52 protein-coding genes (2 of these 52 only partly in view) are annotated in these 57671 nt (G+C 63.4%); 17 read left to right on the top strand and 35 right to left on the bottom strand.

What is annotated here, in order from left to right:
* A protein-coding gene (locus FKL89_RS19960) for a TRAP transporter large permease (protein WP_156864455.1) crosses the window boundary here: on the top strand, nt 1–1134 show its 3' portion. The gene continues 144 nt to the left of window position 1, outside the view; the window shows 1134 of its 1278 coding nt (coding positions 145–1278); its start codon lies beyond the left edge, outside the window; the stop codon is at nt 1132–1134.
* 18 nt (nt 1135–1152) lie between these two features.
* Here FKL89_RS19960 and vapC read toward each other — a convergent pair whose 3' ends face one another.
* The 3 genes from vapC to FKL89_RS19945 form a co-directional block, all read right to left on the bottom strand.
* Entirely contained in the window at nt 1153–1554 is a 402-nt protein-coding gene (gene vapC / locus FKL89_RS19955) for a type II toxin-antitoxin system VapC family toxin (protein ID WP_156864454.1), read from the bottom strand.
* Complete coding sequence (locus FKL89_RS19950; RefSeq protein ID WP_156864453.1) at nt 1551–1850, bottom strand: type II toxin-antitoxin system VapB family antitoxin; 300 nt, start codon at nt 1848–1850, stop codon at nt 1551–1553. Before FKL89_RS19950 ends, vapC begins: the two co-directional genes overlap by 4 nt.
* 85 nt (nt 1851–1935) lie before the next feature.
* Complete coding sequence (locus tag FKL89_RS19945; protein ID WP_162527606.1) at nt 1936–7863, bottom strand: excinuclease ABC subunit UvrA; 5928 nt, start codon at nt 7861–7863, stop codon at nt 1936–1938.
* A 135-nt stretch (nt 7864–7998) separates the two neighbouring features.
* Between FKL89_RS19945 and pepE the strand changes: the two genes are divergently transcribed.
* The 5 genes from pepE to FKL89_RS19920 all read left to right on the top strand — a co-directional run bounded on the left by pepE (nt 7999) and on the right by FKL89_RS19920 (nt 11129).
* Nucleotides 7999–8715 (top strand): dipeptidase PepE, encoded by a 717-nt coding sequence (pepE, locus tag FKL89_RS19940; protein ID WP_156864452.1) that lies wholly within the window; start codon nt 7999–8001, stop codon nt 8713–8715.
* 144 nt (nt 8716–8859) lie between these two features.
* Entirely contained in the window at nt 8860–9045 is a 186-nt protein-coding gene (locus FKL89_RS19935; RefSeq protein WP_156864451.1) for a hypothetical protein, read from the top strand.
* Nucleotides 9046–9050: 5 nt separating this feature from the next.
* The gene (locus FKL89_RS19930) at nt 9051–9977 is read left to right on the top strand and encodes a hypothetical protein (protein ID WP_238363443.1); all 927 of its coding nucleotides are present in this window, start codon (nt 9051–9053) and stop codon (nt 9975–9977) included.
* A 223-nt stretch (nt 9978–10200) separates the two neighbouring features.
* Nucleotides 10201–10662 (top strand): hypothetical protein, encoded by a 462-nt coding sequence (locus tag FKL89_RS19925; protein ID WP_156864449.1) that lies wholly within the window; start codon nt 10201–10203, stop codon nt 10660–10662.
* Complete coding sequence (locus tag FKL89_RS19920; RefSeq protein WP_156864448.1) at nt 10659–11129, top strand: hypothetical protein; 471 nt, start codon at nt 10659–10661, stop codon at nt 11127–11129. The genes FKL89_RS19925 and FKL89_RS19920 overlap by 4 nt, the downstream gene beginning before the upstream one ends.
* 19 nt (nt 11130–11148) lie before the next feature.
* Here the strand turns inward: FKL89_RS19920 and FKL89_RS19915 are convergent, their stop codons facing one another.
* The 8 genes from FKL89_RS19915 to FKL89_RS19880 all read right to left on the bottom strand — a co-directional run bounded on the left by FKL89_RS19915 (nt 11149) and on the right by FKL89_RS19880 (nt 17939).
* Nucleotides 11149–12549 carry a c-type cytochrome gene (locus tag FKL89_RS19915; protein WP_238363442.1) on the bottom strand — a complete coding sequence of 467 codons (1401 nt, stop codon included), beginning with the start codon at nt 12547–12549 and terminating at the stop codon, nt 11149–11151.
* Nucleotides 12456–13157: a c-type cytochrome gene (locus FKL89_RS19910; RefSeq protein ID WP_156864447.1), complete on the bottom strand. Its 702-nt coding sequence runs from the start codon at nt 13155–13157 to the stop codon at nt 12456–12458. Before FKL89_RS19910 ends, FKL89_RS19915 begins: the two co-directional genes overlap by 94 nt.
* A gap of 154 nt (nt 13158–13311) precedes the next feature.
* The gene (gene rng / locus FKL89_RS19905) at nt 13312–14781 is read right to left on the bottom strand and encodes a ribonuclease G (protein WP_156864446.1); all 1470 of its coding nucleotides are present in this window, start codon (nt 14779–14781) and stop codon (nt 13312–13314) included.
* 116 nt (nt 14782–14897) lie between these two features.
* On the bottom strand, nt 14898–15506 hold the full coding sequence (locus FKL89_RS19900) for a Maf family protein (RefSeq protein WP_156864445.1): 609 nt from the start codon (nt 15504–15506) through the stop codon (nt 14898–14900).
* A 28-nt stretch (nt 15507–15534) separates the two neighbouring features.
* The gene (gene rlmH / locus FKL89_RS19895) at nt 15535–16005 is read right to left on the bottom strand and encodes a 23S rRNA (pseudouridine(1915)-N(3))-methyltransferase RlmH (protein WP_156864444.1); all 471 of its coding nucleotides are present in this window, start codon (nt 16003–16005) and stop codon (nt 15535–15537) included.
* Nucleotides 16006–16033: 28 nt separating this feature from the next.
* Nucleotides 16034–16651 carry a ribosome silencing factor gene (gene rsfS, locus FKL89_RS19890; RefSeq protein WP_156864443.1) on the bottom strand — a complete coding sequence of 206 codons (618 nt, stop codon included), beginning with the start codon at nt 16649–16651 and terminating at the stop codon, nt 16034–16036.
* Nucleotides 16638–17360: a nicotinate-nucleotide adenylyltransferase gene (gene nadD / locus FKL89_RS19885; protein WP_238363441.1), complete on the bottom strand. Its 723-nt coding sequence runs from the start codon at nt 17358–17360 to the stop codon at nt 16638–16640. Before nadD ends, rsfS begins: the two co-directional genes overlap by 14 nt.
* Before the next feature lie 270 nt (nt 17361–17630).
* Nucleotides 17631–17939 (bottom strand): hypothetical protein, encoded by a 309-nt coding sequence (locus FKL89_RS19880; RefSeq protein WP_156864442.1) that lies wholly within the window; start codon nt 17937–17939, stop codon nt 17631–17633.
* 294 nt (nt 17940–18233) lie between these two features.
* On the opposite strand from FKL89_RS19880, the gene FKL89_RS19875 reads away from it, so the two are divergent.
* From FKL89_RS19875 to FKL89_RS19865, 3 genes are all read left to right on the top strand, one after another.
* Complete coding sequence (locus FKL89_RS19875) at nt 18234–19253, top strand: LysR family transcriptional regulator (RefSeq protein WP_156864441.1); 1020 nt, start codon at nt 18234–18236, stop codon at nt 19251–19253.
* 65 nt (nt 19254–19318) lie between these two features.
* Complete coding sequence (locus FKL89_RS19870) at nt 19319–20782, top strand: NHL repeat-containing protein (RefSeq protein WP_156864440.1); 1464 nt, start codon at nt 19319–19321, stop codon at nt 20780–20782.
* A gap of 468 nt (nt 20783–21250) precedes the next feature.
* A complete protein-coding gene (locus FKL89_RS19865) occupies nt 21251–23437 on the top strand; it encodes a TonB-dependent receptor plug domain-containing protein (RefSeq protein ID WP_162527605.1) in 2187 nt (728 codons plus the stop codon).
* A 55-nt stretch (nt 23438–23492) separates the two neighbouring features.
* Here FKL89_RS19865 and FKL89_RS19860 read toward each other — a convergent pair whose 3' ends face one another.
* The 5 genes from FKL89_RS19860 to FKL89_RS19840 all read right to left on the bottom strand — a co-directional run bounded on the left by FKL89_RS19860 (nt 23493) and on the right by FKL89_RS19840 (nt 29612).
* Nucleotides 23493–25043, bottom strand: coding sequence for a PQQ-dependent sugar dehydrogenase (locus FKL89_RS19860; protein WP_238363440.1), 1551 nt, complete (start codon nt 25041–25043; stop codon nt 23493–23495).
* A gap of 344 nt (nt 25044–25387) precedes the next feature.
* A complete protein-coding gene (locus FKL89_RS19855; protein ID WP_156864438.1) occupies nt 25388–26821 on the bottom strand; it encodes an APC family permease in 1434 nt (477 codons plus the stop codon).
* Between the two features lie 63 nt (nt 26822–26884).
* Nucleotides 26885–27679 carry an SDR family NAD(P)-dependent oxidoreductase gene (locus FKL89_RS19850; protein ID WP_156864437.1) on the bottom strand — a complete coding sequence of 265 codons (795 nt, stop codon included), beginning with the start codon at nt 27677–27679 and terminating at the stop codon, nt 26885–26887.
* A 58-nt stretch (nt 27680–27737) separates the two neighbouring features.
* On the bottom strand, nt 27738–28862 hold the full coding sequence (locus FKL89_RS19845) for a DUF2855 family protein (RefSeq protein ID WP_156864436.1): 1125 nt from the start codon (nt 28860–28862) through the stop codon (nt 27738–27740).
* A 12-nt stretch (nt 28863–28874) separates the two neighbouring features.
* Nucleotides 28875–29612: a sulfite exporter TauE/SafE family protein gene (locus tag FKL89_RS19840; protein WP_162527604.1), complete on the bottom strand. Its 738-nt coding sequence runs from the start codon at nt 29610–29612 to the stop codon at nt 28875–28877.
* A 178-nt stretch (nt 29613–29790) separates the two neighbouring features.
* Between FKL89_RS19840 and FKL89_RS19835 the strand changes: the two genes are divergently transcribed.
* The gene (locus FKL89_RS19835; RefSeq protein WP_156864434.1) at nt 29791–30618 is read left to right on the top strand and encodes a formate/nitrite transporter family protein; all 828 of its coding nucleotides are present in this window, start codon (nt 29791–29793) and stop codon (nt 30616–30618) included.
* A 117-nt stretch (nt 30619–30735) separates the two neighbouring features.
* Nucleotides 30736–31422 (top strand): PAQR family membrane homeostasis protein TrhA, encoded by a 687-nt coding sequence (gene trhA, locus FKL89_RS19830; RefSeq protein ID WP_156864433.1) that lies wholly within the window; start codon nt 30736–30738, stop codon nt 31420–31422.
* Between the two features lie 13 nt (nt 31423–31435).
* On the opposite strand, the gene phhA is transcribed toward trhA, so the two are convergent.
* The 4 genes from phhA to FKL89_RS19810 form a co-directional block, all read right to left on the bottom strand.
* On the bottom strand, nt 31436–32272 hold the full coding sequence (phhA, locus tag FKL89_RS19825; protein ID WP_156864432.1) for a phenylalanine 4-monooxygenase: 837 nt from the start codon (nt 32270–32272) through the stop codon (nt 31436–31438).
* Nucleotides 32273–32341: 69 nt separating this feature from the next.
* Nucleotides 32342–33046: an SH3 domain-containing protein gene (locus tag FKL89_RS19820; RefSeq protein WP_156864431.1), complete on the bottom strand. Its 705-nt coding sequence runs from the start codon at nt 33044–33046 to the stop codon at nt 32342–32344.
* 186 nt (nt 33047–33232) lie between these two features.
* Nucleotides 33233–33835, bottom strand: coding sequence for an SH3 domain-containing protein (locus FKL89_RS19815; protein ID WP_156864430.1), 603 nt, complete (start codon nt 33833–33835; stop codon nt 33233–33235).
* Between the two features lie 101 nt (nt 33836–33936).
* Nucleotides 33937–35040 carry a YeeE/YedE family protein gene (locus FKL89_RS19810; RefSeq protein WP_156864429.1) on the bottom strand — a complete coding sequence of 368 codons (1104 nt, stop codon included), beginning with the start codon at nt 35038–35040 and terminating at the stop codon, nt 33937–33939.
* A gap of 335 nt (nt 35041–35375) precedes the next feature.
* On the opposite strand from FKL89_RS19810, the gene FKL89_RS19805 reads away from it, so the two are divergent.
* The 3 genes from FKL89_RS19805 (at nt 35376) to FKL89_RS19790 (ending at nt 39052) form a co-directional block, all read left to right on the top strand.
* Nucleotides 35376–35741, top strand: coding sequence for a ribosomal maturation YjgA family protein (locus FKL89_RS19805; RefSeq protein ID WP_156864428.1), 366 nt, complete (start codon nt 35376–35378; stop codon nt 35739–35741).
* A gap of 213 nt (nt 35742–35954) precedes the next feature.
* Entirely contained in the window at nt 35955–37736 is a 1782-nt protein-coding gene (locus FKL89_RS19800) for a serine/threonine protein kinase (protein WP_156864427.1), read from the top strand.
* Entirely contained in the window at nt 37733–39052 is a 1320-nt protein-coding gene (locus FKL89_RS19790) for an OmpA family protein (RefSeq protein WP_181955209.1), read from the top strand. Before FKL89_RS19800 ends, FKL89_RS19790 begins: the two co-directional genes overlap by 4 nt.
* 173 nt (nt 39053–39225) lie before the next feature.
* Here the strand turns inward: FKL89_RS19790 and mutY are convergent, their stop codons facing one another.
* The 10 genes from mutY to FKL89_RS19740 all read right to left on the bottom strand — a co-directional run bounded on the left by mutY (nt 39226) and on the right by FKL89_RS19740 (nt 49805).
* Entirely contained in the window at nt 39226–40308 is a 1083-nt protein-coding gene (gene mutY / locus FKL89_RS19785) for an A/G-specific adenine glycosylase (RefSeq protein ID WP_156864426.1), read from the bottom strand.
* A gap of 40 nt (nt 40309–40348) precedes the next feature.
* Nucleotides 40349–41287 carry a tol-pal system protein YbgF gene (ybgF, locus tag FKL89_RS19780; RefSeq protein ID WP_156864425.1) on the bottom strand — a complete coding sequence of 313 codons (939 nt, stop codon included), beginning with the start codon at nt 41285–41287 and terminating at the stop codon, nt 40349–40351.
* A 3-nt stretch (nt 41288–41290) separates the two neighbouring features.
* Nucleotides 41291–41866, bottom strand: a complete 576-nt coding sequence (gene pal, locus FKL89_RS19775; protein ID WP_156864424.1) for a peptidoglycan-associated lipoprotein Pal — start codon at nt 41864–41866, stop codon at nt 41291–41293.
* Between the two features lie 109 nt (nt 41867–41975).
* The gene (gene tolB, locus FKL89_RS19770) at nt 41976–43247 is read right to left on the bottom strand and encodes a Tol-Pal system beta propeller repeat protein TolB (protein WP_156864423.1); all 1272 of its coding nucleotides are present in this window, start codon (nt 43245–43247) and stop codon (nt 41976–41978) included.
* Complete coding sequence (locus FKL89_RS19765) at nt 43244–44188, bottom strand: septal ring lytic transglycosylase RlpA family protein (RefSeq protein WP_156864422.1); 945 nt, start codon at nt 44186–44188, stop codon at nt 43244–43246. Before FKL89_RS19765 ends, tolB begins: the two co-directional genes overlap by 4 nt.
* Nucleotides 44185–45288, bottom strand: a complete 1104-nt coding sequence (rodA, locus tag FKL89_RS19760; RefSeq protein ID WP_156864421.1) for a rod shape-determining protein RodA — start codon at nt 45286–45288, stop codon at nt 44185–44187. The genes FKL89_RS19765 and rodA overlap by 4 nt, the downstream gene beginning before the upstream one ends.
* On the bottom strand, nt 45285–47210 hold the full coding sequence (mrdA, locus tag FKL89_RS19755) for a penicillin-binding protein 2 (protein WP_156864420.1): 1926 nt from the start codon (nt 47208–47210) through the stop codon (nt 45285–45287). The genes rodA and mrdA overlap by 4 nt, the downstream gene beginning before the upstream one ends.
* Nucleotides 47211–47222: 12 nt before the next feature.
* Nucleotides 47223–47765, bottom strand: coding sequence for a rod shape-determining protein MreD (gene mreD, locus FKL89_RS19750; RefSeq protein ID WP_156864419.1), 543 nt, complete (start codon nt 47763–47765; stop codon nt 47223–47225).
* Nucleotides 47762–48676 carry a rod shape-determining protein MreC gene (gene mreC / locus FKL89_RS19745; RefSeq protein ID WP_156864418.1) on the bottom strand — a complete coding sequence of 305 codons (915 nt, stop codon included), beginning with the start codon at nt 48674–48676 and terminating at the stop codon, nt 47762–47764. Before mreC ends, mreD begins: the two co-directional genes overlap by 4 nt.
* A gap of 85 nt (nt 48677–48761) precedes the next feature.
* Nucleotides 48762–49805 (bottom strand): rod shape-determining protein, encoded by a 1044-nt coding sequence (locus FKL89_RS19740; RefSeq protein WP_156864417.1) that lies wholly within the window; start codon nt 49803–49805, stop codon nt 48762–48764.
* A gap of 292 nt (nt 49806–50097) precedes the next feature.
* Between FKL89_RS19740 and gatC the strand changes: the two genes are divergently transcribed.
* Genes gatC through gatB form a run of 3 tightly spaced genes read left to right on the top strand, consistent with a single transcriptional unit; the run spans nt 50098 to nt 53299 of the window.
* Entirely contained in the window at nt 50098–50385 is a 288-nt protein-coding gene (gene gatC / locus FKL89_RS19735) for an Asp-tRNA(Asn)/Glu-tRNA(Gln) amidotransferase subunit GatC (protein WP_156864416.1), read from the top strand.
* Nucleotides 50385–51845, top strand: coding sequence for an Asp-tRNA(Asn)/Glu-tRNA(Gln) amidotransferase subunit GatA (gatA, locus tag FKL89_RS19730; RefSeq protein ID WP_156864415.1), 1461 nt, complete (start codon nt 50385–50387; stop codon nt 51843–51845). The genes gatC and gatA overlap by 1 nt, the downstream gene beginning before the upstream one ends.
* 8 nt (nt 51846–51853) lie before the next feature.
* On the top strand, nt 51854–53299 hold the full coding sequence (gene gatB, locus FKL89_RS19725; RefSeq protein WP_238363439.1) for an Asp-tRNA(Asn)/Glu-tRNA(Gln) amidotransferase subunit GatB: 1446 nt from the start codon (nt 51854–51856) through the stop codon (nt 53297–53299).
* Between the two features lie 142 nt (nt 53300–53441).
* Here gatB and FKL89_RS19720 read toward each other — a convergent pair whose 3' ends face one another.
* The 5 genes from FKL89_RS19720 to FKL89_RS19700 all read right to left on the bottom strand — a co-directional run.
* Nucleotides 53442–54311 carry a dienelactone hydrolase family protein gene (locus FKL89_RS19720; RefSeq protein ID WP_162527603.1) on the bottom strand — a complete coding sequence of 290 codons (870 nt, stop codon included), beginning with the start codon at nt 54309–54311 and terminating at the stop codon, nt 53442–53444.
* An 84-nt stretch (nt 54312–54395) separates the two neighbouring features.
* Complete coding sequence (locus FKL89_RS19715; RefSeq protein WP_156864413.1) at nt 54396–55055, bottom strand: YebB family permuted papain-like enzyme; 660 nt, start codon at nt 55053–55055, stop codon at nt 54396–54398.
* A 123-nt stretch (nt 55056–55178) separates the two neighbouring features.
* Nucleotides 55179–55610, bottom strand: a complete 432-nt coding sequence (locus tag FKL89_RS19710; RefSeq protein ID WP_156864412.1) for an acyl-CoA thioesterase — start codon at nt 55608–55610, stop codon at nt 55179–55181.
* A 25-nt stretch (nt 55611–55635) separates the two neighbouring features.
* Nucleotides 55636–56175 (bottom strand): DNA-processing protein DprA, encoded by a 540-nt coding sequence (locus tag FKL89_RS19705; protein ID WP_156864411.1) that lies wholly within the window; start codon nt 56173–56175, stop codon nt 55636–55638.
* A gap of 213 nt (nt 56176–56388) precedes the next feature.
* Nucleotides 56389–57671: the 3' portion of an ATP-binding protein gene (locus FKL89_RS19700; protein WP_156864410.1), read on the bottom strand. Its footprint extends 193 nt past the window's final position; 1283 of the gene's 1476 nt are visible here — the last part of the coding sequence; its start codon lies off the right edge, out of view; its stop codon occupies nt 56389–56391.

Here is a 57671-nt window from a genome sequence, read left to right as displayed (position 1 = left end):
TTGAAGGCGGCCGACAGCTTTCCATTGCTGGCTGCGCCGATGTACATCCTGATGGGTTCGCTGATGAACACCTCGGGTGTTACCGAACGCATCTTCCGCTTCGCGACGGTATGTGTGGGCTGGTGGAAAGGCGGCTTGTGCCACGCCAACATTCTCGGCAGCGTGATCTTTGCTGGCATGAGCGGCTCGGCAGTGGCGGATGCGGGCGGCATCGGCACCATCGAAATCAAAGCGATGCAGGATGCGGGCTACGACACCGAGACGGCAGCGGCTGTCACCGCCGCGTCTGCCACCATCGGGCCGATCATCCCGCCGTCGCTGCCGATGATCATCTACGGCGTGTCGGCAGAGGCGTCGATTGGCGACCTGTTCCTGGGCGGTGTGGTGCCTGGCTTGCTGATGGCGGTGGCGCTGATGATCATGGTGCGGGCCATTGCGCTTCGCCGTAATCTGCCGCGGGTGCCATTCCCCGGCGCGCGTGACGTGTGGCTGGCATTCAAGGGCGCGTTCTGGGCACTGCTGTGCCCGGTGGTGCTGTTCGGCGGCATGATGAGCGGGTACTTCACCGCCACTGAATCGGCGGCGGTAGCAGCGTTCTATGCGCTGGTCGTCGGTTTGGGCTACGGCGAGTTCCGCGTCCGCGACTTGCCGCGCATCGTGCTGGACACCGTAGAGACAACGGGTGTGATGATGGCGCTGGTGATGAGCGCGGCACTGCTCGCCTATGCGCTCTCACTGTCACGCCTGCCGCAGAACTTTGGCGGCTGGCTGACGCAGACGGTGAGCTCGCCGATCATGTACCTGATTCTGGTCAACGTGATTCTGTTGATCGTCGGCTGCTTCATGGAAGCCATCGCCGCGATGCTGATCCTGATCCCGATTCTGGTGCCGCCCGCACTCGCGCTCGGGATCGACCCGATCCAGTTTGGCGTCGTCGTCGTGCTGAACCTGATGATCGGCACCATCACACCACCGGTGGGCATTGTGCTGTTCGTCACCGCCCGCGTTGCCAACTTGCCCTTCGCCGCCGTGGTGCGCGCCACCCTGCCGTTCCTGTGGCCGCTGCTTGCGGTGCTGGTGGCCATCACCTTTGTGCCGGCGCTGACGACATGGTTGCCGGGGGTGATGCGGTAACGGTGAAGATATTGGCGGCTAATGCCGCCAGACTTTGAGCCCGCGCAGGGATTCCATCGCGTCAAAGTCGCGATCATTGTGTAGCAGCGCGTGATTGTGTTCTATGCAGTAGGTGGCCTGCAGCACGTCGATCGGGCTGGCTATGGTGACCCCGCGGGCGCGCAGCTCGCGGTAGTGCTGCGCGGCGGCACGACAGATCGCGTCGCCGCCGATGGCGATGACGTCAAGCGCGCGCATTACGCTGTCGGCGGCCACATAGTCATGCTCGTGGCGAAAGCCGCGAAGCACCTCAAACAGGGCAAGGTCTGCGATGGCGACAGGCGCGGCAGCTTCGTCGAGCAATTCAGCGAGCTGCTCAACGGCGGCGGTTTCTTGACCACGGAAGAAATCAATCCACACGCTTGAATCAACCAGAATCACTTGCTGCGCGCTTTCTTTGCGGTGGCTTTCGGGGCAGCGGATGCTGAGTGGGCGTACGGCGGCGGCGCCGGGCTGTGGGCGGTGAGCGCGGTGCTTGATGAAATATCGGTGGCGCCGGCTGACAAAGGGCTGTCGTCCCATTGCAATTTGCCGCGAAGGGCAAGGATGTCGCGATACGCGGCCTTGCGCGCGAGAAGCTGCAAGCCGGCTTCAACCGCTTCGCGCTTGGTGGAAAACGGCCCGGCACGCATGGCGGCTTCCATCAAGGTGTCGTCGATATCAATGTTGGTACGCACAGCAATTGATTGAATGTGTAAAAGCAATACACATTTTACACATTCAGGTTTCCCTGAACGTCATGCCGAGCGTCCGAGGCAAGGTTTAAGCCGGCAAAAACTCCGACAACACCGCGCCAGTATGTGACTTCGCCTTTGCCTTGAGCACCGTCGGCACGTCGCCAGCGACGACCACCGTGCCGCCGCCGGTGCCGCCCTCCGGACCCATGTCGATGATCCAGTCGGCTTCGGCGATGAGGTCGAGGTTGTGTTCGATCAGGATCACCGTGTTGCCGGCGTTGACCAGCCGGTGCAGCACATGGATCAGCTTCTCCACGTCCGCCATATGCAAGCCAACCGTCGGTTCGTCGAGCACGTACAGCGTGTGCGGGTTGAGGCGGCGCTGGCCGGCGCTGCGACCAGCAGGCGCGGAGGCAGTTGCCTGCCCACTGGCGGCCAGTTTTTTCGCTCGGGCGACGGCTGCCTTGGTCGGCGCGGGCAAATCGCCTGCAGTGAGCGCAAAAGTCTCTTTCACTTTGGCGAGCTCGGTGACCAGCTTGATGCGCTGCGCCTCGCCGCCGGAGAGCGTCGGGCTCGGTTGCCCCAGCGTGAGATAGCCCAGCCCCACATCCTGCATGAGCTTCAGCGGATGATGGATGGACGGCATCGTTGCGAAAAAATCGACCGCGTCGTCGACGTCCATCGCCAGCACGTCACCAATGGATTTGTCACGCCACAGCACCGACAGCGTCTCGCTGTTGAAGCGGGCGCCGTTGCAGACGTCGCACGGCAGCTTCACGTCGGGCAGAAAGTTCATTTCCACCGTTACCATGCCGGCCCCGGCGCAGACATCGCAGCGGCCGCCGGCAGTGTTGAACGAGAAGCGACCTGGGCCGTAGCCGCGCATCTTCGCCTCGGAGGTCTCGGCGTAGAGCTTGCGGATGTTGTCCCAGAAGCCGATATAAGTGGCCGGGCAGGAGCGCGGTGTCTTGCCAATGGGCGTCTGGTCAACCTCAAGCACCCGATCCACATCCTCCCAGCCGGTCAGCGATTTGCAGCCGGTGAGTGCGGGTGCTTTTTTCCTCGTGTTGCGCGCCGCTACCAGCGCCTGCAGATTTTCATGTAGCACCTCGCGCGCAAGTGTCGATTTGCCGGAACCGGAGACGCCGGTGATCACGGATAGACGCGCGAGCGGCAGCGAGGTCGAGACATTCTTCAGGTTGTGCAGATTGGCGCCACTCACCGCAATGGCGGCGTCATTCTTGCTAACCGGCGCACGCTGATGTAGCGGATGCGCGAGCGGCTTCTTCAAGAAGCGGCCGGTGATCGACTTCGGGTTCGCCTTCAGCTCCGCAGCGGTTCCCTCGGCAACAATCTCGCCGCCGCGCACGCCTGCGCCTGGCCCAAGGTCAATGATGTGGTGCGCGCGCTTGATGGTGTCCTCGTCGTGCTCGACGACCACCAGCGTATTGCCCTTGGCCTGCAGTTTCTCCAGCGTGTCGAGCAGGATGCGGTTGTCGCGCGCATGCAGGCCAATGGTCGGTTCGTCAAGCACATAGGCAACACCCTGCAGGTTGGAGCCAAGCTGCGCGGCCAGGCGAATGCGCTGCGCCTCGCCGCCAGAGAGCGTCGGCGCCGAGCGGTCCAGCGTGAGATAGCCGAGCCCTACCTCCTGCAGGAATGCGAGCCGCGATTTCACTTCCACCAGGATGTCGCGCGCAATTTCTTCCTCGCGTACAGAGAGCTTCAACACATTCACGAAGCGCTCAACATCGATCACCGAATGCGCAACGACCGCATGAATGCCCTGCTCGCGGAAGCGCACGTTGCGCGCCACCGGGTTCAGTCGTGCGCCCTCACATGACGTGCAAAGCTCGAACGCTTCTTTCGCGTCGAGGAAGGCGTCCAGCTCGCGGTCGGCGAATTCTTCGCTGACACGATCATCACGCTTGAAGCCCTTGACGCTTTCGCCAGTGCCCTGGCAACTGGTACACCAGCCATGCTTGCTGTTGAAGGAGAACAGCCGGGGATCAAGCTCGGCGAAGCTGGTGCCGCAGCTTGGGCAGGCTCGTTTGGTGGAAAACACCGTCAGTTCGGCCTCCTCACTGCCCTTCTTCCACGACAACACCTGCACCACACCCTTGCCGTAGTCGAGGCCCGACACCAGCGCGGCGCGGAGGTCCTTCTCGCCCTTTGCCGCTACCTCAACGGTAGCAACCGGCAGTTCAATGTTGTGCTCGGCAAAGCGATCAAGGCGGGGCCACGGCGCGACCGGGATCAGCTCGCCATCCACCCGCAGATGTACAAAGCCCTTACCTTTGGCCCACTTGGCGAGATCGGTGTAGAGCCCCTTGCGATTGACCACCAGCGGTGCAAGGATCGTCGCGTGCTTGCCCTTGCATTCCTTCATGACCCGTGCGGCGATGGCATCGAGCGACTGCGGCTCGATGGGCACGTCGCAGGTCGGGCAATACTGGGTGCCGAGCTTCATCCAGAGCAGACGCAGGAAGTGATAGATCTCGGTCAGCGTGGCGACGGTCGACTTGCGCCCGCCGCGTGATACGCGCTGCTCGATTGCGACTGTTGGTGGAATGCCGTGAATGGCGTCCACGTCCGGGCGCGCCGAGGGCTGAACGAACTGGCGTGCATAGGCGTTGAGTGACTCAAGGTAGCGGCGCTGACCCTCGTTGAAGATGATGTCGAACGCCAGCGTCGATTTGCCAGAGCCGGACGGTCCGGTGATGACCGTGAAGCCCTTGGCCGGAATCTCCACGCTCACGTTTTTCAGATTGTGCTCACGGGCATGCAGTACGCTGATGTTGCGCGCGACGGCGCGATGCAGATAGGTGCCGCGCGGCTCGGCGGCCTTCAGCGTGCGCGTTGATTCAGCCAGCGAAGCCAGATCACGGTCATAGTCGTTGAGTGCCTTGCCAGTGTGCGAACGCCTGTCGCGACGGATTGCATCTGGCGTGCCGGTGAAGATCACCTCGCCGCCCGCGTCGCCGCCTTCGGGGCCAAGGTCGATCAGCCAGTCGCTGGCGTTGATCACATCGAGATTGTGTTCAATAACCACAATGGAGTGCCCGGCATCGAGCAGCTTGTCGAAGGCAGCGAGCAGCTTGGCGATGTCGTCAAAGTGCAAACCGGTGGTCGGCTCGTCGAACACGAACAGCTTGCCGCGCGGTTTGGTCGGGTCTTCCGGTTTGATGCGACGGGGCAGCATCGCAATCGGGCGCCCGCCGTCCGGACCGGCGCTCTCGGCCAGATGCCCGGCCAGTTTGAGGCGCTGCGCCTCACCGCCGGAAAGCGTTGGCACCGGCTGCCCGAGGCGCACGTAGTCGAGACCAACATCCGCGAGCGGCTGCAGGGTGCGCAACACCTCGGCGCCGCCCTTGATGTCAGCAAAGAACGCAATCGCCTCGCTGACGGTCAGCTCCAGCATGTCGCTGATGCTTTTGTCGTTGACTTTGACCTCGCGCACTTCGGCGCGGAAGCGGGTACCATCGCAATCGGGGCACCGCAGGTAAACGTCGGACAAGAACTGCATCTCGACGTGCTCAAAGCCGGAACCGGAGCAGGTCGGGCAGCGGCCGTTGCCGGCGTTGAAACTGAAGGTGCCCTGCGTGTAGCCACGCTCAACGGCGACCGCAGCTTTGGCGAAGATGGCGCGGATCGCGTCAAAGGCGCCGACAAAGCTCGCCGGGTTGGATCGCGACGACTTGCCGATCGGCGACTGGTCGACAAACACCACATCATCAATGTTCTGGTGTCCGAGTAGCAGATCGTAGGTACCCGGCGCATCGGTCGTCTTGCCCTTGACCTTGTACAGCGCCGGCACCAGAATGTCCTGCACCAGGCTTGACTTGCCGGAGCCGGAGACGCCGGTGACCGTGACCAGCCCGCGCAGCGGAAACTGCACGTCGATGCCTTTGAGATTGTTCTCGCGGGCGCCGGTGAGGGTGATGCAGTCGAGCCCCTCTCCCTTGAGGGGAGAGGGGTTGGGGAGAGGGTGACCTTGGCTCGTTCTCGCCAAGTTGGATGAGGTGGTCGCCGTCCCCCTCTCCCCCTGCCCCTCCCCCACCGGGGGGGAGGGGAGAATACGCCGCTTTCGCGTCAGCCGCTCCCGTCCCAGCAAATAGGCCGCAGTGCGCGAATCCCGCGTGCTCGCCAGCTCGCGCGGTGCGCCATCGAAGATGATGTTGCCGCCGCGCTCGCCGGGGCCGGGGCCGACATCCAGCAGGCGATCCGCCGCGAACATGATCTGCGGATCGTGTTCCACGACCACCAGCGTATTGCCGGCCGTCTTGAGCCGCTGCATGACGCCAATGATGCGCGTCATGTCGCGCGGATGCAGGCCGATGGAAGGCTCGTCCAGCACGAACAACGTGTTGGTGAGCGAAGTGCCGAGCGCAGTGGTGAGGTTGATGCGCTGCACTTCGCCGCCCGAGAGCGTGCGGCTCTGGCGGTCGAGCGTGAGATAGCCAAGCCCCACGTCGCACAGATAGCCGAGCCGCGACCGCACTTCGCCAAGCACCAGCTCGCCCGCTTCATCCATCACGGCGCCCACCGCAGCAAAGTCCAGCGTGGCGAAGAATTGTCGCAACCGTTCGATCGGCAACAGCATCAGATCGTGAATGGTGAGGCCGGGCAGCGCTTCCAGCGTGCTGCGCTCAAACTTGAAGTGGCGGGGTGAAAAGCGTTTGCCAGGTGGCAACACGGCGTCGGCATTGGCCTTCGATCCAAGCCGGAAGTTGATCGACGTCGGCTTCAGCCGGGCGCCTTCACAGGCGTTACAAGGTGTGTAGGCGCGGTACTTCGACAGCAGCACGCGGATGTGCATCTTGTACGCCTTCGACTCCAGCCAGTCGAAGAAACGCATCACGCCGTACCACCTCTTGTTGGCGTCCTTCTCCCATGAGCGCCAGGTGTCGTCACCTTCGACGATGTAGCGGCGGTCGTTCGGCCCGAGATCGCGGAACGGCACATCCATGGGGATGTTGCGGGCCGTCATGTACTTCTTCAGATCGTCCTGGCATTCCTTGAAGCTCGCGGTCTGCCACGGCTTGATCGCGCCTTCGGCCAGCGTTTTGCCTTCATCCGGAATCACCAGCCCCAGATCAACACCAATCACCCGCCCGAAGCCACGGCAGGTCTCGCAGGCACCTAGAGGATTGTTGAACGAGAACGAAGACGGATGTGGATCGCTGTAGGTGATGTCGCAGGCAGCGCAGTGCAGATCGGCCGAATAGCGCCATGTCGCCGCGTCGCCGTCCAGCACAAAGACGTTTGTCCGTCCCTTGCCGTGCAGCAGCGCGGCTTCCAGCGCCTCCATCACGCGTGCCTTCTCCGCAGTACCGATGCGCATGCGATCCTGCACCACATGCATCACGGTGACGCCGTCGCGCTTCTCCTGGCTATGTACGCGCGTGTAGCCCTGTGCCGAGAGGAACTGCTCGACCTCGGCTTCCTTGAAGTTCTCCGGCACGGTCACCGGGAAGGTGATCGCGAGACGCGGATCATCAGCCTTTGCCGCCCGCAGCTTGAGGTCTATGTAAATCGAATCCGGCGTATCCTGCCGCACCGGTTGCCCGCAGCCCTGACAATGCAGCGCTGCGAAGCGGGCGAACATTAGCTTGAGGTGATCATTCACCTCGGTCATGGTGCCTACCGTGGAGCGCGAGGTGCGCACCGGATTGGTCTGGTCAATCGCGATGGCAGGCGGGATGCCCTCGATGCGGTCCACCTGCGGCTTGTCCATGCGGTCGAGGAACTGCCGCGCATAAGGCGAGAATGTCTCAACGTAGCGCCGCTGCCCTTCGGCGTAGAGCGTGTCGAACACCAGCGACGACTTGCCCGAGCCCGACACGCCGGTCACCACGGTCAGTTCACCAGTGTGGATGTCGAGGTCGAGGTTCTTGAGGTTGTTCTGGCGCGCGCCGCGGATGCGGATGTCAGTCGTGGCGAGTGCGGTGACGTTCGCGGGCAGCGCGGGCGCAACCGATTTGCGCTTGCGGGACGGGGCAGATGCAGGCATGGAAAGCGGGGGTAAGGCAGGCCGCGCAACGGGCTTTGCGCGAGAATGTGCAGTGTATCGGTAAAGCTGTGCAAATGCACAGTAGTTGTCGGTGGCGCAAAGATCGCTACCAAACCGCATAAATAAGGCCAAACCTTGAAGAATCTACTGCTGCTTTCCAACTCGCGCATGCCTGATCGTGGCTATCTTGAGCACGCCGTTGATGCGATCCGCGAGACGCTGGGTGACGCCAAAAAGGTGGTGCTGATTCCGTTCGCCAGCGTCACCATCGTCTGGGATTCGACCGCGAAGAACGTACGTCTCGGCCTGCAGGTGCTGCGGGATGAAGGCGTGGAAATCACGGCGATCCATCACTTCAAGGACCCAATCGCGGCGCTCGCCGAGTGCGACGCCATCATGGTCAACGGCGGCAACACCTTCAACCTGCTGCATCATTTGCGTCGCAAGGAGCTGATCGTACCGCTGCGCAACGAGATTCTGAAGGGCAAGCCCTACGTCGGCTGGAGCGCGGGCAGCGGCATCTGCGCGCCGACCATCCGCACCAGCAACGACATGCCCATCATCGATCCGGCCGGGCTCGATTCATTGGGTGTCATCAACTTCCAGCTGAATGCGCACTACACCAACGCCGTGCCCGAGGGCTGGATGGGTGAGACGCGCGATCAGCGTCTCGCGGAGTTCCTGCACATCAACCCGACGATGCCGGTGTTTGGTCTGCCCGAGGGCGACTGGCTGCGCGTCAAGGGTACGCCGTTGGGCGACGAGATCACGCTGCACGGGCCGTTTCCAGGTAAGTGGTTTCGCGCCGGGCAGGAGCCGGCGGAGGTGGCCAGCGGGTCACTGCTCGCCTGAGCGACTGTCATCGGCCGCAGATGTAGCTCGAGATTTTTTGCAGTCGCGATGTATTTGCGACATGCGAGCCGGCTCTGTCGGAAGTGGGAAGCAACGGTGCACTCGGCGCCGTTCACCCGTTCCAATTCTCGACAAGGACTCGCCATGAAACTCATCTCCCGTATCGCTTCCGCCGCCGCCATCGTGCTGCTCGTCGCCGCTGCCGTGCAGTCGCCAGTCCAGGCGCGCTCCAGCACCGACATCGGCCACGGCACCACCTGCTACAACGTTCCGACGACCAATCCGGATGGCAGCATCACCTGGACGCGCGTCTGCTTCAAGCGTGCCTGAGCGGCGTGCTTCGCCTGCTGGCTGCGTGCGCAGCGCTTGCCTGCGTGACAGCAGGTGTCGCGGCCGACAACAGCGCCCGCTTTGATGTTGAAGCCGGCGCCGGCTGGGAAGATTCTTCCTCTCCCCTGTTGCGCCTTTCAGAAGATGGCGCGCTGGTTCAAATCGTCGGCTTGTCGCGACTGGCCGGACCGGTCGGTCGTCTGGCGGTCGACGCCAGCAACGACTGGGCGCTGACCGGCGCCTTGCGTCTGTCGCTCACGGCGCACGGTGAGACGCGCTGGTCGCCGTCAAGCCGCAGCCTGAATCTCGGCGCAGCTCTGGCCGAGGCCGGATTGCGCTGGCAGTTGGGCACTGGCTCGATCGGCGTCAGTCCGTCCCTGCTGCTGCTCTCGGTCGCCAACCGGCCGTTTCGCGCAGCCGACAGCATGCGCTTCGACTGGAGCGAAGTCGATGCCGACGGTGGCATGCGCGCGCTGCGCGTCGAATCCGGCCGCTATCGCCACGCCGCCGAATACCTTGATCTCGATGCCGATGTACGATCCATCTCCGGCAATCGACGCTGGAAGTTTCCCGCCGCCGCTATCGAAAGCATCGAAATCGCCGCCGGCGTGCGCAAAGAGCGCAATCGCCGCGGTCTGCCGGATCTCTCCAATCGCGGCGCCCACGCCAGTGTCGAACTGGGCTGGAAGCTCGCCGGTGCTGACTGGACCGCCAACGCGCTCTGGCAGGTCTCACGCTTTCGTGCGCCGGGACCGGATGAGCTGGGCGTGCGTCGCGATCGTTTCCTCGCCCTGGACGTCACCGCCGAATGGCCGCTGAGCCAGCGCCTCGCGTTGCGCACTTCACTGGCCACCTCCGACAACCGCTCGCAGCCGGCGATCTACAACAACCGTCGCCACGCGGTGGACATCGCGCTGGTCGCCCGCTGGTAAGTTGCACGGCACATTGACGGGCTGACGCGGGTAATCGAAGGCAATTGGCTTTTTGTCAGAAGCCTCATTTGCATTGGGCTAGAGTGCAGTTTTATGCAAAAGTCGATCTGCCGCTATTTGGACTGTCCAGCCCATTGCCAATAAGGCTTTCGTTGGAAAGTTGTTTGCGCGGTCGCTGCATCGAACCTTGCTTGCGCGGGGTCGCGTGTGCGAAGCTTTCCGCATGAACAGCGAACTGCAATCACTATTTGACGAACACCATGTCGCCGACCCGGCGCGCCGCGCGTTGCGCTATGCCTTCGCGTATGCGTGTGCCGAGCGTGTACGACACCGGCTGGAGGACGCGCGCGCCATCGAACTGCTGGATGTGCTGAAGGCTTACGTCGAAGGCCGTGTCGACGAAGCCGTGCTGACGGCAGCCGCTGAAGAAGCCGCCGTCGTTGCCAATCGCCACCGTGGTTCACCCTCGATCGACGGTTCGCAGCATTCCGCCGTGTCCGGCACCTACGCGGTGGCGAAGGCGCTGGCCGGCAAGGCCCTCGACGCGGCCGATTACGCCGCCTATTCCACGGTCTACGGGTACGGCGGCTACGCGGTCAACGAGCCCGACGCCTTTGCGCCGGAGCATGGCTGGCAAGTCAGCACGCTGAAGACGTTGCTCGCGAAAAACGCCGTTGTCGCATGATGGATGCGGAATTACAGCTTGACGATACCGTCTGCAGGCTGACTTTTGGCGACAACGCGCCGCGCAGCATCGAGTTTCCGGTCAGCATCGCCCAACTCATCCGCGATGTGCTGACACACACGCCGCCAACCGCGCTGCAAGTCGAACGGGCGATTGCGCTGATCGAGGATGCCATCATGCCGTTCGCCACGCAGATTCCGCCGGCACTCCATGTGCGCAGTGCCAGCGCAGCGGTGCAGCAGATCGCAACGGCGGCGCTTGGCAGCCCGGCAGCAGCCTCAGACGCTGACCTCGGTGTCGAAGCGATCGAGGCGCTGTTTTCGCGCTGGGTGCGCATGGTGAACGGCGCTCCGGCTGCGCGTGAGGGCGTGCCTGAGGACCGTGAATTTGCCGCTGGCGTGATCTTGCTGCGCGAATGCATGCACCACCTGCGCTGGGCGGCGTTACGCTGGTCGCCCCGGCGATGACCGGCAGCGATGGCGCCCGTCAATGTTGCGTGCTGCGCAAGGCATCGCGATAGTGGATCAAGTCCAGCGTGGTGATTGCCGGCGCGTTGTTGCCCCATGCGCTTCGTACGTAGTTGAGCAGCGCTGTAAGGTCATCGTCGCCTAGCAGGTGGTAGAACGGCGGCATGCCGTGCGGCTGCGGGTTGCCCGCCGTGGCGGGGGCGAAGCCGCCGGAGAGCACTACGCGATACAGATTCGTCGTGTTCGCCATCAGCACGGTGCGGTTGCCGGCCAGTGCCGGGTATGCGCCCGCCTTGCCTTCGCCGTCCTTGCCGTGGCAACCAGCACAGTGCTCCTTGTAGAGCGCGCTGCCGCGATCCGCTGCTGCTGTGCGGCCCGAGCTCACTGTTTGCGGCGACGGCTTGAACGCCACGCCGCGAGTCACCGGCAAGGCCTTGAGGTAGGTTGCCATCGCCAGTGCGTCGTCATTGCTCAGGTATTGCGTGCTCTGGAACACGATCTCCGCCATCGGGCCGAAGGCGGCGCCTTGCGGCGAGGTGCCGCTTTGCAGCCAGCGGGCGATGTCGGCAAGCGGCCAGTCGGCCACGCTGGCTTCGTCGCGCGCAGTCAGTGACGGCGCATACCAGTCGTTCAGCGGCATCATCGCGCCGTCGTAAGCGTGGCCGGCGAGCGGTGCGCCGAGCGCGTTGCGGGTGCTGTGGCAGGCACCGCAGTGCGCAAGGCCCTGCACGAGGTAAGCGCCGCGCTGCCAGGCGGCGGACTGCGAGGTATCCACCTGCAAGCTGGCTGGCTTGAAATAAAGCAGCCGCCACATCGCCAGCGCCAGTGAACTATCGTAGGGGAATGTCAGCGCGTGCGCAGTGTTGACGCGATGCACTGGCGCCACCCGGTTCATCAGGTAGGCGTAAATCGCGTCGGAGTCCTCGCGCGTGATCTGCGTGAAGTTCGGATAGGGGAATGCCGGGTAGAGCATGCGACCATCGCGCGAGCGGCCTTCGTGCAGGGCACGGTAGAACGCATCGCTTGACCAGTCGCCAATACCAGTGGCGCGATCAGGTGTCAGGTTGCCGGCGTAGACGGCGCCGAACGGCGTATCGACCGCGCGGCCCCCCGCGTACGCTTCGCCGCCGCGCGCAGTGTGGCAGCCGGCACAGTTGCCGATGCGGGCCAGATATTCACCACGTTCGATTTGAGCGGCGGTCGCTGCCAAATTGCCCGCACTTGCCGGCAGTGCACTGGTCGCGAACTCGCGCGCTAACAGCGTGACCCACGCCACCACCAGCACGCCGAAAGCAATCAGCGCGCCCCAAACGACGCGGCGCAGCTTCATTGCGGCACCCCGCCACACTTCAGCGGCAACGGCCCGGGTGCGGCCGCCACCGGCTTGCTGCTCGGTGGCATCGGCTGCGCGGCGAGCCATGCTGCCACCGCGTTGATGTCGGCCTGCGTCAGTGACTTTGCCATCTCGCCCATGCAGTCGGGCGTTTGTGCCTTGCGTTGCCCGGCACGCCATGCGCCCAGCTGCGCGCTCATGTAGGCGGCGGGCAGGCCAAGCAATCCGGGGATGGCCGGCGTGACACCGGTCAGCGGTGTGCCGTGGCATTGCGAACAGGCGGGCAGCTTGCGCGATGCGTCGCCGCGCAGCACCAATGCCTCACCGTGACGCAGCTCATCTACCGTCGCCTTTGACGCAACCGGTGGCGGATAGGGCAAATCCAGCGCTGAAAAGTACGCCGCGATCTCGCGCAGGTAACTATCCGACAGTGGTTGCAGCAAATGCGACATCGCCGCGTTGTTGCGGCGACCATCGCGGAAGTTCTGCAACTGGTTATAGAGATACCCAGCCGGTTTGCCCGCGATGCGTGGCAGGTACTCAGCATTGATGGTGCGCCCTTCCTTGCCATGGCAGGCGGTGCAGGCGGCGAGGCGGTCGGTGAGATCGGTGGCACGGGCAGGCGCATCGGCCGCGAGCGCGTGCAGTGACAAAGTTGCCAGCGCGCTGGCAGTCAGCAATGAACAGATACGCATGACGAGATTATCGACGCTCGTGCGAGCGCGTGCGGGGAGCGTGCTGTTGGCACACACCAGCTTTGCGCGGAGCGTTCTTTTGATTCTTGCCAGACGATGCGCGCTAAAAACGCACGCCAGGGCTTGCCGCCATCGAAGCGTGCCCTCAATGAAGTCAAAGCAGCACGATGTCGTACTGCTCCTGTGAATAACCGGCATCCACCTGCAGTGATATCGGCTTGCCGATGTCGTCGGAGAGGTGCGCGAGGGTGGCGGATTCGTCGTCGAGCAGCAGGTCGATCACGCTTTGTGATGCCAGGATGCGGAACTCGCGCGGGTTGAACTGCTTGGCTTCGCGCATCACTTCGCGCAGGATCTCGTAGCAGACTGTCTGTGCGGTCTTGATCTCGCCGCGGCCGTTGCAGGTGGGGCAAGGCTCACAGAGGATGTGGGCCAGCGATTCGCGGGTGCGCTTGCGTGTCATCTCCACCAGACCGAGATGGGTGAAGCCATTCACCGTGAGCCGCGTGCGGTCGGTAGCGATCGCCGTGTTGAGCGCATCAAGCACGGCGGCGCGGTGCTCCGGCAAATCCATATCGATGAAGTCGATGATGATGATGCCGCCAAGATTGCGCAGGCGCAGTTGCCGCGCAATGGTCTGCGCCGCCTCCAGATTGGTCTTGAAGATGGTGTCGTCGAACGAGCGCACGCCGACGAAGCCACCGGTGTTCACGTCGATGGTGGTCAGCGCTTCGGTCTGGTCGATGATCAGGTAGCCACCGCTCTTGAGGTCGACGCGGCGATGCAGCGCCCGTTCGATCTCCTGCTCCACGCCATACATGTCGAACAGCGGGCGCATGCCTTCATGCAGCTGGATGTGATCGGTCACCGTCGGGGCGTAGCGCAGCGCGAAGTCGAGCATCGCCTTGTGTGCTTCGACGGAATCGACCAGCACGCGGCGGGTGTTTTCGCTCGAAAAGTCTCGCAGCACACGCTCGGCGAGCGTCAGATCCTGATGCACCAGCGTGCCGGCGCGGGTGGACCGGGCGCGGCTCTGCACGTCGGCCCACAGCTTGGTGAGGTACTCGACGTCGCGGGCGAGGTCGCGCTCGGTGGCGCGCTCGGCCATGGTGCGGATGATGAAGCCGCCGCGCGATTCGTCGTCCGGCAACAGCTTGGTCAGTGTCTCCTTCAGCAGCGTGCGTTCGGCCTCGTCCTCGATGCGCTGCGAGATGCCGATGTGCGAATCCTGCGGCAGGTGCACCAGCAGCCGACCGGCCAGCGAAATTTGCGTGGACAGCCGCGCGCCCTTAGTGCCGATCGGGTCCTTGATCACCTGCACGATCAGCGGCTGGCCTTCGTGCAGCAGCTTTTCGATCGGCTTTGGTGTTGATTCCGGCGAGTGCTGCGCCTGGCGGTATTCCCAGATGTCGGCGACATGCAGGAAGGCAGCGCGCTCCAGCCCGATCTCGATGAATGCGCTCTGCATGCCGGGCAGCACGCGGGCGACGCGACCGAGGTAGATATTGCCGACCAGACCGCGATGGCTGGCACGTTCAATGTGCAGCTCGTCGATCACGCCGTGATCAAGCACCGCCACCCGCGTCTCCTGCGGCGTGACGTTGATGAGGATTTCCTCAGCCATCGGCTGACCCCAAAGAATTTCTGTTGCGTTCGCCACCGCTGATCATGCGGCGATGACGAAACCACCAGGAACTCCGCCGCCAGCACCCGGGGGTGCGGGGCGACGAATGCGGCGATCTACAAAACCTTGATGCCGAAGCGCGAGAGTAGCATCGAAGTTTCGAACAGCGGAAGCCCCATCACGCCTGAGTAGCTGCCTTCCAGCCGCTCGACGAAGATGCCACCGAGGCCCTGGATGGCATAGGCGCCAGCCTTGCCCATCGGCTCGCCGCTGGCAATGTAGGCATCGATTTCGGATTCGACCAGGTCGCGAAAGCGTACCCGCGACACGCAGGTGTCGTGCAGCATCTGTTTGCCGTCGGTCACCGCCACGCAGGTCAGCACCTCGTGGCGGGTGCCGGAGAGCAGCTTCAGCATGCGTTTGGCGTCAGCTGCATCGGCAGGCTTGCCGAAGATGGTGCCGTTGAACACCACGATGGTGTCGGCGCCGAGCAATGGCATTGACGGCAGCGCGCGCTGGCGGGCGCGCAGCACGCCGATCTCGGCCTTCATCTTGGCCATGCGCTCGACGTAAATGAACGGGTTCTCGCTGGCCAGCGGCGTTTCGTCAACATCGCGGGTACGGTTGTTGTCCTCACGCAGCAAGACGGTCTTGCAGGCGATGCCCATCTGCTGCAGCAACTCAAGACGACGCGGACTCTTTGAAGCCAGATAGATTTCGTTCATGCAGCGCAGCAAACCGGATCGGTTTGCCCTAATCGCGGTGATAGGGGTGACCAGACAGCAAGCTTATCGCACGATAGAGCTGTTCGACCACAAAGATACGGGCCAGACCATGCGGCAGTGTCAGCTTTGACAAGCCAAGCCGGAAATGGGCACTGGTTTTGAAGTCGGCATCCAGCCCGTCAGCGCTACCGATAACAAAGGCGGCCGATGGTGCCTCGCGCGCCCAGCCCTGCAGGCGCTCGGCGAGCGCCCGGGTGGTGAGCTGCTCGCCGCGCTCATCCAGGGCGATGGTCAGCGCCTGCCGCGGGATCTGCGCACGAATGCGCTCGGCTTCGGCAGCCAGCACCACTTCGGTGCTGCGGTTGGCGGCGCGCTTTTCCGGTTTCAGCTCGGCCAGTTCGAACGGCCACTCCGGCGGAAAGCGTTTGCTGTAGTCGGCGACAGCATCGTCCACCCAGCCCGGCTGGTTATGGCCGAGCGCGATCAGCTTGAGCTTCACTGGTCAGCCGATCTGCGCGACAACTGGCTCAGGCGGCTCTCTTCTTTGCTGCCGACCTTTTGGCGGCGGGTTTGCTGGCGGGTTTGGCTGCAGGCTTTGCTGCGGGTTTCTTTGCAGCAGGCTTGCGGGCGACCGGCTTCTTCGCGGCGACCTTGACGGCCGGCTTTTTGCTGGCGGGCTTTTTGGTCGCTGGCTTCTTGGCGGCGGGTGTTTTGGCTGCCGGTTTGCGGCCTGCGGGCGCAGCCTTCGGTGCGGCGGCCTTCGCTGGCTTTTGGCTTGCAGCTGGCTTGGCGGGCTTCTCGGCCTTCGGCGGTTTCACCGGCGTCGGCGGCGTCCACAGCTCTTCCAGGTTGTACAGCGCCCGGGTGGTTGGCAGCATGATGTGCACCACCATGTCGGCGCAGTCCACCAGCACCCATTCACCGCTTTCCTCGCCTTCGGTCGAAATCACGTGGCCGCCAGCGGCCTTGACCTTGTCGGACACGTTGCGCGCGAGGGCCTTGGTCTGGCGCGCGCTCTCTGCAGTAGCGATGATCAGCGTGTCGTAGATCGCTGTCAGCGTGCGGGTGTCGAGGACGGTGATGTCGCGGGCCTTGATGTCTTCGAGGGCGGCGACGGCGGCTTTCTGAACTTTATTGAGGCGCAAGCGGTGGGTGCTCCGGCTGGTATAGCTGATGGGCACGAATATAGGTCAGCACCGACGGGGGGAGCAACGAAGTGAGCGCTTCATCACCTGCTCCAGCGGCGATTTTGTTGCGGATTTCCGTCGCCGAGACAGCTTGCGGCGCCACGGTGTGCAGGTAGAGGCTGCCGTGTGTCGTGTCCGTTAGCGCCACCGGTTCACGCGCGAGGCGCGCCTGCCACACCGGCGCCAGCGCGGGCGACAGCACATTCGCCACCGGGTAGCCCGGCCGGTTCAGCACCACGAAATGCGCCAGCTCAAAGAGCTGCGGCCATTGATACCAGCTCATCAGGTGCTGAAAAGCATCCACGCCGATCAGCCACAGTAGCGGCCGGGCGGGGAACTCGGCACGCAGCGACTGCAGCGTCAGCACCGTGTAGCTTGGCGTGTCACGGCGCAACTCGCGGTCATCCACGGCAAGCGTGCCGCTACGGTCCTCGGCCACCGCCAGGCGCAGCATCGCCAGCCGGTCAGCCTCGCTTGCCCCCGGCGCCTTGCGGTGCACCGGCGTTTTTGACGGGATCAGCCGCACCTCCGTCAGCTTGAGCGCGTTGGCAGTGTCGAGCGCGACGCGCAGGTGACCCCAGTGCACCGGATCGAAAGTGCCCCCGAACAGAGCGAGCGGACGGTTCCCGGCTTGCATGGGGGGCGAAACGTCAGGCGCGGTGGTCATGTGGGCAGTCTACGTGCACCCCCGGATGGCCAGCAGCTTTTTGGCTGAATCCTTATTTGATAAGGGCTGGCAGCCGGAAAACACCTCTAGTCAACTTGTGCCGAAAATGATGATTTAGCCCATTGCCAATGGGGCTTTCAATAAAAAGTCGTTGGCCTCAGGCTGCCTGCAGCCGGGGCGACGTTACCGCCGTGTTGTTGCAGTTGCTGCGGTGATGTCCGCCAACAAAAAACGCGCCCGAAGGCGCGTTTTCATTGGGCAGAAGGCAGATTACTGCGCGCCGCCAACGTAGGTCAGGCGTGCCGCACGAGCTTCGTTGCTGGCGTTGTAAGCGGCGGTCTCGGCGCGAACTTCGGCACGGGTACGGCCGTCGGCCTTGCCAACAGCGGCCGGCGTCACTTCATCGCTGCGCGGCGTGCTGCGTGCACTGGCGACAACGCCGGCGCGGACGGTGCTGCGGGCCGAGCTTTGCGCGATCTGCACTTCCGGGTTACCGGCAGTGGCGGTGTAGTCCGACGCGAACACCGAGCCAGCGGCAGCAGCGAAGAGGGTAGCGATCAAAACAGATTTCGTATTCATGATGAGGTTTCCTTCGAGGAGTTGGTTTGCTTTCGAATTGGCCGGGGGCTTTTGCCACCGGTCCTCGGCGCGGCACCGGGGGCCTGTTCAAGCGGTTCGCTGTCTTCCTGTCGGAGGGAGCCGCTTGAACAGGCTCTTGTTGTCGCGTCGATGGAATGAATGTTAGGTATTGCCAAATCACAAATAAATAGCGTTCAATTGAATTGTTTATTTAATTTTCGGCAATAATTATCGGGAACTTTCCGCGACCAACGCGGCTCGTTCAGCCAAACCCGTTGCAAAGGCAGCCATCCCATGGACCAACTCCGCGCCATGCGCGTCTACGCCAAAGTCGTTGATGAAGGCAGCTTCACCAAGGCTGCCGACAAGCTCGACCTCGCACCGGCCGTCGTCACCCGGCTGGTGGCCGAGCTGGAGGAACACCTCGGCGTGCGCCTGCTCAACCGCACCACGCGCAGCCTCGCGCTCACGCAGGCAGGCGAGCGCTACCTGGAGCGCGTGCAACGCATCCTTGCCGACATCGAAGACGCCGAGACTGCGGCCAACCTCGAGACCGCCGAGCCGCGCGGCGTGGTGCGCGTGCTCGCCTCACCGGCGTTCACCGTGCACCAGCTCGCCAAGCATCTGCCGCGGCTGCGCGCGCAATACCCCAAGCTCACCATCGAGCTCACCGTGCAAAACAGCGTGGAGGCGGTGGACGACAGCCACGACATCTCCATCCTCACTCTCAAGCAGCCGCTGCAGACGGGCAACTTCGTCGCGCGACTGCTGGCGCATTCGGAGATGATCACCTGCGCCACGCCGGCCTATCTCGATCGTTGCGGTCGCCCCAGTGACCCAAAGGAGTTGTTCGGCCATGAATGGCTGCTGCCCTTCTCACCCGACGGCAACAAGCAGACCACGTTCGAGCCCTGCCCGTTGCGCTCCGCCATCCATCGTGCCGCCGGTGAGAAAGGCCGCAAGCCGGTGACGCTGGAGCAGCCGCCGATGGCGTTATCCACGGCGCACTGGGACACGCTCTATCACGCAGCCCTTGCAGACATGGGCATCACCGCCCTGCCCTCCTTCGTCGTCGAGGACGCGCTACGCGGCGGCCGCATCGAGCGCGTGCTGCCCGAATGGCGCGTGATGACCACCAGCATCTACGCCGCCATGCCCACCCGCATGCACATCCCCGCCCGCACCCGCGTGTTCCTCGACTTCCTGGTTGAAACCTACGGCGGCGTCGCCCGCGATCCGTGGCTACGCTCCATCGAAGCAGCGGCGCAGGCGGCGAATGATGAAGGCGTGTTGGCGCGGGTGGGGAGTGATTGAACTGGTAGAGGGGATCATGCACTCGAGTAAATTTGAGCCTTAGCGTTGCAAAGGATCGTCGCGATATGTTTTCCGACTCCAAGTCATGGTTTTCTGCGCTGCTACTTTTCGCTTCTATCGCGAGCGTAGACGTGAATGCGATCCCGGGCGATCTTGACGGAACGTGGGCGACCAACGGCAAAGCCACCTTTGCGGTGGGCACCCCGCCGGCGGGCGATCTAGCAAATGCCTTGGCGCTCCAATCCGATGGAAAGACTGTCGTTGCCGGACAATGCAATGGTCCCCTCAATCAGGATTTCTGCGTTGTCCGACTCAACACCGATGGAACAATAGATACGACCTTCAACTTCGTGGGTAGCGTTGTCACGCCGATAGGCTCTCTCGATGACCGTGCGTCGGCAGTAGTAGTGCAGCCGGATAGCAAGATTGTTGCGGTTGGGTCCTGTATCCGAGCGAACACGTCAGACATGTGTGCAGTGCGGTACATGGCCAACGGCGCCCTTGATCTCTCGTTCAGCGGTACGGGTAAGGTGATTTTGAACACACCAAACGGAAGTGGCGCTACATCCGTTTCGCTCCAATACGACGGAAAAATTCTCGTCGGCGGGTGGTGTGGTCCGTCTATTGCTTTTTGTGTCGTCAGATACACGTCGGACGGTCAATTGGACAACTCGTTTGGTTCGTCTGGACAGGTCACAATGTCATTGGGAGCCGGAGTGTCTTGGCTCTCATCTGTGGTCGCATTGTCGGACGGGACAATCGTGCTCGCTGGCTACTGTTACGAGGGGTTTTGTTTGGCGCGGCTCGACGCTGGCGGTAGTCCCGACAGTTCCTTTGGAATACAAGGCAAAGTGGTGACCCCTGTTGTTCTCAACAATGGCCGTGCTACGGCGGCGACCGTTTTCCCTGACGGCAAAATTTTGGTTGTCGGGTACTGTACCAGCGCCTTTTTCTTCAAATTTTGTGCAGCGAAATACAACGCAGACGGCTCCCTAGACATAAGCTTTGCATCAAGCGGTGTGGCGAAGCTCGCAATGGTTAGCGGCCACGCTGTTGCTAACGCAGTCGCGCGTTTACCTGACGGCAAGATATTGCTCGCTGGCTACTGCTACAACGGGGCGAACAACGACATCTGCGCCGCCCGTCTCAACGGCGATGGATCGTTCGACCAAAGCTTTGGTTCTGGTGGTTGGGTGGCATCACCAGGAGTGCAGACCGAAGAACAAGGAAACGCAGTCGTCTTGCAGCCCGACGGAAAATATCTGATCGCTGGAACTTGCGTTGGTGGCATGTGTGTGACAAGACACGTTGGCGGGCCACAAAGCTACGAAGACTGCAAGGCGGATCTCGACGGCGACGGACTGGTTCTTGCAACGACAGACGCATTAATATTTGCACGAGTAGCGCTAGGCCTCACAGGCCAGGCGGTCGTCGCGGGCATCGACTTCCCCACAAACGCCAAGAGAAAGACTTGGCCACTCGTGCGGGCATATCTAAACGCCAACTGTGGCATGCGATTGCGCGACTGAGCTAGCGAGCGTTGATATGCGAAGCGCCATCCGCCAATGGTCGTAGCCATGTCGACTCAAATTGAAACGGGCTCCTGATCGCCACACGATGCCCAAGCCCTTCCGCCTGCGCGCTCGAACGGCAACTACAGGGGTCAGGCTGAGCTAACCCTAGCCCCTTCCGTCTTTGTTCGCTACTAGCGCCACGGTTCTGAATGCCGCGCTGAGCGGCTACTATTCGTGCGCGGTACGCATTCCGCAGCAGCGCCTGCTGCGGCCCAATGTGTGTGCGGCGTCTGTTGCCTCGCTGAGTCGACTGCTGTTAGTGGCGTTGACTCGTCGGGCGTCGCTTGGTGCCCGCCTGATCGCGAACGAAACATCAGCCTCTTGCGCGCGTTGCGTGTGAACTTTTTTCTATCCATGCCAGTGAATTCTTCTTCTCATACTCGCCGCCTTGTCCGCGCGAGCAACACAACCGGCGTAGCGGCTGTGTTGTCCGCCATTGCCTGCACGCAGATTGCCGCGCAGACCAACAACGAGTCACCGACGGAAACGCCGAACGCGCAGCGCATCGAGCGCGTGGAACTGAGCGCGCGCCCGCAGACCACGGTCGAACTTCGCCGACAGTCCACCGCAGCGAAGCAGATTTACGACGAAGAGGAGATTCAGAAATTCGGCGACGTGAGTGTCAACGATGTGCTTAAGCGCTTGCCAGGTGTCAGTCTCGGCGGCAGCGGACCAGCCCTTCGCGGCCTTGGCAGCTACACCCGCGTCCTGCTCAACGGCGAACCGGCGCCGCCCAACTTCGATCTGAACAATCTCAACCCGTCGCAGGTGAAGCGGATTGAGGTGGCCCGTGCGGCCACTGCAGATCAGACGGCAGAGGCGATTGGCGGCACCATCAACATCATCCTGAAGGAGCCGCCGCGCTCGCGCACGGTCGAGGCACAGGCGCGGGTGAGCTACCAGTACGACAACCCGGCCGCCGGATTCAACGTCACCTGGGGTGAGCGCATCCAGGGCAGCACTGCGTTCAACCTGCCGCTCTCCTACTTTGAGTGGAACAACTTCAACGCCGTGCGGACCACCACTACGGTTGCCGCAGCGACGCCGGCCGCTGGCGCCAGTACGCCGGCGGCCATTGGCACCCGGTCCAGCGAGCAGCACCCCCACGGTCGCGGCTACAACTTTTCGCCATCGCTCAACTGGAAGATTGACGAGGCGAGCTCGCTCAACACCCAGGCATTCATCAATCAGGGCCGCTGGCACTGGAGTGACATCGCGACCGAGCGCCGCGTGATCTCGGGGCAGCCGGTATTCGCCGACGATTCGCGCAACTTTGGCAACTGGCTCAATGCGAGATTGGGTACGACTTACACCAACAGCTTCGATGGCGATCAGCGCCTCGAAGTGAAAGCCAGCGTGCAGTACAACGCCAACGATTTCACCGCCCGCGCGTTCCGCGACGGCGGCGAGCGTCGCCTGACCTACGGCGAAAGCAGAAACCCCTCGGTGAATCTGAGTGGTCAGTACTCGCGGCTGGTCGCCGATGCGCATACGGTGACTGGCGGCTGGAATTTCGAGTGGCGCGACTGGATTGGCCGCTCACGCACCACCGAGCTGGGCGTGCCCTTGTTGCCCATCTACGAAGACCAGGACGTTGAGGCACGGGTGTCGCGCTATGCGTTGTTCGTTCAGGATGACTGGGAGGTGAGCAAGCGTCTTGCTGCGTATGCGGGCGTGCGCGCCGAGCGCATCGAGACGCGGAGCAAGGGGGTCGGTGACCAACAGGATAGCGTTGCCGCCAGCGTTGTGACGCCGATGTTTCACCTGAAGTACAAGCTGGATGAAAAGGGAGAGCATCTGTTCCGCAGCAGCCTGACCAGTACCTTCAAGGCGCCGGAGCCCATGCAGCTGCTCGCTCGCCCGCAGGTGTCTTCGCTTTACACCGATCTGACCCGGCCCAACGACGCGCTGTCCGCCGACCGCATCGGCAACCCGACGCTCAAGCCCGAGCTGGCGACGGGGTTTGATCTGGCCTACGAGCGCTATTTCCCGGGCGGCGGCGTGGCGAGTGCCACGGTGTTCTACCGGCGCGTGCAGGATCTGATCCGCAATCGCACCACACTGGAGACGGTGTCGTGGGCATCGGTGCCACGTTACGTGACGCGACCGGTGAACTTCGACTCGGCGAACACCTTCGGCCTTGAGCTGGAAGCCCGCGGTCGTGCCGGAACGCTGTTGCCGTTTGCCTTCGATACCAAAACGCCATTGGACCTGCGTGCATCGCTCAATTTTTATGAGTCGCGGGTGCGTGGCGTGCCTGGTCCGGACAACCGCCTGGACCGGCAACAGCCGTGGTCGGCCACGTTCGGGCTCGACTACATGCTGACCGGCGTGCTGCCAGCCCCGATTCGCATGGGCGGCAGCCTGTCGTTCACACCCGGCTATCGAACGCAGCAAACGGCAGAACAGAGCATTGAGTTCGCCCGCTCGCGCAGCGTCGATCTGTATGCCAACGTGCCGCTGGGCCGGACGATGTCAGTGCGACTGGTTGCCAACAACGTGGCACCGCTGGCGAGCGAGAACACCACCGCGTATGGCCTGCAAAGCGCAACCTACACCGTGAGCAGGCCACGTACCTGGTACGGCATCATCTTGAGCGTCAAGGGCTGAGGCGCGTTGCCCGCTGGAGCGGGATGTCAGGTTTGCATGTGCCCGGTGGCGGGAGTCATCGCCACAGGCGCAGCAGCTGGCCGCTGTCGGTGGCGAGATAAATCCAGCCATCCGGCCCCTGCTTGACCACGCGGATGCGCTGGCCGAGGTTCTTCACGACCGTGACTTCTTCTTTCGCGACGAATGCGTTGCCGTTGAGTGTGATGCGCCAGAGCGTCGAGCCTGCGAGTCCGCCGGTGAAGGCGCTGCCCTGCCAGCCGAGGTCGGTGAATTTTCCGCCGTTGTAGAAGATGAGGCCGGAGGGCGCCGTGGATGATGGCAGCCAGGTGGTGGCCGGCTCTTCGTAGGTCGGTGCGTGCACGCCCCCGGTGCCGCCCGGGCGACAGGCGGGTGTGTTGGTACCGGCGCTGTAGGGGCAGCCATAGCTCACCAGCGGCCACCCGTAGTTGCGCCCCGGTTGCACAAAGTTGAGCTCGTCGCCACCGAGCGGCCCGTGCTCGGTGAGCCAGAGGTCGTCGCTGCCCGGCCGCATCGAAGCGCCCTGCGGGTTGCGGTGACCGTAGCTCCAGATTTCCGGCAGCGCGCCGGGGGTGCCGAAGGTCGGGTTGCCCGCCGGGATGGTGCCGTCACGATTGATGCGGATGACCTTGCCGAGGGTCTTGCCGAGGTGTTGTGCGTTGTTGCTGGTCGGTGCAGCGGGGTCATCGGTTTGCCGTTCGCCGAGCGTCACCATTAGCGTCTTGTCGCTGCGAAACGCGAGGCGCGAGCCGAAGTGACCATCGCCACCTACCTTGGGCGTTTGCCGGTAAATGACCTGGGCGTTGCTGATGGTCGCTGTGACAGCGTTCAGATCGCCACGCGCCACGGCGGTACCGGAGCCACCGCTGCCGGTCTCGGAGAACGTCCAGTAAATGCGTGTGTTGCTGCTGCCGTTGTAGTCGGGGTCGAGCGCGACATCGAGCAGCCCGCCTTGTCCGGCCGAGGTGAGATTGGGCAGTGTCGGATTGATGTCGGCGGACTTGCTGGCGCCGTCAGCACTGACGATGACCATGCTGCCGCCGCGCTGGGTGAACAGCATGCGGCCGTCGGGCAGGAATGCCATGCCCCACGGGCTGCTGAGCGTCGCCGGCAACTGCGTGACCACGGCGGGACCGGTGGCGTTGTTGGCGAACGCGCCGCCACAGGTGCCGTTCAGGTGCTGCCGGATCAGCGTCCATGTGTTGCGCGGCGGGGTGCCGGCAATCGCCAGGGTGGTCACGCCGGTGCCGGTCACACCGACCATCGCGCGCACCAGCATGAGCCCGTCAGACAGCGCCGTGGGCGCGTTGCCGCTGCCATCCAGACGCAGGCTGCGATCGGCAATCATGCTGTCGATGTGACTTTCGATCTGCGTGGCGCTGGTGCGCAGCCCGGCCGGGTTGACGGCATTGGCGACCAGCGCCGCACCGCCAAGGCCGAGCAGCCGGCGAACGATCAGCACGCCATCGGTGGCGGGGTTGAGCGCACCGTCCTGATCAATGTCGAAGTTGCAGGCGCCGTGCGCCGTGCTGGCGGCAAGGGCGGTGACGATCGCGAAGGTGATGTGCAGCAGATGGGCGCGGGTCATGTTTGCTCCCGAAGCGGGTTGAATTCCCCGGTGTGATGTCAGCGGTCGCTCACGCTACAGTGCGAGTGCAGGGCGTGGGCCGCTCGCCTGGAAGTCTACTGCACACAATGCCAATGTCATGGCATTTGGGCTGGCCTATTGGGCTGGCGGGAGACAAAGCGTTCACCAGTGAAAACCCGGTGCAGCTTCATCGCAGAATGCCCATTCAACAAGGGCTGAAGTAATCATTCGCCAACAAGTCGACTTTAAGGGAAATGCCTCGTCAAGCCCTGTGCTGTAAGGATTTCGGCGTAAGGCTGTTGCCGAAACACTCGGCCACGCCCTTCCACGCCCTTCTTGCAGCGTCAGCCTGTCTCTCCCCGGTTGGCAAGGCGCCGGTAGGCCAGGAATGCACCGACGGCGACCACCATCCACACCGCAAACACCTTGAACGTCACGGGGGACAGATCCTTGATGATGTAGAGGCAGGCAAGCACGCTCAGTGCGGGGACCAGATAGGGGCCAAACGGCACCCGAAAGCTTGCCGCAGCAATGTCGCCGCTGCGCATCGCGCGCTGGCGCATAACTGGCACAGCCATTGAGACGACGATGAACGCGACCAGCGTGCCCAGACTCACCATGTCCCACAGATAGCCGGAGTCGACCAGTCCGGCAACGATGGCGACCACCACGCTCACGATCACCGTGTTGGCGCCGGGCACCGCGGCGCGGCGACCAAGTCGCTGGAATAGCGGTGGCAGCAGGCGATCAATGCTCAGCGCGTAAAGAATGCGGGTCTGGCCATAGATGGTGACCAGTGTCACGCTGAACACCGAGATCACTGCACCGGCCGACAGCACCACCGCTGGCCACGCCTGACCGGTGACTGTTTTCAGAATCTCGGCGAGCCCCGCTTCCTGCCCGTCAAACTTTGCCGCCGGTTGCGCGCCCAGCGCGGTGACGGCCACCAGCATGTACACGATGGTCACAATCAGCAGCCCAAGCAGGATGCCGAGTGGCACCGTGCGCTTCGGGTTCCGCGTTTCAGCGGCGGCGGTGGCTACGGTGTCAAGCCCGATGAACGAGAAGAACACGGTGCCGGCAGCGGCGGTCACACCGGTCATGCCGCTGCTGTTGAAGAACGGCGTGAAGTTCTCGCTGCGGAATCCGCCCCATGCGATGACCGCGAAGAACACCAGCACCAGCAGTTTGAGCAGAACCATTCCTGCGTTGACCAGCGCAGATTCGCGGGTGCCGCGCAGCAGCAGGATGGCGCAAAGCACGACGAGAATGACCGGCGGCAGGTTGAAGTGGTTGAAATGAACCTCCAGCCCTGCCTTCCCTGCAACCAGCATCGGACTGCGCAGTGCCTCGGGGATGCTCCAGCCGAAGGCGTTGTCGAGGAAGTTATTCAGATAGCCCGACCAGCCGATGGCAGTGGCGCTTGCCGCGAGCGCGTACTCAAGCAGCAGGCAGGCGGCGACGACAAAGGCCACGAAATCGCCGAACGCCACCCGTGCGTAGGAGTACGACGATCCGCTCGCAGGTACCGAGGAGGCCAGCTCGGCGTAACAAAGCGCTGTCAGCCCCGCCGTGATCGCGGCCAGAATGAAAGCAACGATGACTGCTGGCCCCGCCTTTGGCACCGCCTCCGCCATCACGAAGAAAATGCCGGTGCCGACGGTGGCACCAACACCGAGCAGCGTCAGCGTCCAGAGCCCGAGCGAGGCGTCGAGCTTGTTGCCGGTGGGCGCAGCTGCAACTTCTGCGATCGCACTGACCGAATCAATTCCCTGCATGATGCCCCGCCTCCCGTGATCGCCGGACTCGCAACCGATAGCAAAAGTATGTAGTACACCGCTTCATGTTTTCGACGCAGCCGGTACGCGCGCCGCCCGACCGAGGTGGACGCCGGAATCGAGCAGCATCAGTTCGCCGGTGACGGTGCGCGCCCCCTCAATCAGCCAAGTGATGGCTTCGGCAACGTCTTCGGGCGTACAGGCCCGGCCCAGCGGTGTGGTCTGCTCATAACCGGCCTTCAGCTTTTCATAACCGTCCTGGCCGATGCCGTCGACGAACCAGCGTGAGGTGATCAGGCCCGGGCAGACGGCGTTGACTCGGATCTCCGGCGCCAGCTCGCGGGCGAGGTAGAGCGTCAGCGCGTTCACCGCGCCTTTGGACGCAATGTAGGGCACGGCCGATCCGATGCCGAGCGCCCCGGCAATTGATGACACATTGACGATGGCGGCGTTGGCCGATTGCTTCAGATGCGGCGCGCTGGCGCGCACCATCTGGAAGGTACCGATGGTGTTGACGGCGTAGATGCGGTTGAACACTTCGGTGTCGAGCACATCCCAGTTGGCAGCGCCGGTGAAGGTGCTGATGCCGGCGTTGTTGACCAGTGCATCGAGGCGGCCCCAGCGATCGATCACCGCTGCCACCATGGCCCGGCAGTCGTCGTCGCTGGCGACATCGCCGCGCTGCAGCAGGGTCTCGGCGCCGGCCGCGCGACAGGCGGCGTCGGAAGCGCGCGCCTCGGCTTCGCTCTTCGAGTAGTTGATCAGCACGTTGTAGCCCCGCTCCGCCAGCGCCAGCGCCGTTGCGGCGCCAACACCCGTCGCCGAGCCGGTGATGATTGCTACTTTGCGGTTGCTCATCTGCTTGCCTCCCATCAAACCAACAGTGCTGGTTGTATCAGGCGTGGACGCAAACCGCTCAGAGTTGTACGACAAAGCCCTCGTGCGGCTCGGCGCTGCCGTCCAGCAAGGCAGCCCACGCCACGGCGATACCGCCCGGCCCCGACAGCGTGACCGCTTCGAACGGCGGATGGTGTGGGCGGCAGAGCACCGCGCTGACGAAATCCCGCCATGCGCGGTATAGCCCGGCGTTGTATTGCTCACTGCTCAAACCACCCGGCGCCGAGGACACACGCACGCTGCCGTAATGTGGCGCCCAGAACTGCTTGGGTCGAGGCCCCGGCAGGCTTGCGTGCGGGGGCTTGAACTCGGCCCAGTGGGCGCGCCCGACCGAAATGCTGCGACGCAGCCGATCGCCATAGTGCTGGTGCAGCGCGTCGCGCAAGCGAGCGTCGCCAGCGACATCAATCAGCGTGACCTCCTCGCGGCGCAAGCCCACGCTTGCCTGCCCGTACGCCATCACCCGGTCATAGCAACCGAGGGATTTGACGAAGTCGAGGTGAGACGGCGAGGTCAAGCCCCACAAATCCGCCGCAGGCAAGGCGCGGCGCAGGCAGAACGCTGCACAGGCAGCGGTCTTGCTCGATGCCGCCGTGATGAGCAGCGGGCCGCTGCCGGTGGCGCCGCCAGTCGCCACGTAGTCGGCCAGCAGATAGCCGACGCCGAACAGCGGATAGAGCAGCGCAAACAGACGGTCGTCCATCGGCTCCGCCTGTTGCGACTGACCGCGGCGCAGAAAATAGTGCAGGATCGGCGCCGCATCCGCTCGCTCCGGCGTGGCGTCGAAAAAGCCCTGCGCCGAAATCGTGCCGGGCCGCAACACCAGATAGCTGCCCATCGGCAAGAAGCCGAATAGCCGCTCGCCGACGGTGATGCGATCGCAGCGCGATTCGACCACCTCGCCGAAGCCCCAGCCCGGGATGCAGCCCCAGGTCGGTCCGCTGACCGGAAACATGTGCCAGAAGCTGAGCTTGTCGCCATACAGCGCGCAGGTGACATTGTTGGCAGTGACCGCAAACAGGCACACGCGCAAGCGCACCTCGCCCACCGCCAGCGTGCGCTGCGCTGGCGCATCGGGGTCGGGCTGCAGCGAGGTGACGGCCGGATCGTCCCTGCGCACGCAGAAGCGGAAGGCTTCGCTCATCAAACGTGCCGGTTACTTCGCCAGCTCCCACAAACCACTGGCAAGATACACCGCGCCGACCACCAGCACCACGCGCCGCGTCCAGTTGCGGAAGTTGGCATCAGTCATCGCCTCCAGCACCTTGCGTGAGGCACTGGTGCCCACTACGGCGGCGACTACCAGTGCTGCGAGCAGCATCGGCGTCACCGCCTCGGTAGCGGAGGTGGCCACCCAGCCGAAGTAAGCAATCTTGGCGATATGGCTGAACGATTGTGTTGCTGCTTTGGTGGCGACAACCGCCTTGCGATCAAGCTTTGATGGTACGAAGAAGGTATCGAGCAGCGGCCCGGACACACCGGACAGCAGTTGCACGGCCACGCAGACAAAGCCGCAGAGCGCCGGCTGACCTGGCCGGTCAACGTTGAGTTCCAGTTGCCGTGGCAGCAGATAGGTCAGGAACGGTGTGGCGCCCAGTGCGATCAGTACCCACGGCCGGCTCAGCACCAGCGATACCAGCGCAAACAGGGCAACGGCGAGCCCCAGGCCGATCATGTAACCCACGACAATGCGACGGTCAATGAATTGTCGCCAGAGAATCGCCCGCCAGCCATTCGAGGCCAGCTGGGTAACGCCGTGCACGATCATCGCACTGCCGACGTTCATGGTGGCGAGCAGGATGCCCATCAGGATCATGCCACCGGCCATGCCGAGAATGCCGGAGATGAAGGACGTGGCAACCACTGCTGCCGACAGACCCAGTACCATCATCATCGCCATTGATCCCCCCGTTGCTTTCCGCTTGCGTTGTGTTTTTGTGCGCTGACGCCCAGCTCATCCGTCACCCACATCGTAGCGGCGATGGCCATCAACTGGCTGACGGGCGAGAATAGGCAGATGAGCGCCGCATGAGAGCTCTGGCGCGCCCGCCTACCATTGAGAGATTTTCGGCATGTCAGAACTGTACGGCTTCGACGCATTCTCGCCGACCGAGATTGCTGCCAAAGTGAACTCGATTGGCGTGGCCAAGGCGCGCTTGCCCGTCCTGCGCATGTTCATGCTGGCCGTGCTGGCGGGCGCATTCATCGCGCTCGGCGCGCTCTACTTCACCGTTGTGCGCTCCGATGCTTCACTGGGCTTCGCGGTTCGCCAGGTGCTTGGCGGCGTGGTGTTTTCGCTGGGCTTGCTGCTGGTGATCGTGGCCGGCGCCGAACTGTTTACCGGCAACAATTTGCTGGTGATGGCCTGGGCTGACGGCCTGATTTCGACCCGCGAAGTGTTGCGCAACTGGGCCATCGTCAGCGTCGGCAACCTCGTTGGGGCAGCCGGACTCGCGCTGCTGGTCTATCTGTCGCGGCATCCGGAAATGAACAGCGGTGCGATCGGCGAGCAGGTGGTGACCATTGCGGCAACCAAGCAGCAGATGCCATTCTGGACCGCGTTTTTCCGCGGTGCGATGTGCAACGTGCTGGTCTGCATGGCGGTGTGGATGGCACTTGCCGGTCGCAGCGTGATCGACAAGGCGGTCGCAATCGTGTTTCCGATCTCTGCTTTCGTTGCCGCTGGTTTTGAGCACAGCATTGCCAACATGTATTTTTTTCCGCTGGCGATGTTGCTGCAGGCCGACGGCGTCGGCGCCAGCGTGCCACCGGTGACGGTCGCCGGATTCGCCGGCAATCTGCTGCCAGTCATCCTGGGCAACATCGCCGGCGGCAGCGTGCTGGTCGGCCTTGTTTACCACTTGATCTATGGCAAGCCTGCCGGCCGCGAGCAGCGGTGATGCGTTTCAATCGGTGCCACCAATGCCGAATGCGAGACAATTTGCAGATGCCGTTCGCGCTATCGGGGGAATGACGCGGAGCAGGCAAGCCCCATTCCTTGCGCAGGACTGTTCGCGATGACCCTCACTACTCCCCCGATCCCCTCACCGTCCGTCAACAAAACGACCATCGATGAGCGTCCGCAGACGCTCGGCGAAGAAATTGCCAACAGTATCAGTCACGGTGTCGGCCTGGCTGGCGCGCTGGTCGCATTTCCGCTATTGGTCATCGCGGCTTCGCAGCGTGGTGACATCACCGGCATCGTTTCGGTCAGTGTGTTTGCCACGACGATGGTGCTGCTCTATCTCGCCTCGACGCTGTTTCATGCGTTGCCACCTGGTCGCGCCAAGCGGGTGTTTCAGGTGCTCGACCATTCCGCGATCTTTCTGCTGATCGCCGGCACCTATACGCCGTTCACGCTGGGCGTATTGCGCGGCGCGTGGGGCTGGACGCTGTTCGGTATCGTCTGGAGCATCGCCGTGGTCGGCATAGTGCTGAAGGCGTTGGGTGGCGTGCGCTACACGACCATCTCAACCTGGGCCTATCTGGCGATGGGATGGGTGGTGGTGATTGCAGCCGAGCGGGTGTGGACGCTGATGCCGGCCTGGGGCCTGTTCTGGCTGATTGCCGGGGGGCTGGCCTACACGCTTGGCGCGGTGTTCTTTGCGCTGGAGCGGATCCGCTACTTCCACTTTGCCTGGCATCTGTTCGTGATTGCAGGTACCGCTTGCCACGTGGTGGCAGTCGCGGCGTACTCCGGCTGATCTTCGCCTCCGATCAGGCGCCTTCCGCGCGCAGCGATTCGTAGTACGGCGCGAAGTCGGGTGCCGTCTCGGTGCGGAGCTGCTCGAATGAGTCGAGCACGAAGTAGGTGTTCTGCACGTCGTCGATCAGGAACCGCGTGCGCATTGAGCGCATGGTGTCGAACGGCAATCGCGCTGGCACGTCACTCTCCAGCGCGTAGAGCAACTCTTTCGGCGACGACAGCACACCGGCACCATAGGCCAGCAGCTTGCCCTGCTGCCGGATCAGCCCGAATTCGATGGTGTACCAGTACAGCCGCGCCAGCCAGTCGAGTCCACCGAGTTGCTTGGCCTTCAAGGCGCCGTGGCCGTACGCCTCCAGATGATCGGCATAGATCGGCGTGAACAGCATCGGCACGTGGCCGAAGAAATCGTGGAATAGATCCGGCTCGACGATGTAATCGAACTCGCTTTCCTCACGCAGCCATACGGTGACCGGAAAACGGCGGTTGGCGAGATGGGTAAAGAACACATCGTCGGGCAGCAAACCGGGCACCCCGACCAGTTGCCAGCGGGTGGCGGCCTTGAGTGCCACATTGACCTGCGCGAAATCGGGGATGCCGCGCCGCATGTCGAGCGCCGGATTGCCGAGCACCGCGCCGAGGAACTCGCTGCATGCGCGGCCGGGGATCAACGCGAGCTGGCGTTCGACCAGTCGTAACCAGCGGGACTGCTCGGCCGCGCTGTAGTCGTCCATCTGTTGCGGCACGGTGTAATCGGCCGCCATCCGGGCGTAGTTGCCACGCAGCCCAGCGTTTGGGTTATGCGTCTTGGCAGAAATGTCGAAGGCAGGCGTGGTGGCGTTTTGCATCCGGCCATTTTGCACAGGGAATGCGCAACTAAATGGCTAATTTCATCGAATGGACGCCACCAATGACCTCTACGGGCGGAAACTGTTCCCCGGCTGATGTGCCGGCGGCATGGCGCGCTGCTGGTGCTGCTGCGGCTGGCGCGGCGCCTGCTCGGTTACCCGCTGACGCTCGCGATGCTGCGGCGGCGCCACATAGGACGGTGAGTTGTAGTGCGGCCTGGGCTGCGGCGCAACGTGCACGGGCGGCGGGTTGTTGTACACACGTGGCTGCGGCGCGACGTAATGCGGACGTGGTGCCGGTGCCGCATAGGCCGGTGGCGCGTAACCTGGGCGCCAGCCGTCCCAGCGATGGCGATCACCATACCAGGGGCGGTCGCGGTAGTAGCTGTCCCAGTAGGAGCTGGCCGCGTAGCCCACAACCGGGAAACCATAGCGGGCGCCCACACCGTAGATGGGCACACGCCGGCTCTGGTAGTAGTACTGCAGGTGGCGGGCATTGGCCCAGCCGCGCACGGAGCCGCTCGATACATCACACCAGTAGTAGCCGCTGACGCAGCCGTGCACATATACCGAGGTGCCGGTGCCAAGCCATGCTACTGCGGGGTAGCCACGGTCGGGACCGGCGCGCAGATTGGTTCGAGCCGAGACATAGGCCTGCTGCGCTTCCGCAGTTGCCGCCAGTGTCAGCGATGCGCTGGCGACGATCACCGGCAGCAGCGCAAAACCGGCGCGGCGCGCCAGTTGGGCGACAAAGGCAAAGGTGGGCGTTTGCATGACTTCTCCTTGGGTGTTTCGAAGCACTCTACTGATGGACGTGATGGCGGACCGCAATGTGCCACGCCAGGGCCGAATCGCGGCATCACGCGCGATCAGCCTATGGCCAACGCCTGCCAGCGACCTGCCGTTGACCCGCGTGTCGATGATGCGTATGTCTTGCAGCAGACCGCTGCCTCAGCCGGGCTACTGCGGCTTTGGCATCGGGATCGGTCGCGGCGGTCTTGGCGGTTGTGGCTGAACCACTGGTGGCCGGGGCGGACGCACCACAGGCGGCCTTGGTGGCTGCGGACGTACGACCGGCGGGCGCGGCGGTTGCGGCGGTGGACGCCAGCCCGGTGGCGGTCGGTTGCCGGGGCGCCACGTGTTCCACTGATTCTGGCTGCGATACCAGGGCCGGTCGCGGTAGTAATCGTTCCAGTAGCTGCCGAGAATGAAGCTGACAATCGGCAGGGCAAGCTGCGCGCCGTTGCCGTAGATGGTGACAGGTTGTCCCTGATAGCTGTACTGCAGGTTGCGCGCAAATACCCAGCCACGGTCAGGTCCGGCGGTGACATCGCACCAGCGGTAATCGCTCAGGCAGCCGTTGACGTACACCGCAGTGCCGGCGGGCAACCAGACAACCAGCGGGTAGCCGCGGTCGGGTCCGGCCCGCACGTTGACCGGCTTGGTGGTGAAAGCCTCCTGCGCCAGCGATGCAGACGCCAGCAACAGGGCGATCACCGCAGCGGCGGCACGCAGAATCGACCACTGCGACGGAGAACCGGGAGCACGAACAAAACGCGTCATGGCAACCTCCTGATGTCGTCACTTTAGCCCATCTGGCCGTGGCGAGCTGGTGCTGGATCAACAAGATTGCCAATTGTCAGGCCGATCAGGCGGCGGCCCGATCACCCGATTTGATCAAGCCGCCACAGTTGATACCGGAGCGCGAGCCGACAGCCGATCACGATGGCGATCAGCGTCAGCAGCGAGCCGACGGCGAGCGTGCTCATGCCGGAGAGCCCCTGTCCGACGGTGCAGCCCAGCGCCAGCACGCCGCCAAAGCCCATCAGTGCGGCGCCGGCCAGGTGATTGGCCAAATCTTCGGTCGACGCGAAACCCTCCCAGCGGAAAGTTTTGGTTGCAAGCGCCATCACGCAGGCACCGGCGATCACGCCGAGAACGCTGGCGATCCCGAAGGTGACAAATTTGCTCTTGTCGCTCCAGAAACCGAGCAGTTCGAGCAGGTAGGCTGGCGGCGCGGTGAAGGTCAGCGATTCCGGGCGGCCCGAATTGGTGCTGACCCACGCCGCCTCAAGCGTTTCCGGGTGTTCGGCCACGAAGCCGATGCGGCCGCTGACATACCAGCCGGCCACTACCATCAAGCCGACGACCAGACCGCCAAGCCAGTTCCACTTGTCAGCGCGAAACTCGCGGCCGGCGAGCGCAAAGGCGACCAGCGCAGCGCCGACCACGGCAGCAAATGCCGCCGCCGCGACGCCGCTGAGCCCGAGTAGAGACGGGATGTCCTGGGTAGTGGGCAAGGTCACCGCGACGGCGTCGAGCGTGGCAACGCGAAATACCGCAAGGATGCCGCGCAGCGTGAACCACGCGAAGACGCCCATCACCAGCAGCGTTACCAGCGCCCGCAGGCTGCCGGCACCAACCCGCAGCAGCGTCTTGCTGCCGCAGCCCGACGCCAGCGTCATGCCAAAGCCGAAAGTCAGCCCACCCACGATGTGCGACAGCCAGATCAGCTTGGGCGCCACGTAGAACGATTTACCCATATCCACCATGCCTGACCACTTCAGCCAGGCGACACCGATGATGGCCACACCCACCGAGGCCAGCGCCATGCGCGCGCGCGTCCAGTCGCCGAAATTGGTGACGTCGGAAATCGCGCCCATCGTGCAGTAGTTGCTGCGCTGGGCCACGGCGCCGAACACGACGGAGAGCAGAAAGGCCCAGAGGGCGGCGCTGTGCTGGATGGAGACGAGATCGGTGGCAGACATGGCAGGCAGGCTCGCGGGGCGCAGAAAGCAGGGGCGGACGACATTATCGGCGGACTGCAGTTGCCTGCGAAAGTGAACGTCTGCCGGAATCGCACTCTGCAGTGCCCAATACGGCAGCAGAATCAGAACATCTTTTTGCTGAAACCCCTATCCAAACAGGGCTAGACACCGCAAAACACTGTTTATCGACTATCAGCCAAAAATACATATCAGCCCTTTTGTAACAGGGCTTTGAGCAAAAAGCTGATGTATTGCGACGGGTAGAAAGCACAACGAACTACCCGGCTACGCGCCGCGTAGCATCCGGGCTTCGCACCACACTCGAGGCAATGTCAATGCCCGGCAAACGCCACTATGCGCTGATCGCTCTCGCTCTCTTCGCGGTGGAGGTTGCCATCGCGTTGCGCTGGATTGGCGGGGAATTTGTCCGTGGCAGTGTTGGCGATGTTCTGGCGGTGATGTTCGTCTATGCACTGCTGCGGGCGATCACGCTTTGGTCCATGCCCAAGACTGCGCTGTTGGCCGTAGCAATCGGCTTCGCCGTCGAGGCGTCGCAGTACGTGCATCTCGCCGAGCGCCTGGGCTTCGCCAAAGGCAGCGTGATGTACGTGCTGCTGGGCAACACCTTCAGTGTGATGGATCTGTTCATGTACGGCATCGGCGGCGCGCTGGCGTGGGCGCTTGATCGCCGTTTCGGGTGACGCTCAGGGCAGCAGATTCCCGCGAAATGCTGATTGAGATGACGCGCGGCAGTGACCGGCGTGCTGCGCGTCACCACACGCTGCATGTGACAGACAGGTAAATACGGAAAATGCCGTATCTTCATGCCAGCCATGCCAATTGCATAGCGTTGCCTGCCCTTGCGGCTAAACTCCAAGACCCGCCTGGCATAGAGCAAACCACGACCTCTACCCGTGTCTTCCGACGCCAACCCACACGCGCTTGCCCCCGGCACGCGCATCCTTGATTACACGATCGGGTCAGTGATCGGCACCGGCGGGTTTTCGATCGTCTACAAGGCGATGGACGAAGCGCTCGGCCGCACCGTGGCGATCAAGGAATATTTCCCCGCCGCCTTCGCGCAACGCGGGCGCGACGGCACCGTGCAGCCGGTGTCGCGCGAGAAGGACACCTTCAGCACCGGCATCGTCAGCTTCACCAACGAGGGCAAGCTGCTGGCGCAGTTCGATCACCCGGCGCTGGTGCGCGTCTATCGCTGCTGGGAGGAGCGCGGCACGGCCTATCTGGCCATGCGTCTGTACGACGGACTGACGCTCAAGGACGCAGTGAAGAGCGGCGCCTGGCAGCTTGACGAAGCGGCCATGCAGGCGCTGCTGGTGCCGTTGTGCGAAACGCTGGACCTGCTGCACGCAGCGCACTGTTATCACCGTGACGTGGCGCCGGACAATATCCTGCTCAGCGATGGTCAGGCGCCGGTACTGCTCGACTTCGGCGCGGCGCGCAAGGCGATCGAGGGCACCCAGGTGTTCACCGCGATCCTGAAGCCGGGTTACGCGCCGATCGAGCAATACGGCGACGGCGACCTCAAGCAGGGCCCGTGGACCGACATCTATGCGCTGGCCGGGGTCATGCACTATGCCCTGTGCGGCGAACCGCCACCGACGGCGATCAGCCGCATCCTGAAGGACTCGATGCCGCGTCCGCGCGAGCGCTTCTACGGGCGGCTGCCCGAGCGCTGGCTGGATGCGATGGAGGCAGCGCTGGCGGTGAAGCCGGAGAACCGTCCGCAGAGCATCGCCGAGTTTGTCGAGCTGTTCGGCTGGAACGAGGCCGCTGCGCCATTGCCGCTGGATGCGCCGGCGCCGGTGACGGTGGCACCGCTGCCAGCCACGCCGCCGGCAACCGCGCCATCGCTCGCCACCGACTTTGTAAGGATGCCGCCGCCGACACTGCCGCGGTCGCCGGACAACGTTGCACCCGAAGCCGCTGCGCAGTCCGTCGCCCAGATGCAATTGATGCGCGAGATGGCCGCTGCCGAGGCCATCGACGATGACCGCACCGTGGTCATGCCGCGTCGGCCGACCACCGCCAGTGGAGCGCCGTCGTCACCGACGCCGGCCTATGAGCCTGCGGGGTCCGGTGGCAGACGTGGCGTGTGGCTGGCGATCGCTGCGGTATCAGTCGCGCTGATCGCGGGCGCCGCGTGGAAGATGACGCGGCCGGCAGTCGCGGTGCCGCCCGTCATTGCGCCGGCCGCAGTCCCGGCCGATGACGCGTCGGCCAGCACGAAAACGTCTTTACCAGCAACACCGCCGATTGCCCCGGTCAGCGAACCGAAGCCGGAAGCGAAGGACGAAACGAAGACCGAAACCAGAGCCGAGCCAGTGGTAACGCCGCCGGTATCCAGACCGACAACCGAGCCGCCGCCCGCGAAAGCCGCCGACAAGGCGGGTGACAAGGCGGCAGACCTGGCGAAAGCGACAGCCGCGCGACCCGATGGCAAAACCACCGACCTGCGGACTGACAGCAGCAAGGACCCGGCGGTTGACCCGCGAAAGGACAGCCGGAACCCGCGCACCCGGCGCCCGACTGAAACCACAGAGGACGACGAGTTCGCCTCCGACCGCGCGGTCATGCGCCGCCCGGTGCGATGCAGCACCCTGCTGGAGACCTTCCAGTTGGGCAACCCGCTGAGCGATGACGAACAACGCTTTTTGAAGGAGAACTGTCGATGACGAAGTACAAACTGCCTTCACAACAAGGCGCGGCCACGGCTATTGGGCCGACTGCGTCTGCCCTGCCGCTGGCGCTGCTGGCGTCTGCCCTGCTCGCCCTGTCCGGCTGCGCCAGCACGCCGCCGCCAACGGTTGACCATGCACCGCCGCCGGTCGCCGTCGTGCCACCACCGCCGGCACCGGCGCCCGCACCAGCGCCCGTAGCGCCGCCTGCGCCGCCCACCCCGGTTGCGTTCGAGACGGCCATCGTCAACGCGGCGACGACGCTGTTCAAGAACGCCAGCGCCAACGTCGCCAGACCGCGCGTGGTGGTGATTGACCCGCTGGTGGATGCCGTCAGCGGCCAGCAGAATGTCGCCAGCCGGCACATTGAAAAGCGGCTGCGTGAGATCGTGCGCGAGCAGTTCCCGGCCTTCGAAGTGCGCGAGTTCTCCTCGGCCAACGTGGCGAAAGCGCCCATCGTGCTGGTCGGCACCTTCACCGGCATCCAGCTCGACAACACCACCGTGGGGGTGCCGCAGGCCTATCGCATCTGCTTCGCGCTGGCCGATCTGGCCGCCGACAAGATCGTCGCCAAGAGCGTCGCCCGGGCGATCCCGGAAGGCATCAACACGACGCCAACACCCTACTTTGCCGACACCCCGGTGTGGGTGAAGGACGCGGCGGTCGATGCCTACATCAAGACCTGCCAGGGCACCAAGCTCGGCGACCCGATTGATCCTGTTTATCGCGAGCGTATCGACGCTGCCACGCTGGTGTCGGACGCGATCCTCGCCTACGAAAAGCGCGATTTCCGCCGCGCGCTGGATCTCTATGGCCGCGCCGTGCGCTCAGCTGCCGGCGATCAGCTCCGCGTGCACAGCGGGCTCTATCTCGCCAACTGGAAGCTCGGCAAGCGGGCGGATGCCGAGAAAGCGTTCGGCCACATCGTCGACAACGGCATCGCCAACAACAAGCTCGCGGTCAAGCTGCTGTTCCAGCCCGGCAAGACGGATTTCTGGGCCGACAAGCAGGTGAGCGGGCCGTATCCGATCTGGCTGCGACAGATCGCCAGCAAGCTGGCCAAGACCGACCGCTGTCTCAATGTCATTGGCCACACCAGCCGTTCGGGGCCGGAGCCGGTAAACGAGCGTCTCAGTCTGGCGCGGGCGCAGAACATCAAATGGCGGCTGGAATCGGCGACGCCGGATCTGGTCACCCGGGTCAAGGCCACCGGCATGGGCTTCCGCGAAAACGTGGTTGGCACCGGCAGCGACGACCTCAGCGATCTGCAGGACCGGCGCGTGGAGTTCAAGATCGGCGCGTGCGGCGCGTAGCGGCGCCTGCGTCTCGTTCGGGATCAATGGCTTTTCGCTGAAAAGTCCATTTAGTCTGGGCCGGAGGCGTAAAAGCGCCTCATGTCGACTTACGCGCGTTTACTGCATTGAGCCCAATTCAAATGCGGTTCTTGGTAAAAAGTCGTTAACGGTCCAGCGCGCCGTGACCGCCATCAGGCGATGCGCTTGGCGTCGGACATCGATATCAGCAGTCGGCTGATCGGCTTCGGCAGTGCCGCCCCGCTCGCGTCTGCCAACGCCAGCCAAACTGTTCCCGAGTCCCGTGCGACCGGCGTACGGCCTGCAACTGCGACCTCGGTGATCACCAGCGTCAAGCGGAAGTGGGTGAAGGTGTGCACGATGTCCGGCAGTTGCCGGGTATCGCCGATGCGGTTGACGCCAAAGCGTTTGCGCAACAAAGCCGGCAGCGCGCTTTCATCATCGCCGATCTCCGGCAGGCACCACAGCCCGCCCCAGATGCCCGGTGCCGGGCGTTTGACCAGCAACACATCGTCACTGTGACGAAGCAGCAGGTAGCGCTGCCGCCGTTCCGGCAACGCTTTCGCCGGGCGCGCGGTCGGCAACTCGGCTGTGCGTCCCTGCTCGCGCGCAGCGCAATCAGCCGCCACCGGGCAGCCACCGCAGCGCGGATCACCGCGCGTGCAGACGGTGGCGCCGAGGTCCATCAGCCCCTGCGTATAGGCGACGATGTCGGCCGACTGCGCAGGCAGCCGCTCACTGGCGATCTGCCAGAGCTTCTTTTCGACCGTTGAAGCGCCGGGGAAGCCATCCACCGCCGCATGCCGGGCAAGAACGCGTTTGACGTTGCCGTCGAGGATTGGCGCGACTACATCGTAAGCAAAGGCCGCGATGGCTGCGGCGGTACTGCGGCCGACACCCGGCAGCGCGGCGAGCGCGTCAACGTCGGCCGGGAAGCGCCCGCCGTGCTGCGTCACTACCTGTTGCGCAGCACGATGCAGGTTGCGGGCGCGGCTGTAGTAGCCGAGCCCTGCCCACAGTGCGAGTACGTCGTCTTCGCTTGCAGCAGCCAGCGACAACACGTCGGGGAAACGTTGAAGAAAGCGCTCGTAGTACGGCAGCACCGTCGTCACCTGCGTCTGCTGCAGCATGATCTCGGACAGCCAGATGCGATAGGCGTCGCGGGTGTTCTGCCACGGCAGGTCGTGGCGACCGTGCGTGCGTTGCCAGGCGACGATGCGGGCGGCGAAGCTGTTGGCCCGCTGGCCGCTCGTCATGGCCGATTGATCACGACGCGCGACGTCGGAGTGCCGTCACTCAGCGCATGCCCAGCCGTTGCCGTGCCTTGGTGGCCGCTTCCGACGACGGGTATTTGCTGATTACCTCTTGCAGGCTGGCGCGGGCGGCTTGCAGCTCGCCGAGGTCGGACTGCGCGGTGGCGATGTTGAGCAGCGCGTCAGACGCCTTGGCGCTGTCCGGGTGCTGGGAGAGCAACTGGCGTTGCGCCGCGATGGCGCCGCGATAGTCACGGGTGGCGTAGAGCGAATTGCCGATCCAGTATTGCGCCGATGGCACCAGCGTGCTGCGCGGGAAGTTGCGGATGAAGGCCTGGAACGTCGCGATCGCCTCGCCAAAGCGGCCAGCGCGGAACTGCTCAAGGCCGAGGTCATAGGCACGCTGTTCGGCCACCGGGTCTGTCGGCGGCTGCACCGGCGCAGGCGGAACGCTGCGAGACGGATCGCCATTGGCAGCGGGCACGGGTGCACCACCAGCACCGGTGGCTGGCGTGGCGGGCGGCGTGCTGCCCGTCGGGCCAACGGTCGCCGGTGGCATCGCGGCGGGCGCGGGCGCCGCTGTTTGCGCAGCGGCGAGCTGCGTTTCCACTTTGCGCAAGCGACCATCGAGATCGACGTAGAGATCGCGTTGCCGCTTCTGCGTGTTCTCCATCTCGTTTTGCAGCAGCTCAATCTGGCCGCGCAGACGGGCGAATTCCGCCTTCAGCGTTTCTACCTGATTGAACAGATCAATGATGCTGCGGTTGCGAGCCTGCGCCTCCAGCTCGGCCACGCGCTGATCCAGCGTGCGCTGTGTCTCGGCGATCTGATTGCGCAGTTGCAGGATCTGCTTGCGCGCTTCCTCGTCATCGAACAACCCGGCTTGGGCACTGGCCGCGAGAGTCAGGGCCAGCGCGGCTACAGGGCCGGACAGCAGCTTTTTGGTGAACAACGGCGCGGGCGGAGTACGCAGCAAGGGCATCGGCTATTCCCCGGCGTAACGCAGGTCGCAGCGGCGGTTCTCGGACCACGCCGCTTCGCTGGAAGCCGGGTTACGCGGCTTCTCCTCGCCGAAGCTCACCGTCTCGATCTGCGCCTCATTGACGCCGAGCAGCGTCAGCACGCGCTTGACGCTCTCCGAGCGCTTCTGGCCGAGCGCGAGGTTGTATTCACGGCTGCCGCGCTCGTCGGTGTTGCCTTCGACGGTCACGCGCGCGTTGCGGTTGCTCTTGAGATAAGCGGCGTGGGCCTCCAGCAGCGGTTTGTACTCGTCCTTCACCACAAAGCTGTCGTAGTCGTAGAAGATTTCGCGGCGTGACAACGGGCTGCGCGGGTCTTTCAGCGGGTTGCCGCTCATGTTGTTGCCCTGCAGGTTGCTGCCGCTGGCCCCACTCTGGTTACCCATGCCGCTGGTGGACGTACCGCTTGACCCAGACGTGGCGCCCGTTGCAGCTGTCGCATTGCGGTCTTCCACCGGCGTTGCCTGCTCCGGCGTTGATGAGCACGCGGCCAGCATGCTGGCGGTGGCGATTGCGAGAACCAGTTTCCAGAGTTGTTTCATTGCCATCCCTTTCATTGTTTGCTGGCCGTTTCGCGATCAGTCAGCATGGCGAGGTAATTCGTGGTGAACCGAACTGCTTGCTGCGGAAAATTGTTGTGCGGGCCTGCCATCATCGTGGCAGCGGCCCCCAGGCCGGCTCGCGCACATCGGCGTTGCTCGCGCCCAGACGCTGCTTGACGCGACCGTCGGCCGACACCGTGGCCAGCACACCCCTGCCGTTATACACCGAGGCGTAGGCGATCAGCTTGCCGTTGGGCGCGAACGAGGGTGACTCGTCCACCGGCCCCTGGGTCAGCAATTGCACCTGGCGCGAGGCGAAATCCTGCACGGCCAACATCTCGCGACCGCCGTCGCGGCGCACGAAGACCATGCTCTTGCCATCGGCGGCGACGCGCGGATTGGCGTTGTAGCTGCCTTCGAAGGTTACGCGCTCGGCATTGCCGCCATCCGGCGACATGCGATAGATCTGCGGTGTGCCGCCGCGGTCACTCATGAAGTAGATGCGGCCATCCGGTGCCCAGTTCGGCGCGGTATCGATGGCGCCGCTGTTGGTCAGGCGGCGCAGGTTGCTGCCGTCGGCATTGGCAAGAAAGAGCTGGGTACCACCGGCTTGTGACGACGCGAACACGATACGACCACCATCGGGTGACCACGCCGGTGCCGACTGGTTGCCGGACGCGCGTACCAGCAGGGCGCGTTCGCCATTGGCCACGTTTTGCACGTAAACACTCGGCTTGCGGCCTTCGAACGACACATAGGCAAGCCGGCCGCCATCAGGCGACCACGCGGGCGAGATGATCGGCTCGGTGGAATTGACCACGGCCACCGAATTGGCGCCATCACTGTCGGAGACGATCAACTGAAAGCGGCCGGGCGACTTCGACACATAGGCAAGCCGCGTGCTGAACACGCCTTTCTCGCCGGTCAACTGCTCATAGACGATATCGGCGATGCGGTGGGCGGTGGCACGCAGATCCTTGCTGGCGACCACAAACACCAGGCCGGTCAACTGCGACTGCTTGGGCACATCAACCAGCCGGAAGCTCACGCTGTACTGGCCATTGCCGGTCGGCTGCACGGACCCGATGACAGCAGCGTCCGCGCCTCGCGCCTTGAGATCGGCGAACGGTACAGCGGCAAGCTCGGCGCTGCGCGGCAAGCCATTGCTGTTGACGGTCTTGATCAGGCCGCTGCGGCCGAGATCGGCTTCAATGACCGATGACATTTGCTGTGCGTTGGGGTCGGCGCCCGCGAAGCCGGCCACGGCGACGGGAATCTGCTGGGCACCGACGCCAACGATGTCGATGGTCAATTGGGCGTGCGTGTTGCTGGCGACAAAAAGCGCAGCGAGCGCGAGGAGACGGGCGAATCTTGATGTCATCGGACGCTGCCGCTGATGATGGGGAGAGAGGTGGCGAGTATGCCCTGCGCACGGTCACGTGCGATGACAGCGGCTTCGCGGCTGTCAAAGGGGCCGAGGCGGACGCGGAACAACGCATCGATCTGCTGTACGCGGGGAGTGGTGGCGAGTTCAGCGCTCATTCGCTGTTGGAACACCTGAGCGTTGGCAAAGTTTCCAAACGCGCCAAGTTGCACGTAAAAAGCTTCACCGGCCACCGCGGCTGCTGGGCCGGTTGCAATTGGTGCGGGCTCTGACGGCGGCGATGGTTCGACCGGAGTGGCTGGCTTGATCGCCACCGCTGATGTCGCTGACGCTGAAAACGGCGGCAGCAACAGCTCAAAGTCAACTTCGCCGCTGCCGCCCTGGGCGATACCCAGGCGGTGCGCCGCTGCGTAGGACAAATCAACGACACGGCCCGGATGAAACGGCCCGCGATCATTGATGCGTACGATCACGCTGCGCCCGCTGCGCGGGTTGCTGACGCGTGCGTAGCTCGGCAAAGGCGCGGTCGGATGCGCAGCGGTCATCGCAAACATGTCGTAGACCTCGCCGATGGCGGTCTTCTGCCCGTGAAACTTGCGGCCGTACCACGAGGCAACGCCGCGTTGCCGAAGGGGAGTCAGCGCTGTCAGCGGCGTGTAGTCAACACCGAAAACGTTGTAGGGGCGATTGGCGAAGCGATGCAGGGGCTCCGCGCGCGGTTCGGCATCGGGAATCCGGTCAATGTCTGCGGGCAGGTTTGCTGCCGGGCCGTCGTCCTTGTAGTAGGCACCCGGTCGGGTTCCGGAAGGTGTTGACGGTTTGCTGGCGCCAGTGGTGGCACGTGGAGGCGACTTGCTGGCGCAGCCGCCCAGTCCCAGCAACAGGGCGGCGCCAAACGCGCCAGTGACGAGGCCGATGAGGACGCGATGGCGAGTCAAGAATTCACCAGCTTGCGATGGGTTTGCACACTCATCAGGATACCGACTGCGATAAACAATGTCATCAGCGCCGTGCCACCGAAGCTCATGAACGGCAATGGTACGCCGACGACGGGGAGCATGCCGGTCACCATGCCCATGTTGACGAAGGCATAGGTGAAGAACATCAGCGTCATTGAGCCGGCCATCAGGCGTCCGAACAAGGTGGACGCGTTGGCCGCGATCAGGAAGCAGCGGCCGATCATCAGCAGGTAAAGCAACACCAGAACCGCGCAGCCGAGCAGGCCGAACTCTTCGCCATACACCGCGAAGATGAAGTCGGTGTGCTTCTCCGGCAAAAACTCCAGATGGGTTTGCGTGCCATTGAGCCAGCCCTTGCCGAGCAGTCCGCCGGAGCCGATGGCGATCGCCGCCTGCGTGGTGTGCCAACCTGCGTCCTGGGCGTCCTGCTGGGGGTTGAACACGGTCAGGATACGTTCCTTCTGGTAGTCGTGCAGCCAGTTGAACTCCCACGCGCCCCAAAACGTGAGCCCACCGACCAGCGCGCCACCGACGATGATGCGCCAGTCGAGACCGGCCAGATAGAGCACAAAAAAGCCGGATGCGCCGATCAGCAGCGCGGTACCCAGATCGGGTTGACGCACCACCAGACCGAATGGCAGCGCTACCAGCAAAGCGGCCACCACAAAGTTGCGCCAGTTCATGCTGCCTTCGTGCCGCTCGAAGTACCACGCGAGAATCAGTGGCAAGGCAATCTTCATGATCTCCGACGGCTGGATGTTGCCGACGCCGGGGATTTTCAACCAGCGACGGGCGCCCTTCACCACTTCGCCGCCAACGGCAACGCCCAACAGCAGCACGATGCCAATGGTGTACAGCGGCACCGCAAAACGCGCGATGAATTGCGGCGATAGATTGGCAATCACAATCATGATGGCCACCGCGATCACCACCTTCTGTGATTGCGAAATGACCCGCCCCATCGTCTCGTTGGCAGCGCTGAACAGCACCAGCAGACCGAGTGCCGCGATGGCGGTAACGATGGCGAATAGAAAGGGGTCCAGATGATCAGTCAACTTGGACCACAGTTGCTGCATCATCGTGCACGCCTCACTTCCGCTGCCTGTGCGGCTGCCGCCACTTGTTCGCTGCGATCGACGTTGCGCTTCAGCGCCGCCTCCAGCAGCGATGCGTCAAAGTAGGCGTCCATCACCTTGCGCGCGATCGGCGCCGCTGCCTCCGCGCCAAAGCCGCCGTTTTCAACGAAAGCCACCAGGGCGATTGTCGGCTTTTCGAGCGGTGCCAGCGCGATATACCAGGCGTGATCGCGCAGTCGCTCCGCAATCTGGGAGGCTTTGTATTCGCCGCCGCGCAGACCAAACACCTGAGCTGTGCCAGTTTTGCCGCCGCTGGTGTATTTGGCATTCAGAAACGCGGTGCGACCAGTACCCTCTTTCACCACACCCGCGAGGCCGCGCAGAACGGCGTCGACATGGGCCTCCTTGAGTGGAATGCTGTAGGAGGGGGCCGGCTGCGTCAGTCGTGATTCGCCGGTACGTGCGTCCTGCACCCGCTTCACCAGATGCGGCTTGAACGCCACCCCGCGATTGGCAAGGATTGCGGTGGCGTAGGCCATCTGCAGCGGCGTGAAGGTATTGAAACCCTGCCCGATGCCCAGTGAAACCTGATCGCCGACGTGCAGCTTCGGATCTTTCGGGAAGCGCTTCGCCTTCCATTCGCGCGTTGGCAGGATGCCGGGCAACTCGCCGTCAATATCGATGCCGGTCTTCTGGCCGAAACCGAAGGGCTTCATGAATTTCGCCCACTCGTCGATGTCGGCCTCGGCAGCGACCTGGTAGTAGTAGGTATCGCAGGACACCGCGATCGACTTCACCAGATCAACGGCGCCGTGACCACCCACCTTGTCATCGCGCCAATAGCCGCCGCCAAGCCGGAAGAAGCCGGGGTCGCTGATCGCCTGTTGCGCTGTCCGTATGCCAAGCTCCTGCGCCATCAGCGCCATGAACGGCTTGTAGGTCGAACCGGGCGGGTACGCTCCGCGCAAGGGCCGGTTGAGCAAAGGCTTGTCCTCGGAGGTGTTGAGTGCCTCCCAGTTTTGCGGGTCGATGCCATCGACAAACAGGTTGGGGTCGTAACCCGGCTTGCTGACGAAGGCGAGCACATCGCCCGTTGCCGGCTCGATGGCGACCAGGGCGCCGCGCTTGCTGCCAAAGGCATCCTCAGCAATCTTCTGCAGCCTGATGTCGAGTGACAGCTGCAGATTGTTGCCCGTCAGCGAAGGCTTGCGCGACAGCGTGCGAACCACGCGCCGTGAGGCATCCACCTCGACTTCAGTGGCGCCGGCCGTGCCGTGCAGTTCTTTCTCGTAGGAAAGCTCGATGCCCACCTTGCCGATGTAGTCGGAGCCCTTGTAGTTGGCGGTCAGCCCGGCCGCCTCGATGCGTTCTTTCTCACCCTGACTGATGCGTCCGATGTAGCCAATCACGTGCGAGGCAACTTCGCCAAACGGGTATTGGCGGAACAGCCGCGCCTTGATCTCAATGCCTGGCAGACGGAAGCGGTTGGCCGCGACGCGCGCTACCTCTTCATCACTTAGCCGCGACTTCAGCGGCAAACTGTCATTGGTACGGAATTCTTCGTAGAGCCGTTTGAAGCGGCGACGGTCGCGCGCCGAGATTTCAACGATCTTGCCCACCTCGTCGATGGCCGCGTCAACGTCGGCGATCTTCTGGGGGTTGAGTTCGAGCGTATAGGCCGAATAGTTGGACGCCAGCACCAGCCCATTGCGGTCAGTAATGATGCCGCGATTCGGCGCCTCGGGCTGCACATCAATGCGATTGGCCTCGGCGAGTGTCGCGAAATGGCGATACTGCACCACCTGCAGGTAGAAGAAACGGCCCAGCAATCCGAGGAAGCACAGCACCACAAGGATTGCGGCCAGTGTCAGCCGGCGCTGGTACCAGAAGACTTCCTGATCATAGTTGCGTAGTTCGGCAGCCATGACTTGTTGGTCTCAATCGAGCAGGGAGCGCACACGCTGCGGCCACTGCAGCAATGCGGAAATGATTGGCCAGATCAGCGCGCTGCTGAAGCTGCCCAGTACCAGTGCTGCACTCGGCAGCGACGCGCCGCTCATCAAGCGCAGCACCAGCACGACAGCCTGCGCGATCAGCAGCAGCCCAAGCACATGCAGCGCCTGCTGCCAGAGCGGGAAGCGCAATACCCGGCGATGAAAATATCCAGCGGCAAAACCAAGAATTGCATATGCCAGCGCATGCTGGCCAAACAGATTGGCTTCTACGACATCGGTCAGCAAGCCGCAAGCCCAGGCAACGCCCACCCCGATCCAGCGGGGCTGGTGAATTGCCCAGTACAGCAGCACCAGGGCGAAAAAGTCGGGGCGCATTGCCAGCGCAAATCCGGATAACGGCAGCAGGTTGGCGGTGAAGGCCAGCGCCAGCGTCAGCGCGACGAACCACGGCTTTGGCGCCAGCAGGATGTCCTCCGGCTTGGCGATCTTGAACAGTGGAGAATCGGGCAGGTGCAGGAAGCTCATCGGCGTTTTTTGCTGGGCGCTTCTTTGGCGACATCTGCGGCAGGGCGCGGCGGTGGTGCGGCCGGTTTGTCGAGGACCAGCACTGCGTCAGCACTGAGCAGACCAGCGGTTGGCGTGCACTTGATCACGGCAAACGGGTTTTCCGCCGAGCGCTGCACGCTGGCGATGGTTGCGACGCGAATGTTGGCGGGATAGAGGCCGTCGATGCTTGAGGTGAGCAATATGTCACCCTCCTTGACATCGACATTGCTGGCAACGTAACTGAGCTCGGGCGAGAGCCCGGGGCCACGGCCGTACAGCAGGGCCCGGTTGCCGGTGCGCTCGACCTTCACCGGCACCGCGAAATCCTTCTCGGTGATCAGGGTGATTTCAGCAAACAGCGGATGAACCCGGGTCAACTGCCCGAGAAGGCCCCGCTCATCAACGACTGCCGAGCCCGGTTCGAACGTCTGGGTGACTTGCCGTTCGACGAATGCCTTCTGCGAAAACGGGTCGCGCCCGAGATAAACGACCCGACTGGCCTGTGCCTTGATGTTCGCCGCCTGTGACATCAGCAGCAGCTTTTGCAGGCGCTCCGACTCCTGCCTGGCGGCGACGTGGGCCTGCTGTGCGAGCGACGCCTGCAGCAGATCGGCCTTGAGCCGGGTGTTTTCCTCACGCAACTCGGCGCGGGTGTCGAAGAATTCTCCAATACTCGTGGCAATCTGCCCAGGTATCAGCGCGGCCTGTTGCACCGGGTACACGACGGTGGCAATGGCCATGCGTACCGTTTCCAGCGTCTTGAAACGTGCATCGATGAACATCAACGCAAGCGAAATTACGCCGAAGAATGTGAGCCGCGCGATCGGGCTCGGACCGCGCTTGAAAAAGCGCGGCGGCTCGGAGGGCAACGAGGTTACGCGGCCTTGCATACTGCCTGCAGAAAAACAGGCGTGAGTCGCCCACCTACGCTTGCTCTGTCAAAGCGCGGGTGGCCAAACATCACGCGTAGAGACCTCAGTCGGTGGTGAAAATGGAAGACAGGCGATCGATGTTTTCGAGCGCCTTGCCACAGCCGCGCACCACACAGGTGAGCGGGTCTTCTGCCACTACCACGGGCAGGCCGGTTTCTTCCATCAGCAGACGGTCGAGGTCGCGCAGCAGCGCGCCGCCGCCGGTCAGCACCATGCCCTTTTCGGCGATGTCAGCACCGAGTTCAGGCGGCGTGCGCTCAAGCGCCTGCTTGACGGCGCTGACGATCGCGTTGAGCGGATCGGTCAGGGCTTCGAGAATCTCGTTGGACGACACGGTGAACGCGCGCGGGATGCCTTCGGCGAGGTTGCGGCCCTTGATCTCCATGTCGCGCACTTCGCTGCCGGGGAACGCGGAGCCGATCGTCTTCTTGATCGTCTCGGCGGTCGTCTCGCCGATCAGCATGCCGTAGTTGCGGCGGATGTAGTTGATGATCGCTTCATCGAACTTGTCGCCGCCAACGCGTACTGAACCAGCGTAAACCATACCGCCCAGCGAGATCACGCCAACCTCGGTAGTGCCGCCGCCGATGTCTACCACCATCGAGCCGGTCGCGTCGGAGATTGGCAAGTCGGCACCGATCGCGGCCGCCATCGGCTCCTCAATCAGGAACACCTTGGACGCGCCGGCACCGAGCGCCGACTCGCGGATCGCGCGACGTTCAACCTGGGTCGAGCCGCAGGGCACGCAGATGATGATGCGCGGACTCGGGCTGAACATCTTGCTGTCGAGCACCTTGCGGATGAACTGCTTCAGCATCTGCTCGGTCACGTTGAAGTCGGCGATCACGCCGTCTTTCATCGGGCGGATGGCCGTGATGTTGCCCGGCGTGCGGCCCAGCATCTGTTTGGCCGAGAGACCGACGTCCTGAATAACGCGCTTGCCGTTGGGACCGCCTTCCTGGCGGATCGCGACAACGGAGGGCTCATCGAGGACGATGCCCTTGCCGCGTACGTAAATCAGCGTGTTCGCTGTGCCAAGATCAATGGCGATGTCGGTGGAAAGATAACTGCTTAGAAACTTGAACATGACTTGGGTCTGCGGACACTCTTGTTGGGCCAGGCGCAGCAGACGCGACCACAGTCGCGCGCGGCACAAGGCATTTCGGCCTGACGCGCGAATCGCACTCAGGCCAGTAAACGAAATCCCCCGGAAACATCGACTGCAAGCCCTTTCCGGCGACGGTAGGGCCTACATTGCTTAGCCCGATATGTTACCCTACCAGACTTAAACAAACAGATATTCGACCCTGCGCCAAACGGCCTGCCGTCCCGATTCAAGCGGGTTTCAGGCGCCTCCGGACCGGGGCGACTCCTCCGACATGAGTCTCACCACCCAGGACATTGAGCGGATCGCGCATCTCGCGCGCATTGCCGTGACCCCCGTCGACGTGGCCGACGTGCAGGCCAAGCTCACCGGCATCTTCAAACTGATCGACGAGATGCAGTCCGTCAATACGCACGGCGTTGAGCCGATGTCGCACGGGCTCGACATGGTGCTGCGCCTGCGCGACGACGTCGTCACCGAAGTGAATCAGCGCGACAAGTTTCAGAAGAACGCGCCGGCTGCTGCAGACGGCTATTACCTCGTACCCAGGGTGATCGAGTAATGAGCTGGAACACCTTTGCCACTGTTGCCGAGACCAAGCGAGCCCTCGATGAAAAGAAGGTCAGTGCCGTCGAACTCGCCGAACACTACCTGGCCCGCGCCGATGTACTGAATCCGACGCTCAACGCCTACATCACCCTTGACCGCGAGAAGACGCTGGCCGAGGCAAAGGTGGCCGACGCCCGTCGTACGTCCGGGGATACTGCGCCCCTGCTTGGCGTGCCGATTGCGCACAAGGACATTTACCTGATCGACGGCTGGCGCACCACTTGCGGCTCGCGCATGCTGGAGAACTTCGTCGCGCCCTACACCTCGACCGTTGTCGCCAACATGGCTGCGGCCGGCATGGTCACGCTCGGCAAGCTCAACATGGACGAGTTCGCGATGGGCTCGTCCAACGAGACCTCGTACTTCGGTACTGTCAAGAACCCCTGGGACCTGTCGCGCGTGCCGGGTGGCTCGTCGGGGGGGTCGGCAGCGGCGGTTGCGGCGGGCCTCGCCCCGGCCTCGACCGGCACCGACACCGGCGGCTCGATCCGGCAGCCGGCAATGTTCTGCAATCTCACGGGCCTCAAGCCGACTTACGGCGTGTGCTCGCGCTTCGGCATCATCGCCTTCGCGTCCTCGCTTGACCAGGCCGGCCCGTTCGCCCAGACCGCCGAAGACTGCGCGCTGCTGCTCAACGCGATGGCCGGTTTTGATCCGCATGATGCGACTTCGCTCGACCGCCCGCGCGAGGACTACAGTCGCGATCTCGCCAAGCCGCTCGCCGGCCTGCGCATCGGCCTGCCCAAGGAATTCTTCGGCGAAGGCGTGGCACCCGATATTGCCAAGGCCGTGGACGCCGCGCTCGACGTCTACCGCAAGCTCGGCGCGACGACGGTCGAAATCTCGCTGCCCAACGTCAAGTACTCGGTGCCCGCGTACTATGTCGTGGCCCCGGCTGAGGCCTCGAGCAATCTGTCGCGTTACGAAGGCGTGCGCTTCGGCCATCGTGCCGAACAGTACGACGACCTGCTCGACATGTACAAGAAGAGCCGCGCCGAAGGCTTCGGCGCCGAGGTGAAGCGCCGCATCCTGATCGGCACCTATGTGCTGTCGCACGGCTACTACGACGCCTACTACCTGCAGGCCGGCAAGCTGCGCCGGCTGATCGCCGAGGACTTCAAGCGCGCCTACGAGGTGTGCGACCTGGTGATGGGCCCGACGGCACCCGAGAGCGCGTTCCAGTTCGGCGCCAAGAGCGATGATCCGGTCAAGATGTACCTCAACGACATCTTCACCATCTGTGCCAACCTTACGGGACAGCCGGCGATGAGCCATCCGTGCGGCACCGACGACAACGGTCAGCACGTGGGCATGCACGTCATCGGCAACTATCTCGACGAGGCGCGCATGTTGAACGCGGCGCATCAGTTTCAACTGGCGACGGACTGGCACAAGCGCCATCCGTCCATCTGAGCACGAACATGGCACAGTGGGAAATCGTCATCGGTCTTGAAACGCACGTGCAGTTGACCACGGCGTCGAAGATTTTTTGTGGTTGCAGCACCGCCTTTGGTGCGGCGCCGAACACCCAGGTTGGAGTCGTAGGCCTCGCCATGCCCGGCGCCTTGCCGGTCATGAACCGTGGTGCTGTCGAGCGCGCTGTGAAGTTCGGCCTCGCCATCGGCGCGAAGATCAATCAGCGCTCGATCATGGCGCGCAAGAATTACTTCTACCCTGACCTGCCGAAGGGCTATCAGATCTCGCAATTCGAGACGCCGATCGTGCAGGGCGGTGGCCTCACCATCACGCTCGACGACGGCGCTACCAAGTTCATCGAGCTCACCCGCGCCCACCTCGAGGAAGACGCCGGCAAGAGCGTGCATGATTTGTTCGACGGCCAGTCCGGGGTTGACCTCAACCGCGCCGGTACGCCGCTGCTCGAGATCGTGACCGAGCCGGTGATGCGCTCGGCCAAAGAGGCGATCGCCTACGCGCGCACGCTGCACAACCTCGTGCGCTATCTCGACATCTGCGACGGCAACATGCAGGAAGGCTCGTTCCGGTGCGACGTCAACGTCTCGGTGCGCCCGATCGGCCAGCAGGAGTTCGGCACCCGCCGCGAAATCAAGAACCTGAACAGCTTCAAGTTCATGCAGCAGGCCATCGACTACGAGGTGCGTTGGCAGATCGAGCAGATCGAGGACGGCAAGAAGATCGTGCAGGCCACGGTGCTGTTCAACCCGGACACCGGCGAGACGCGCGCGATGCGCACCAAGGAAGACGCGATGGACTATCGCTACTTCCCTGACCCCGACCTGCCGCCACTGGTCGTCAGCGACGAGGACCTCGCGCGCATCAAGGCCGCGCTGCCCGAGCTGCCCGCGGCCAAGTGCGATCGCTTCATCCGCGAGTACGGCCTGTCGAAATACGACGCGACGCTGCTTTCACAGGACGGTGCGACCGCCAGTTTCTTCGAGACTGCGGTCAAGGCCGGCGCGGATGCCAAGCTGGTGGCCAACTGGATGCTTGGCGAGGTTGCGGCTGCGTTGAATCGTGAAGAGAAGACCATTGAGCAGTCGCCGGTTAACGCCGTGCGTCTGTCGAACCTTGTCGCCCGCATCAGCGACGGAACCATCAGCCACAAGATAGCCAAGACAGTGTTCGAGGCGCTGTGGTCAGGTGACGGAGCGAGTGTTGATGCCATCATCGACGCGAAGGGCCTGCGCCAAATCAGCGACAGCGGCGCCATCGAAAAAATCGTCGATGAGGTGCTGGCGAAAAGCGCCGCACAGATTGCCGACTTCAAGGCCGGCAAGGAAAAGGCACTCATGAGCATCGTCGGCATGGTCATGAAGGCGAGCCAGGGCAAGGCGAACCCGGCACAGGTCAACGAGATCGTGCGCAAGAAACTTGGCAGCGGCATATAACAATATGTGCTAAGCCGGATCTACATGGGGCTTGACGGCACATTTTTGGCAAAGTCGACTTGCGTGACTTTCGGCCGCCAAGCCCAACGTAGATGGGCTTTCGGCGAAAAGTTGATGCTTCTCCTGCGTCAACAATCAACAATTACGACGACGTCACCGTGCGCGCGAGCCCGCGCTTGCGCAGCAGTGCATCAATCTTCGCCATTGCATCCTCACGCGCTTTCGGGTCGGGGCCGACGGTGACGCCCTTGTCCTTATTGACGCCGTTGGGCACTTCGCTGCGCACGCGCAGCTTGCCGGCGGGGTTGTCGAAGTCGTGATACGCACCGGGGTAGAGCGTGATGCTGACCGGCTGCTCGTTGTTCTTTAGTCGCGCGGCGAATGCGCTGCACGGCGGCGCCGGCGTCCAGTCGTCGGCATCACCCATCAGGATGGTGAGCGGCGATGAAATCTTCGCCGGGGCGTTGTCTTTGGCAAAGGGCGAACAGCCCGGATAGAAGGCAATCGCTTCGACGAACTTCACGTCGTCGCTGAAGTCACCCGGAGCCGACTGGCGATCAAGCGTCGCGGATTTATGGGTGATGGTGTTGAGCACCGTTGAGCCGCCGTGCGACCAGCCCCAGAGCACGATCTTCTTCGCGTCCACGCCGGGCCGTTCGCGCAGCCAGCGATGCGCCGCTATCACGTCCTCGACGCGATCAATCTGGCGGATGGTGCGGGCCTGCATTTTGACCGTGCAGACTTCTTCAAAACGGCGCGAGGTGAAGCTTTCCGGGAATACCACGGCAATGCCACGCTCCAGCAGCCAATCCTTCGCCGCCGCGTGCCGCGCATTGAGCTTGCGATTGGCGCCGAGACCACCGCAGCCATGCAGCAGGATCGCCGCCGCGCCAGTGGCCTCGTCGGCCGATGGCTTGAACCACTGTGCGCGCAGCGTCTTCTCTTCGCCGATATGCGGCGCCGGGATCTTCACGTCTTCGGCGTGCGCCGCAGCCAGTAACGAACCCGCCACGAGCATTGCGATTGTTTGCCCCACACACTGGTTTCTGCGCATTTTGCTTCCTCAAGCCTCACGTCGTATTGGCGCGACGGCCAATCATAGAACCAGACCGTCGAAGACCGCATGCAGGCGTGGATCACGACGCATCGATTCCGGCGTCACGGTAATGCGCTGCCAGGGAATGTTGCCGAAGAACCAGAGCTGCCAGAAGCGCTGATCCGCCTGCGGATTGCTTGCAAGCAAGTCTGCGAAGCGCTGCTCGTCGCCATAGACCGTTCCGGTGGCTTCAGCGAGCACCTCGCGCACAAAGCGCGAGCAGAACTGCCGCGAGGAGCTGAGGTTGAACCCGGTGTCGTAGAAGCGGCCCAACCGGGCATCCACGGCCACGCGCAAACGTGCCTGCTGTGCGCTGCTCAGCGGCGTAGCTGGTCGCAACATGGCAACGCGGCCATGATCCGAGCGCCGCACGAAGGACGACAGCGGCGTGATCTTTGACAGCGGCACCTTGCTTTCCGCAATCAGTGGCTCGTCGCCCGAAATGTCGATCACGACACCAACATGATTAGCCCAGCCGCCAGTGACCTCAGTGATTTTGGTGAACGGCGCAAACGGAATGCGGGTGAACACAATGTCACCGACGGCGAGTGACGGTGCAAGGGCGGCAAGGGTTTGTGGTGCAGTAGCGCAGGCGGCAGCTGCGCCCAGCAGCGCTGCGCTGACGAGCAGCGCCCGCAGTGCACGAAGAAAGAAGAACATGCGAATCTCCTGTTGAAAAGGACGATTCGAAGGCTAGGGGGCGAAGCCCGGTTTGCGGCGGTTGTGCTGGCGGGTGCTGTGACGTGAGCCGTCTGGTATCGCAATCAGCGACGATCAGCAGCGCTACACCAGCACGGTTGCACTATCCGGGGGCAGCTCGCGCGGCTTGCGGTCGGCACCGATCGCCACGTAGGTCAACTCGGCTTCCGTCACTTTCACGACCGTGGTGCCGCGATTGCGCTCGGAATACACCTCCACGTCCACCGTCACTGAGGTGCGGCCCACGCGCTTGACCGACGCGTAGAAGCTCACCACGTCGCCAATCTGCACCGGCTGCTTGAAGATGAACTGGTTCACCGCCACCGTGGCAATACGGCCCTTGGCGCGGCGCACCGCCGGAATGCTGCCCGCCAGGTCCACCTGCGACATGATCCAGCCGCCAAAGATGTCACCGTTGGCGTTGGCGTCGGCGGGCATCGGGATCACCCGCAGCGCCACCTCCTTGTCGGTCGGCAGCGAAATCGGCGGGGCGTCGGCGGCGGGTGTGTTGTGCATGGGGTGTCTCTGGTAGGTCGGCTGATTATCCGGCAGGCGTGGTCAGCAACTCAACGGCGCTGCCGGCTGCCTGCCAGCGCGCTTGCGCCGCATCCAGTGTGCCGCCGGGTTCGGCGTGGGCAATGACAATGCGCGTTGCCAACAGCGCGGCCAAGTCGTTGCGCTCTACAGCGAGGGTTTCGGTCAGGCGCTGGCTGGCAGTGTGTGATGTCACCACCGCCATGCGTTGTTCCGCCAGAGCAGCCTGCCACGCGCTATCGAACCCGGCGCCAAGGCGCGCGTTCGCCAGAGGGCGTGCAATCACCGCCACCACCGGGCACCGGGCTTGCAATAGCAGCGTCAACACCGATTGCTCCAGCGGCGAGTGAAAGCCGCTCACCACCGCGCGCCCCGCACGTGCTCGCGCCAGCGCCCAGTCGGTGCCCGCCCGGATTGCCGTGCCGGGGCAACGGCGGGACGCAAAAAAAGCGGTCAAAGGCTGCGCGAGCAAACCGGCGTCACCCACCCCATGCAGCGGCACCGAGTCCTTCTCGAGTGACCAGATGACTGTGTTTGTACCCAGCATTTCGATAATGAGTAGCGCGCTAACTATTTGATTTATCGAACGAATCGGCCAGGCGAGAATTCATTATTTTTCGGAGCCAATAATGACTAACGCTGCCAGCCCGCCGCCGACCATGCATGCGCGTCATGCGGTCGGTAGTCGCTCAGGTCGCGGGCATGTTACCGCCGTAACATGCCCCCGGCAGGATAATGAACCGCATCGCAACCAATTGTTTTACAAAGACTTTTCAGAATTCCCCGATTCATTATCAACCGTGTTTGATAATGAATCGGGCTCGGTCGGCGGCTTTTGTGGTTTGGTATAACGCGCCTGCTGGCGCGATGCCGCTGGTAGCGCCACCAGTAGGCGTTGCGCCACCCAATTGCGCAGCATGCGTGACGCCTCCAGCGTGTCCACGCCCGCAATGTCACGCAAATGCCGGTTGGCAATCGGGCCATTGCGGTCAATCCAGTCGCTCACCTGAGCCCAGGCCGCCGGGCGTTCCTCGTTCAGCAGTGTCAGCGTCACAGTTTCGACCGCCACGTCAGTGCTCACGCTGTATTGAGGTGGATAGAGCGCGGCAGCGTCCATTTCGGTGAACATCATCTTTACGCCCTCACCCGCATCAATGTTCGGCGGCAGCGGAAACTCGCGCAGGTTTTTCGCGAGCAAGGGGTTGCGCGCCTTGCTTCCGGCGCGGCCAATGGTGGCGGGGGTAATGTTGCCGGGGAACACGCCGGGGCTTTCCACCTCAATACGATCGTCAAAGATGCGCACGAAGATGTCGCGATTCAGCCGATAGTCGCGGTGCAGGATGGCATTCACAACCGCCTCCTTCACCACCCGCTCCGGGTAGGCGTGTTTGGCACGAAAACCACTGCCAGACAACGTGACGCCCTGTGCAATCTCGTTGAGCACCAGTGCCACCGTCGCGTCGATCTGCTCGATAAGCGGGCCGCGCACCGTTCTCGGTGGCTTGCGAAAGTTTGGTGTGGCGCCGGTGAGCACCGCCTTGCCGTCATACACCATCACCCGCACATCGGCCCGCGCGTCGTGCACCGCGAGCAGGCTGCCTGGTTCTTCTGCAAAAAGCAGCACCGCTGCACGCAGCGGAACCATTTCGCCGCCCACCTCTTTGGCCAAACCGATCTTGAACAGTTGCTCGGCGAAGCTGCCGGTCAATGAGCCGCGCCCCTGCAAAAACAGTCGCCACGCGGGCGTATCGAGCAGCCGCAAATCCACGGCGATCGGCTCGCTGGTGGCGCTGCGCGTGCCGCGCTGGTACTGCAGCTCGCCAATCTCGCTGGCGCTCATCTCGCGGTTGCTGGCATCCATGCGCGTCCATGTGCCCTTGCCCACGATGGAGTGCACTTTGTCGCTCTTCTCCACGCGCAGCATCACGATATGGCCCGGTTGCCCATTGTGCAACGTGCAAGGCACGCGCAGCCAGCGCAGCCCGCCCATCGCGGGCTCAAAGCGCGTCATGATTTCGCGCTGCAAATCGTCAAACGCTTCAG

This window comes from Casimicrobium huifangae, assembly GCF_009746125.1.
Classification (GTDB): domain Bacteria; phylum Pseudomonadota; class Gammaproteobacteria; order Burkholderiales; family Casimicrobiaceae; genus Casimicrobium; species Casimicrobium huifangae.
This window is presented reverse-complemented; position numbering and strand designations above follow the sequence as displayed.

Excerpts from the sequence above, each read along its gene's own strand:
- FKL89_RS19870 (WP_156864440.1), top strand. The coding sequence starts at position 19,319 with ATGTTTTCCGACTCCAAGTCATGGTTTTCTGCGCTGCTACTTTTCGCT.
- FKL89_RS19915 (WP_238363442.1), bottom strand. The coding sequence starts at position 12,549 with ATGGCTCGCCGCGCAGCCGATGCCACCGAGCAGCAAGCCGGTGGCGGC.
- tolB (WP_156864423.1), bottom strand. The coding sequence starts at position 43,247 with ATGACATCAAGATTCGCCCGTCTCCTCGCGCTCGCTGCGCTTTTTGTC.
- gatA (WP_156864415.1), top strand. The coding sequence starts at position 50,385 with ATGAGCTGGAACACCTTTGCCACTGTTGCCGAGACCAAGCGAGCCCTC.
- pal (WP_156864424.1), bottom strand. The coding sequence starts at position 41,866 with ATGAAACAACTCTGGAAACTGGTTCTCGCAATCGCCACCGCCAGCATG.
- FKL89_RS19840 (WP_162527604.1), bottom strand. The coding sequence starts at position 29,612 with ATGATGATGGTACTGGGTCTGTCGGCAGCAGTGGTTGCCACGTCCTTC.
- FKL89_RS19740 (WP_156864417.1), bottom strand. The coding sequence starts at position 49,805 with ATGTTCAAGTTTCTAAGCAGTTATCTTTCCACCGACATCGCCATTGAT.
- FKL89_RS19910 (WP_156864447.1), bottom strand. The coding sequence starts at position 13,157 with ATGCGTATCTGTTCATTGCTGACTGCCAGCGCGCTGGCAACTTTGTCA.
- ybgF (WP_156864425.1), bottom strand. The coding sequence starts at position 41,287 with ATGCCCTTGCTGCGTACTCCGCCCGCGCCGTTGTTCACCAAAAAGCTG.
- rng (WP_156864446.1), bottom strand. The coding sequence starts at position 14,781 with ATGGCTGAGGAAATCCTCATCAACGTCACGCCGCAGGAGACGCGGGTG.
- mreD (WP_156864419.1), bottom strand. The coding sequence starts at position 47,765 with ATGAGCTTCCTGCACCTGCCCGATTCTCCACTGTTCAAGATCGCCAAG.
- mrdA (WP_156864420.1), bottom strand. The coding sequence starts at position 47,210 with ATGGCTGCCGAACTACGCAACTATGATCAGGAAGTCTTCTGGTACCAG.
- FKL89_RS19705 (WP_156864411.1), bottom strand. The coding sequence starts at position 56,175 with ATGCTGGGTACAAACACAGTCATCTGGTCACTCGAGAAGGACTCGGTG.
- FKL89_RS19820 (WP_156864431.1), bottom strand. The coding sequence starts at position 33,046 with ATGCAAACGCCCACCTTTGCCTTTGTCGCCCAACTGGCGCGCCGCGCC.
- FKL89_RS19875 (WP_156864441.1), top strand. The coding sequence starts at position 18,234 with ATGGACCAACTCCGCGCCATGCGCGTCTACGCCAAAGTCGTTGATGAA.
- FKL89_RS19835 (WP_156864434.1), top strand. The coding sequence starts at position 29,791 with ATGTCAGAACTGTACGGCTTCGACGCATTCTCGCCGACCGAGATTGCT.
- rodA (WP_156864421.1), bottom strand. The coding sequence starts at position 45,288 with ATGATGCAGCAACTGTGGTCCAAGTTGACTGATCATCTGGACCCCTTT.
- phhA (WP_156864432.1), bottom strand. The coding sequence starts at position 32,272 with ATGCAAAACGCCACCACGCCTGCCTTCGACATTTCTGCCAAGACGCAT.
- FKL89_RS19880 (WP_156864442.1), bottom strand. The coding sequence starts at position 17,939 with ATGAATACGAAATCTGTTTTGATCGCTACCCTCTTCGCTGCTGCCGCT.
- FKL89_RS19860 (WP_238363440.1), bottom strand. The coding sequence starts at position 25,043 with ATGACCCGCGCCCATCTGCTGCACATCACCTTCGCGATCGTCACCGCC.
- FKL89_RS19920 (WP_156864448.1), top strand. The coding sequence starts at position 10,659 with ATGATGGATGCGGAATTACAGCTTGACGATACCGTCTGCAGGCTGACT.
- FKL89_RS19850 (WP_156864437.1), bottom strand. The coding sequence starts at position 27,679 with ATGAGCAACCGCAAAGTAGCAATCATCACCGGCTCGGCGACGGGTGTT.
- nadD (WP_238363441.1), bottom strand. The coding sequence starts at position 17,360 with ATGACCACCGCGCCTGACGTTTCGCCCCCCATGCAAGCCGGGAACCGT.
- FKL89_RS19845 (WP_156864436.1), bottom strand. The coding sequence starts at position 28,862 with ATGAGCGAAGCCTTCCGCTTCTGCGTGCGCAGGGACGATCCGGCCGTC.
- FKL89_RS19900 (WP_156864445.1), bottom strand. The coding sequence starts at position 15,506 with ATGAACGAAATCTATCTGGCTTCAAAGAGTCCGCGTCGTCTTGAGTTG.
- FKL89_RS19810 (WP_156864429.1), bottom strand. The coding sequence starts at position 35,040 with ATGTCTGCCACCGATCTCGTCTCCATCCAGCACAGCGCCGCCCTCTGG.
- FKL89_RS19710 (WP_156864412.1), bottom strand. The coding sequence starts at position 55,610 with ATGCACAACACACCCGCCGCCGACGCCCCGCCGATTTCGCTGCCGACC.
- mutY (WP_156864426.1), bottom strand. The coding sequence starts at position 40,308 with ATGACGAGCGGCCAGCGGGCCAACAGCTTCGCCGCCCGCATCGTCGCC.
- FKL89_RS19935 (WP_156864451.1), top strand. The coding sequence starts at position 8,860 with ATGAAACTCATCTCCCGTATCGCTTCCGCCGCCGCCATCGTGCTGCTC.
- FKL89_RS19715 (WP_156864413.1), bottom strand. The coding sequence starts at position 55,055 with ATGTTCTTCTTTCTTCGTGCACTGCGGGCGCTGCTCGTCAGCGCAGCG.
- FKL89_RS19925 (WP_156864449.1), top strand. The coding sequence starts at position 10,201 with ATGAACAGCGAACTGCAATCACTATTTGACGAACACCATGTCGCCGAC.
- FKL89_RS19790 (WP_181955209.1), top strand. The coding sequence starts at position 37,733 with ATGACGAAGTACAAACTGCCTTCACAACAAGGCGCGGCCACGGCTATT.
- FKL89_RS19855 (WP_156864438.1), bottom strand. The coding sequence starts at position 26,821 with ATGCAGGGAATTGATTCGGTCAGTGCGATCGCAGAAGTTGCAGCTGCG.
- trhA (WP_156864433.1), top strand. The coding sequence starts at position 30,736 with ATGACCCTCACTACTCCCCCGATCCCCTCACCGTCCGTCAACAAAACG.
- FKL89_RS19945 (WP_162527606.1), bottom strand. The coding sequence starts at position 7,863 with ATGCCTGCATCTGCCCCGTCCCGCAAGCGCAAATCGGTTGCGCCCGCG.
- FKL89_RS19815 (WP_156864430.1), bottom strand. The coding sequence starts at position 33,835 with ATGACGCGTTTTGTTCGTGCTCCCGGTTCTCCGTCGCAGTGGTCGATT.
- FKL89_RS19805 (WP_156864428.1), top strand. The coding sequence starts at position 35,376 with ATGCCCGGCAAACGCCACTATGCGCTGATCGCTCTCGCTCTCTTCGCG.
- mreC (WP_156864418.1), bottom strand. The coding sequence starts at position 48,676 with ATGCAAGGCCGCGTAACCTCGTTGCCCTCCGAGCCGCCGCGCTTTTTC.
- gatC (WP_156864416.1), top strand. The coding sequence starts at position 50,098 with ATGAGTCTCACCACCCAGGACATTGAGCGGATCGCGCATCTCGCGCGC.
- gatB (WP_238363439.1), top strand. The coding sequence starts at position 51,854 with ATGGCACAGTGGGAAATCGTCATCGGTCTTGAAACGCACGTGCAGTTG.